Raw genomic sequence first — 56,066 nt, 5'->3', positions numbered from 1 at the left:
CCCCAAACCCCCGCCATCGAACGCGACCGCCCCCGGATGGATGCCACCATGCACCCGACCCGCCGCATGCAGCGACGCCAGGGACGCGGCCAGCCCCGCGACAATGCGCGTGATCTCGTCCTGACGCTTGCGGCCCGGCGGCCAGCGCAGCAAATCAGCCAGGCGCGGGTCGCAAGGCGCGACAGGTATGCCAGCCCCGCCCAGATCCGGCGGCGTGATGGAAGCGGTCGTCATGCGCGGTCCTCCGGGAATGATCAGACTCATGGCCGCCACGTGGGCAGGGACGAGAACAGCCTGGCGAACAAGGTGGCGTTCAGCGCGCCGCCATGTACATAGGTTTGCAACGCAGCGCCGTCCGCCTGGTTGGTCCACCAATAGCTGGTGTGCGAGCTGGGGTTGAAGCAAAACGGCAGATCGGGCCACGCGTTCAAGGCGCGGCGAGCCAAGGGCGCGGATTCCGCGTCCAGCCCAGACCGCAAGATGTCCATGATGTCGTTGCCCGCCCGCGGCGTGGCGACGCTGGGCGCGACCGAGGGCATGCGCACTTGCTGAAGGCTGCGGTCAAACTGTTCCGGCGCGCAGCCATGGCGCACGGCGGCCAACATGCTGGTGCCCACTTGACGGTAGTAGTCGCCGGCGCCATCCAGCATGCTGCTGTGATACTGCGCGGGCGGCAGCGCCGCGACCACACACAGGGGATAGCCACGCCCCACGCGGTCGCGGCTTGGCGTGATGCATCCCAGCTGCGCCACGCCGGCGCCGGGCCCGGCTGGAATCGCAAAATTCCAGATAGGCGCAGAAGCAAAGCTGCGCGCCGCCGCTGCATCCGGCGCCTGCTTTAACGCCACCAGCCCGAACTGCAACCAGTGGTCCCACCACGCAATCAGTTCACGCGGCAGCCGCCGATGCACGAAGTCGCCTGCGGCGGGGATCTTTCCGTACCAGCCAACTTGCCCGTTCTCCACGCCAAGCTCCATGTCGATGTCCCGGTCACGACGCGCCGGGGCAGGCGAAACCCTGCATCTCGGCTAGATGAAAAGGGCTTTTGACGCTGCTGGCCGTGATCTCCAGCACCACCTTGCGCCCGCCCAGGTCGAACGTGGCCAACGTGATCTCCGGCGACGGGCCGCGTTGCAACTGCGCACGGTCCAGCATGCGATTCAGCGCCCACGGGCCTGACGTTGTCAGGCCCGCCGCGCCAACTTGCGGCGTCAATTCGATACGCACCTGGTTGCTGCCACGCGGCCCGGGCCACTGCACCGTGGTCGCCACCTGCGGACCATGCGCGTAGCGCACCGATTGGCCATCCACGTCCATCACGAACTGCGTGATGCCCGCGTCCATCTCCACCGGCCGGATCGCCACGCGATACGACGGCATGGGGTTGCCCGCCATGAAGTACACATCGCGGATGACGCCCGCGCGTTGAAACGCGTCCAGCGTGGCCGAGCTGCCCCCCGAGCGGCCATCGACACCGGGCTTGAAGCGCCAGCGCGGCCCGGACACGTCGATCTGCGTTGCCAGGTTCTTCTGAAAAAAGTCGTCCATCATGCCGTTCGGCCCGAACAGCCGCGCCATGTCGTTGGGGGCAACGTCACGCGTGGATCGGCTGGAAAACGGGTAGCGTCCCGCCACCGATTGCCCGCAGAACACGCCGATGGTGGCCGACACCGTCTCGCCCATGCGCGCGCGGGCCACGTCCGACACCTCGCCCGATGCGTTCACCGACAAGGCGTTGAGCACGTCCCGCAACGGGCCGGGCAGGCGTCCGGCTTCGGCGCGCAGCTTGGTCACCGAATCCGAACTCGGAGTCGGGCTGCCGCTGCGCAGCGCCGCGTCGGCCGCCGTCAGATAGGTATAAAGCTCATTGATCAGCCCCGTGGTCGCGGCAATGGGCGGCGCGGCGCCGGCCGCCCCACCATCGTTCTGCGCCAGCCGGCGCCAGGGCTCGAAGTACTGGTCAACGATACGTTCCAGCTTTTCATCCGACGCATCCGCGCGCGCGGCCGCGCCCGGCCCCGTCGGGCCGAACATCTGCTCCAGCGCCTCGCGCGTGCTGCCGACACGATCGCGCGCCTGGTCCACCAGCGATCGCTCGTCCTTGGCGGAATCGCGCAGCAAAGAGGTCTCGCGCGCGACCCCGCGCACCAGTTGCACCAGCGGCGATTCCGGCGCTGACAAGGTGCGAGCCATCTGGATGTTTTGCAGCAACGACTTGCTGGGCGCCAGCTGCAAGTCATTCAGATAGCCATCCCACTGCGCCACATAATCATTCATGTACAAGCGCTTGATACCCGCCACCAATTGGCGCTGCGCCGCCTGGTCCAACACGCCGGGGGCCGGAATGTTCAAGATCCACGCATCGTCTGACCGCAGCACCTCGGCCACGCTGGACACCCGTTTGTTGAACACGTCCCAATAACCGCGATAGCTGTACAGCGACGGGATGCCCTGGCTTAACGGCTTGCCGCTCTTGCGCACGAAAACGGCGCTGGCCTGCGCGCCGCCCAGGGTCACCGCGGTGTTCTCGGGCGCGATGTCGGTGTTGGCAAGCGTGCGGCGCAAGCGGCTGTAGGCGCGCTGCGCCAGCGTGTAGCGCGCCAGCTTCTCGCGCGCCTGCGCCACCAGTGCCTCGTCCTTCGGAAACGGCGAGGCCAGCACGTGGCCCTGCGTCAGGTGGCGCAAGTGCAGCGACAGCTGTTCGTACTGGCGGCGCGTGTACCCGTCAGGCAACGTCGATTGCATGTCCGACAACAGCCACGCATGCATGAATTCGGCGTCATAGCGGTCCGCCTCGTACAACATCAGATAAGCGCGCAACGCCTCGTAGGAATACTCCAGGTCGCTTGCCGAGGCATCCCGCAACGCCGCTTCCACACGCCGCGCCACTTGCGGCAACAGCACCTGATCCAGCGTGTTGTCGTACACGCCCTGCGCGGCGGCTTGCAGCTTGAAGCCCTGATAGAGCCCGAAGCGGTACGCCAGCGGCGGCGAGTCGATCTCAAAGCGCTCGTGTCGGGGCAGATACCAGAGGCTGTCCAGAAAGGGCATCAAGCCCAGCAGATCGCCCGTGCGCGTGATCTTGATGTCGCGCGTCAGCTTTTCCACGGCCGGCACGCGCCGCGCCACTTCATCCACATACGCCGAGTTGTTGCGATAGCTGAAGGCCCAGCCGGCAATCAGCGCCACGAACATCGCCGTGACCAGTCCGTAACCCGCCCAGTGCAATTGCCGATAGCGGCGTTCCCAGCGCAGGTTACGGCCCGCCAGGCCCGCTTCACGGAAGATGACATCGCGCAGCAGGTTCTTCAGGAAGTAGCTGCGGCCCTCGCCTTCGCCCGGCACGCTGGGCGCGGGCGTGGCCGCACCATCGATGCGCAGGTAGCGCTTCAGATGCCCGGTTACCTGGTCGAAGGTTTCTCCACCCTGCGTGCCGCTGGTGAAGTACACGCCACGCGGGATGACGCGCGCTTCAAACTTCGACGTAGCGAACACGTCGCTAAGGAAATGGCCCAGGATGTTTTGCAGCCCGGCAAACTGCTGCGGCAGCATGTAGGCCAGTGCGCGTCGCGCAGGGTCTTCCTCGGCGGCCACCACTTCCGGCAAGGCGTCATCCAGCCGCCGTTGCAGCAGCCCGTATTCGGCATGGAAGGCGTCGTACAAATCGAAGTCAGGCTCCTGCGTGCGCGCGTAGGGCAAGGTAAAGCCCCACACCTGCGCCAGCTCATCGCGGCTGAACGACGCAAAGTACTCTTCGAAGCCGGACAACAGATCCGTCTTTGTCACCAGCACGTAGACCGGAAACGCGATGCCCAGCTGCTCGCGTAGTTCCTGCAAGCGGCGCCGCAGCACCGCCGCGTGCTGCGCACGCTGCGCATCGGATGCCGACAACAGGTCTTCGACACTGACCGTCAACATGGCGCCGTTGATCGGCTGCCGGCCACGGTACTTGGTCAGCAGGCGAAGAAAGCCGCGCCACTCTTCCTCGTCACCCGTGGGGTCGCTTTCGTGGGTGGTGTAGCGCCCCGCCGTATCCAGCAGCACCGCGTCGTCGGTAAACCACCAATCGCAATTGCGCGTGCCGCCCACCCCGCGCAAGGCGACCTTGCCGTAGCGCTCGGCCAACGGGAAGTTCAAGCCCGAGTTCACCAGCGCCGTCGTCTTGCCCGCCCCCGGCGCGCCGATGATGACGTACCAGGGCAGCTGATACAGATATTGTTTCGAGAACCGATCCAGCGGACGGCGCTTGCCGCGATTCTCGAAGCGCGTCTTGCGCAGCAGCTCGACGGCTTCGTCAAACCGCGCTTCCAGCTGGCGGATCTCGTCGTTCTCGGCAACGTCTTGCACGGCCTTTTCGGCGCGCGGCCGGGGACGCAGTTGGCCAAGCAGTTGCGCGTTCAAGCGCCCTTCCCGCCACTTGCGCCACACCCAGCGCAGCAGCCATATGGCGAACATGACCGCGATGACGATGATGCGCACCGTCTGGCTTTCCAGCGGCCGTACGGCCCCCACCGCAATCAGCGGCCCTGCAATCCAGATCAGCAGCGCCAGCGCCACCAGGCCCAGGAAATTCCACACGCGCCGGCTGAAGAACCATCCGAACAATCGGTAGATCATTCCTTGCCTCCTTGTGCGTCGCTTTCATGCGGCGTGGGCGGCACCAGCACCGTGATCTCCACACGGCGGTTCAGCGCGCGACCCGCCGCCGTATCGTTGGGCGCGACCGGGTCCGCGTCCCCACGCCCTTCCGCCCGTACGCGCGCCGAAGCCGATTGGCCCAGGCGTTGTTCCAGCATGTCCTTGACGGCGTCGGCGCGGGCTTGCGACAGATGCCAGTTGGACGGAAAGCGCGCGCTGCGCATCGGGATGTTGTCGGAATACCCGCGTACCAGAATGCTGCCCTGCGTCTCGCGCAGCGCGTCCGCCACGCGCGACAGCACGGGCAGGTACTGATCGCGAACGGAACTGGCACCGGACTCGAACACGCCGTCCCCGCGCAGCACCACCACGCTGCGGTCCACTTCGTCGCGCACGCTGACCAGCTGGTCGCGTATTTCGGGCGCCAGAAACACCGCCAGGCGCGGCGCGGGCGCGGGCCGCTTCACCACCGCCGGCGCGATTTGCACGACAGGCGGCTTGAGCTGGCTGATGGACGCGAACACGCCGTCCGACTGGCTGCCTAGCCGCCATCCCAGCCCCCAATACAAGGCCAGCGCCAGCACGGCGGCCAACGCGCCGAAGACCCACAGCGGCACGGGCAAACGCCGCAGCGGCGTTTGCGCGGGCTCGTCGCGCCAATGTGGCGACAAGGCAAGCGCGTACTCGCCGCGCGCGCCACGCAGGATGCGCAGCAAGCGCTGGCGCAGCGTTTCCAGTTGCGAACGGCCGTTGTCCATCACGCGGTAGCGGCCTTCAAAACCCAGCAGCAGGCAGTAATACAGCAGTTCAAGCAGGTCCAGGTGTTGCGCCGGGTTTTGCGATAGCTTGGCCAGCAGCTGGAAGAATTTCTCGCCGCCCCAAGTCTCGTTGTGAAAGGTCACCAGCAGGCTGTGGGCGGACCACACCCCGCCCCCGCCCCACGGGGTCAAGGCGGCGGCTTCGTCCAACGCCGTGCACAGGCAGTAGCGCGCGCCCAGGATCGTTTCGTTGGAAATGCCCGCCTGCTGTGCGCGCAACTCAAACTGACGGATCTCGTCCAGCAAGTGCTCCCGCAGCATCGCGGGCGACGGGTGCGACGCGGTGGCACGGAGTTGCGGAATCAAGTCCAGCAAGGGGTTGGCCGCCGCCACCAGCGGGTTGGCGCCGCTGATGACATAGTCATGAGGCCGCAACCGGCTGGAGGCCTGGCCGGGCGTGTCGCCCAGGCTTCCCGGCGGGGCGGACAGGGTGTGGTCCGATGCATGCATAGCTGTCTCCGCGTTCAGTCCCGCAACGCCCAGAACTCCATCGTCAGGCCGGGGAAATCGCCCGCCAGATGCAAGGCCAGCGCGCCGGTGCGCTCCAGCTGCTTCCAGAACTCGCCGCTTTTATCCAATTCGAAATACACATGCCCGGCGCTGTAGGGAATCTGGCGCGGCGCCACCGGCAATGCGCGCACCGCGACGCCCGGCAGTTGCAAGTGCACCAGATCGCGGATGCGTTCGACCGGGCCGATCTTGACCTGCGCGGGAAAGCGCGCGCGTACGGTGTCCGTGCCCATGTCCGCGTGCACCGCCAGCACGAAGCCGGCCGTTTTCAGCAGCTCGGCGTCGGCAATCTGCGCCACGCGTACGCCCTGGCCCCGGTCTTGCAGCGGGATCTGCAACGCGCGCTGCTCAAGCACCGCGGACAGCGACCGGCGCAACTCGTGCATCAGTGGCGCGAATGTGTTTTGCAGATCGTCATGCACGTACTCGGGCAACACCTCCGGGCGCCGTGTTGCCGACGTGAAGGTGGACAGGTCGCAAGCCAGCATCAGCCAATCGTGGAACAGGCGCTCGGGATGCTGGCCCGCGCTCTGGCGTGCATGCCAAAGCGCCCCCACATAACGGTTGACGGTTTCCAGCAACATGAAGTCGGACACCTCGGACACGCCGCCACGACCGGGCTGCGACAGCCGCGCGGCCAAGGCTTCGCTACGCGCACCCAGCAGGCCATACAGTTCGTTGACCCACCCGCGCAGCACGGGATGTTCACCCGCCGCCAGCCACGGCGCCACGTAGCCGTCGTCAAGCACGATGCGGTTGTCGGGCCGCCGCTCCACCACGCGCGCAACGCCCAGGCCCAGCCAATCGTCGGTAAGCTCGTCTTCCAGCATCAGCCGCAACCGCAGGCGGCCCAATTGCAGCAGGGCGGGTTCCAGCGCTACCGAGCCGGTGTCTTCCACATCGGCCTCGTGCACGAGATAGCGCGCCAGGGTGTCTTCTTCGCCTTCGTAGACGACATCGGTGGCGCCGGGGCGCGTACGCGGAATCGCCAACATGACGCGCGCGTCACGCGCTCGCGCAGGCACCTCCAGCGCGGCGGGCGCGGCGGCCGGCACGGAAAAGTCGAACGGCGTGCCGTCGGGCATAACGCCCGAGGCGTCGCTCAGCACCAGCTTGCCGATCGCCAGTGCTTCGCGGTCCAACGACAGATGCGAAAAGCCCCAGAAGAACCCCTGCGCCGCCACCGCACGCTGCGTTGCCGCATGCAGTACATGACGCTCCAACTGCTGGAAATGCTGCGGCCGCAGGAACATGCCCTCCGACCAGATCACTTTGTCTCTGCTCACCATGCTCAGGTTCTCTTGTTCTGATTTGAATTCTGTTGCTAGAAGGGCCACCACGAACGGCTGCGGTCCACTTCTTCCAGGCCGGCGCGCGTCACGGCCACTTTCACCGTCTCCTCGTTCGGTGAAAACTGCCAGACCTTGTAGATATTCGTGTTCTGCGGCTCGGGCAGCGACACCAGCAGACGCCATTTGCTTTGTTCAAGATCCCGGTATGCGGCCACCACGCCCACCACGCGCGCGTCCGGATTGCCGGGGTAATGCAGCACCTTCGTGTCCCCCGGGCGCAAAATCACCTGTTCGGTGTTGAGCAGCTCTGTGCCCAACGCCGCGCGCGCATCGGCCTGCAAGGTGAAAAAGTCGCTGGCCTGGAAAGTGCTGGCGGACTTCAGTTCATAAATGGTCACTTGCACCGGCGACGGCCTGCCGCTGGCACTGGCGTTTACCTTCGGGTCGGCGCGCAGTTCGATGGCGTAAGGCGCGGGCACGCGCTTGGCGGTCGACGAGCACCCGACGATCAGCGCCCCGGCCGCCAAACATGCCGCCATGCGCAGCCAGCGCCCTGGCGCGCGCCCCCTGGGCAAGCTTGTCCCGTAAGAAAGACCGTTCATAAGCCCTCGGAAATAAAACACACACGTCTGTTACGCCACGACGCAACCCCTACGCGCCGGGCCGCTATCATCGGCGGAATAACCGAGCCACTTTCCTCGTGTATCGACACGCCCGCGCCATGAAACAGCCCGTTCGTCTTAGCCTGATCGCCATTCTTGCGGTGCTCGCGGCCTGTAGTTCCTCGCCGTCCCCGCAAGCCGCCGAAGCGCTGCAGGAAGTGCGCAACGAGTACGCCGCCAGCCGCTTCGGCGACGTTGCGCGCACCGTGGCCACGTCCGATGCCCTGGCCACCGCGCCGACGCCCGTGCGCATCGAGGCCTTGAAGCTGCAAGCCTTCAGCTACTGCGTCATTGGCTACCACCAGCTTTGCGAAGAGAGCTTCACCCGCATCCTGCAATTGCAACCCTCGTTCGAACTTGCGCCCAACGAAGCGGGGCATCCCCAATGGGGCCCGGTCTTCAAGGCGGCCAAGGCAGCCCAGGCCCGCTGACGCGCCGCCCACGCCAAGGAGAAAGGCATGAAGCTCACGGTGTTCCAACGTGCCGGCGACCCGGCTTTCGAACCCATCCACGCCGAATTCACGGCGCCCGGTGGCACGGTGGGCCGCGGCCCCGAGAATCAGCTGAGCCTGCCCGACGCCGCGGGCGAGATCTGCCGGGTGCAAGCGGTACTGCGCGTCCACGACGCGGGCGACACTGGCTTTCTGTTGAACCTGAGCAGCATGAGCACCGTGCGCGTCAACGGGCAACGGGTTGAACGCGATCAGGAACTGCCCTTGATGCCGGGCGACGAGCTGGAAATCGGCGCCTACCGCCTGCGGGCGGACCCCGTCACGTTCGCCGCAACCGAGCCCGACGCCGCGCCCGCCGCCGCCCCCGACATCGAAGACATCTTCAGCGACCTGATCGGCCCCGGCACCTTGCCCGTGGGCAGCGCGCCCGACGTATCCACCCACCCCTTCGACCTGGATTCCGCCGCCGTGCGCAACCCCGACGACCCGCTGCGTCACCTGCCCCGCGGCGACGCGTCCGTATCGCGCCCGGTCACTGATCCGCTGGCGCTGTTCGACGCGCCCAATGATGGCTCGCCCAGCGTCTTTGCCGAAGGCACACCGTCCACGCTGCCCGCCCACGACCCGCTGGCCGACCACCGGACCCACCCCGTGGACGACGCCTTGCGCGGCCCGCGCGATGCCACGGATGGCCGCGCCGCCGCTGACCACCTGCGTGAAATCGGCGGCTTCATGCGGCCCGCCCCCGTGAAGAAAGCGCCGGACGACACCGACCGCTAGCGCCTCACGCGTAGTCATAGTCATAGTGAAATTCCCCGCCATTGGCCGATAGGCGTACGCCTTGAAGCTTGCGGCCCAGCATGGACGCGCCCAGCAGTTCGCGGCTGATCTGCGGCAGGACCGTGTTGGTAAGAATGGCGTCCACCATGCGCGCGCCCGACTCGACTTCCGTGCAGCGCGCCACGGCCAGCGCCGTCGCCTCTTGCGCGACGTCCAGCGCAACGTCGTGGTGTTCGTGCAAACGGCGGCGTACCCGGTCGAATTGCAACGCCACGATGCGCGCCAACATATCGTCCGACAGCGGCAGGTAAGGCACCGCCACCAGCCGCCCCAGCAACGCCGCCGGAAACGCCTGCAACAAGGGTTCGCGCAGCGCGGCAGCCAGCCCTTCGGCATCCGGCATCAACGCGGGATCGCGGCATAGCGTGGCGATGCGCTCGGTGCCGACGTTAGACGTCAGGATGATGACCGCATTGCGGAAGTCGATGTAGCGGCCTTCGCCATCCTCCATCCAGCCCTTGTCAAAGACCTGGAAGAAAATCTCGTGCACGTCGGGGTGCGCCTTCTCGACTTCGTCCAGCAGCACCACGCAATACGGCCGCCTGCGCACGGCTTCGGTCAACACGCCGCCTTCGCCATAGCCCACGTAACCCGGCGGCGCGCCCTTGAGCGTGGAGACGGTGTGCGACTCCTGGAATTCGCTCATGTTGATGGTGATCAGGTTCTGTTCGCCGCCATACAGCGCTTCAGCCAGGGCCAGCGCGGTTTCGGTCTTGCCGACGCCGCTGGGCCCGCAAAGCAGGAACACGCCCACCGGCTTGGCCGGGTCGGTCAGGCCGGCGCGTGAGGTCTGGATGCGGCGCGCCACGGCGTCCAGGGCTTCACGCTGGCCGATCACGCGCTTTTCCAGCGTGTCCGCCAGCGCCAATACGGCGTGCGCTTCGTCGCGCACCATGCGGCCCACGGGGATGCCGGTCCAGTCGGCCACCACGGCCGCCACCGCCGTGGCGTCTACGGCGGTGTGAATCATCGGCGCGTCGCCCTGGCCGCCGGCCAGTGCCTCTGCGGCGCCCGCCAAAGCCAGCCGCGTCGATGCGTGGTCAAAGCCCGCCGTCGTCGGCGCGTTCAACGTCTCGCGCAGCGAGAACACTTTTGCGGCCAGCTCGCGTTCAGTCTCCCAGCTGGACGCCAGCTTCGCTTCGGCCTGCGCGGCTTGCAGCCGTTCTGCCTCCAGGCGTTCCACGCGCTGCGCGTCGCCCGCCCCAAGATGGGCTTCATGCCGGGCGATGCGCAGCGCGGTTTCCAGCGCCTGGATGCGTCGGCGTGCATCCTCCAGCGCGGGCGGCACCGCGTGCTGGCTGATCGCCACGCGCGCACACGCGGTGTCCAGCAACGCCACCGCCTTGTCGGGCAACTGGCGCGCGGGAATGTAGCGATGCGACAAACTGACCGCCGCCGTAATCGCTTCGTCCAGCAGCAGTACGCCATGATGCGCCTGCAAGGTTTCGGCCAGCCCGCGCAACATGTTGAACGCGCGCGCCTCGTCCGGCTCGTGCACTTGCACTACCTGAAAGCGGCGGCTCAGCGCGGGGTCTTTTTCGATGTGCTTTTTGTATTCCGACCAGGTGGTGGCACCGATGGTGCGCAGCTGGCCGCGCGCCAACGCGGGCTTGAGCAGGTTGGCCGCGTCCCCCGTGCCCGCCGCGCCGCCCGCGCCCACCAGCGTGTGGATCTCATCGACAAACAGCACGATCGGCCGGGCGCTTGCCTGGACTTCATCGATCACACTGCGCAAGCGTTGTTCAAATTCGCCCTTCACGCCCGCTCCGGCTTGCAACAGCCCGATGTCCAGCAGATACAGCGACACGTCTCGCAAAGGCGGGGGCACATCGCCCGTGGCCAGTCGTAATGCCAAGCCTTCCACGACGGCGGTCTTGCCCACGCCGGCCTCGCCCGTCAGCAAGGGATTGTTCTGGCGACGACGCATCAGCACATCGACGATCTGGCGGATCTCTTCATCGCGTCCCGACACCGGGTCGATCTCGCCGGCGCGCGCCTTGGCGGTCAGGTCAACGGCAAACCGCTCCAATGCGGCCAGGTCCTTGCCCCGGGCCTGCGCGTCGTCGCTGACAGCTGCCGTGGTGACGGTGGCTTCCGGCGACCCCAGCACCATCTCGTCCATCTGCTCAAGCAGCTTGTCGGGCACGATGCGCGAAAACTGCGGCGACATGCCCAGCAGCACATGACGCAGCGCGTACGTCCGGACCAGGCCCGCCAATAGATGGCCGCTGCGAATGCGCGCGGCGCCATAACGCAGCGAACCGAGCACCCACGCGCGTTCCACGGCGTGATCAATGTGTTCGGACAGATCGGATACCGATCCGGCGCCGGCCGGCAGCCGATCCAGCTCTGCCGTCAGATCGGCCTGCAACTGCCCCAGGTCCAGTTCGAAAGCGCGCGCAATGCGATGCACATCGCTCTCCTGCGCGTGCAGAATCTGATGCACCCAATGCACCAGTTCCACGTAGGGATTGCCGCGCAGCTTGCAGAACGCCGTTGCGCCTTCCAGCGCCTGGTAGAGCAGCGGATTGAGCTTTCCAAACAGTTCGATGCGACCGATATCCGACATGGCGTGATGGCGCGGTCAAGCGCGCGGTGTCCTGGGAGGTTGGGCCTGCAAGCGGCCACGTGCCGGCGTCTGTTCGCGGCGTTCATAGTCCAGCAGCAAATCGTCGGCATCGCCCTGCGCGGGCCGGCGCCTTCCCAGCCACGCGGACAAGCCCAGCGGCCGTTGCGCACCTAACCGCACGCCGCCGGCCTCATCGGCGCGCAGCACCGGGCGCACGTCCCACGCCAGTTCCACGCCGATGTAATGCCTGACCCAATGCGTCAGCTGCCTTGCGCGCAAGCCGCCCGGCAGGAAGCTCTTGTAATCGTCCAACGCCAGCGGACCGATCTCGACGCGGAATTTGTGCTGGGCATCGCGCACCGCCACACCAAGCACCGAGTCATGTCCCAGACCCATCGCGCTGCCCAGCCCAAGCCGCTGCTCGGGCTCCAGGCGTATCCATTGCGGCACGAATTCGCGGATGCGCACCGGCAGGCCGAAGAACGCTTGCAGGATGTGCTTGAGCCCTTCGGGGTTGCGCGTCTGGCGCACCAGATGCCCCGCCATGAAGTACTTGGCATGGTCCAGCACGGCATCGCGCCGCTGCATCGACGGCTCGCCCATATGCAGCAGGCTGGCCACATAGCGCGTAAAGCGCGCGTCCTTGCGGTCCAGGCTGACGGTGCTTTGCGCGTCGGCCCAGGCTCGATAGAACAACAGGATCAAGCGGTGATGGAACACATCGGCAAAGGCGGCCAGCGTGCGGTCGCCGTAGTGCGCCATGCGTTCGTGTGCATGTTCGGTCAGGTGCAGTGGCAAGGGGCCATTGGGGCCGAACAGGCCGAAGCCATAGATGGAAACCTCTGCCGGCCGGCCTTTCCGCGCCGGCTGCACGCGCGCCACCGTTGACGGCGCGAACGCCATCGACGGCTCTTGCCGCAAGCGCACAGGCTCGTAGCGCGCCACGGTATCGCGCCCCAGCGGCTTGCGCGCGCCGCAATGCGCGTCGATCCAGCGCAGGGCATGGAATAGATCATGCGCGTAGGGCTCGCGCTCCAGGGCACGCCACCACTGCGCGTCGGCGTCGCCCGAGGCAGCGGCGCCAGCAAAAGCCGGATCGGCAACGGGATGCGTGACGTCCATCGCGTCACCCCATGTGAATCTGCTTGGCGTCCACCTTGACCAGGTCGGCGCCCGTCACCAGCGTGTATGACGCATGTAGTCGGGCGCTTTGCTCGGCCTGGTAATCGATGGAGCCCGCACGCACCTGGTCCACGTCGCTGACGCTGCGCAGGGACACGCGAGCCATGAGCGTCATGCGGTCCAGCACCGCTTCGTAGTTGCGGCCCACCAGCCGCGTCTCGCCGATGGTGGCGTGCAGGTGTTCGGCCACCATGCGGATGCGCTTGGCGGCATGACGTTCTTCGTCGGCGTCCACGGAATACTCGGGCGTGCGGATGCGCACGGCGTCCCGCCCCTGCAATGTCACGTCGCCCGCGCTTTGCACGCGCACGTTGCCGCCCCGCGACCGCAGCACCAGGTCACCCTGGGTCTCCAGCACCGTGCTGACGGATACCGCTTGCACGGTGACCGCGATGAGATACACGCGCGAGGGATCGGGGCCGCTGAGCAGCACCTCGTCACCCGGCTGGGGCGCCAACAGGCAGCTGGCGGCGCGACGCGCCAGCCAGGTGCGGCCATCACACGCGACGGCGTAGCGGCCATCGGGCTCAACATGCAGCACCTCGCCCAGCAGATGCACCGGGTCATAGGCAATTCGGTTCAAGCTTGCGGCGGATTTCATCATGCGCTCCGGTTCGTGGGGGTGCCTGCCTAGACTGCGGGCCGGCGCCCCATGCGGGGCTTGAAGCGGGCGACTTCGCCTCGCTGCAGGGTCGACAGGACCAGCTCCGACATCATGTTGATCGACACATGGCGCGCGAAAAACTGTTCAAGCACGGCGCCAAACAAATACGGGCTGATACCGGAAAAGGCCGCCTCGTCCACTTGCAGCGCGATGCGCACGCCACGCCCATGAACGATGGGACCCGGCACCGGCAGGCGGTGATACACGGGCTTGGCGCTGACGTGCCGCAGCCCGGAGATGTGCTTGCGCACCACCGGGTCGGCCAGATTGCCGTACACGTGCAGCATCTCGCGCAGCGTTTGCGCCCCTTGCTCCGTGTCCAGGTCCGTCAGGCTCAGGTAGTTCAGCCCCAGGTGGCTGATCAGGTGCCAGGTGGCGGCGTTCTCGGCCAGCGCCGCGCAGGGGCGCGTGGGGCCGTGCAGCACCTTCACCGCGCGCACGGGCGCCGACACGCGCAGCGTCATGTCCGTGTCGGTGCCCAGGGGCAACAGCATGGCCAGGTCCCGATTAGTGCATAGCGTTTCCAGCGACACGTGGCGCAACTGGCCGGAGAACGGCGCTTCGTGGCGGTCCACCAGCGACAGGAACACCTCGCTGCCTGTGTAGCCGGTGCGCGTGCCGTTGCGCTGGGCGGTGTCCGAGATCAGCCGGGGCTCGCGGCGCACGGAGTAGTACGCGCCGTAGTCATCCGGATCGCTGCCCAAGGACCCGTAGAACGGACGGAACTCCTGCTCTTGTTGCTGCGCCGACGCATGCCCGGTGACCCGCGTCACGCCGAACACTTCATAGTCCAGCGGGCGACTGCGATCGACCACCACGTGATATTCCGACGTGCGCGGCGTGATCGCGACCCGGTCCGCGCGCTTCGGAAAAAGATTGATGACGGGCGCGCAATGCAGCGCAAGATTGGCGGCGGAGATCGCGCCTTCCAGTTCTGGCGCGGCCACCGAAAACAAGAAGGTCAGATCGAATGCGCGGGTTTCGCGTGGGGTGGATGACGCCAGCGCCGCGCCGCCTGCGTCCGCACCCGACCCCGTCTTCAATCCCGCCTTCAAGCCATTCACGCTGAAGAACAGGTAGCGCTGCGCAAAGGCAAAGTACTCCTGTAGCAAGCGATAGCCGTGGAACACCCGCGCGTCGCCCGGCAACAGCGCCTGGTCGTCGGCAAACCCTTCGTGACGCAAGGCGCTGGCCGGCAGCTTGTTGATCCACGCCACCGGCCGCGCCGTGTCGTGACCCAGCACCGCGACCGTGTGCCCCATCAACACTTCCAGCAGGCGCTGCATCTGCAAATCCTGCCCGTGCAGATGGAACACCAGTTGATCAAGATCCAGGTCTTCCAGCCGCTGCCCACCGCCGATTTCGATGCGGATACGCAGCGCGCTCAACACGCGTGCGGCACGGCCGGCAAGGCCCAGGCGCGCCAGCGGCAAGTCCTGGGGGGCCGCGGTGAAGTCGGCGTGGGTGACTTGCAGCGGCCACAGGCGCACGGCGTGTCCGGTCGTGAATTCGCAAGGCGTCTGCTCGCCGCGTGGCACGCGGCCGCGCAGCAGCGTGCCACGCGGCAATTCGAAGCCGCCCGCCAAGGTGCCCTCGTTCATGCTGGGTGCAAATTGCACGATCGCCATCGATGGCGTGGGCGCCAGATAGTTCGGGTACACCACTTCAAGCAAGCGCTGCGAGAAGCGCGGAAACTCCGCATCCATCTTCATCTGGATGCGCGCGGTCAGAAAGCTGAAGCCTTCCAGCAGGCGCTCGACGTAAGGGTCCGCGACTTCCGTCGCGTTCATGCCCAGCCGCCCCGCTACCTTGGGATGCGCCTGCGCGAATTCCGCCCCCAGCTCGCGCAGATACACGAGCTCGCGGTTGTAGTAGTCCAGCAGGCGGGCGTCCATCAGAGCCCGCCCAGATCGCGCAGGTCCATGTGGCCGCTTTCCAGATCGATGTCGGTGCGGAACAAGAATTCAAGCGGGTGCGGCACGCACCACAACATGCCTCGTATCTCCAGGCTGAGGACATTGTGATGTTCGAGCGTGCCCGTGTCCGTTACGCAACGCACCTCGACCGAGGAATCCAGGATGCGCGGTTCAAACGCGGATATCGCGTGGCGAATGGATTCTTCGACGTCGATCCAGTCAATCTCCGACATACGCTTGCCGGCCATCGCGCGCACACCGAAATTCACGGTCGATGTGGCAACCTGATGATGCGCCGACAAGTCCTGCGAGGTCTGCAAGTTGACGGTATTGAGCAACCAGCGCAGATCACGCAACACCGCCGCGCGCAGCTGCTCGTGCGTGAGCATGGCGCTGTCGCGAGGCTCTTCACGACGCGTCGGCTCGTTGTCCATCAGCCGGTCCAGCAACGACGGTTGCAGGCGGTCCCGCATGGCGCGCCGCGTACGCTCGGCAGACGCGCGTTGCGCACTTTGCACGGCGGGCCTCCAGCGGGCGGTGTCGTCGGCGTGGCCCATCACGCGAACTCCAGGCTGCGCAGATCAAGCAGCGCGAACTCGCCCGCGTCGGTCAGCCACATCTTCTGGCCCACGCCCGCGTAGGTGTCGGCATACAGCGGCCGCCACTCCGTCACCCGCCCCAGCTTGACGGGATCGGGCTGATCGATCATGCGAGCGCCCGGCGCCGGCGGGTAGCGAGCCGGCACCAGGCCTTGCAGCGTACGGCCGCCCACCAGTTCGATCTCGGCGCGTGACCACACCAGATCGCACAGACCTTCGGGCGCCAGCAGGCGCAGGCGTTTAAGCGCGGTGAAGGGCAGCCACACGTAGCGCCCAGCGCCCAGGAATTCGAAGACGGGTCCCAGGCGGCTGTCGCCGTCGCAAATCCACTGAAACGGCAGCAGCGTATCCGGGACACCGCGCGCCCCCTGCACCACCCCTTGCCCAACCCCCTGCATAACGCCTTGCACGGTGCCCCCGCGCGCATCAGCGTCCTGCAAGGCGCGGGAACGCTGCTCGGCGACCTCGTCCTTCGGACCCGGCCCGTCCCGATGCAGCGCCGACAGCAGGGCCTGCATCCACGCATCAGGCTCGGCCAACATGACGGGCTCGCCGTCGCCCGCCAGCACGGCTTCGCGCTCACGCTCTGCCGCGATGGCGCTGGCGTACAGCGCAACCATGGGCCGCGCCTGCGCACTCAGCGCGCCGCACACGCTCAGTTGTTCAGCGGCGCGCGCCCAGTCGCCCTGCACCGCCAACAATTGGAACAGTTGCGCGCGCAGGTCCGCGTCGGCCGGTCGGCGGCGAATCTGCGCCTGCACTTCGTCCAGCTGGCCAGACAGGCTGATCGCGCCGAATGGAACGGCAACCATAGACATCGTGGCCCCGCCCTAGCCGACTTCCTTGTTCTGCTTGATGTCCCAAGCCACCAGGCTTTCGGCCCCCTTGCCGCCCTTTTCCGTCTGCTCCCAATACTGCTGCTTGACCTTGGCGGCCTGGAACGCATAGTTCACCACCACGCCCTCGGCGCTACGGTCGCCGGAAATCTGCACCGAGGACACAAGCACGTCTTCCAGCGTGATCTTGGAATATTCGATCTGCTCGCCGCCCGCCTTGCAAAGCGACAGCTCGATCTTGCCCAGGTGCTTGCCGCTGGCGCAGTGCTTCATCACGGCAGGCGACGCCTTGTCGATGCGCGCCACCACGTGCAGGTCGTTGAAGCTTGCCTTGCCGGCGCCCAGTCCGCCGCCGCTGGCCAGGTTGCCCGGCTGCGTCGCGCCCCACGAGAAGGACACGATATCCGTCCAGTCCTTATGGTTGGCATCTTTGGATTCACCGTTGGCGCCATCGATTTTCATGAACATATCCACAGCCACATCTGTCTCCTGAAGTTATCGGGCGCGGCTGCGCCCATCCTGTCTGACGCTCAGCCTTCGTTCTGCTTGAGCGAAGGCAGCTTGGACACCAACCGCAGCGACACCGTCAGCCCTTCAAGCTGATAGTGCGGCCGCAGGAAAAACTTGGCGGAGTAATAGCCCGGGATGTCTTCGATTTCCTGCACCTGCACCTCGGCCGCCGCCAAGGGCTTGCGCGCCTTGGTTTCCTGCGACGAGTTCACCGGGTCGCCATCCACGTAATTCATGATCCAGTCGTTCAGCCAACGCTCCATGTCGTCGCGTTCGCGGAACGAGCCGATCTTGTCGCGCACGATGCACTTCAGGTAATGCGCAAAGCGGCAGCACGCAAACAGGTACGGCAGGCGCGCGGCCAGCTTGGCATTGGCCGATGCGTCGGCCTCGTAGTACTCGTGTGGCTTTTGCAGCGACTGCGCGCCGATAAAGGCAGCGAAGTCGGAATTCTTGCGATGCACCAGCGGCATGAAGCCGTTCTTGGCCAGCTCGGCTTCGCGCCGATCGCTGATTGCGATTTCGGTCGGGCACTTCATGTCCACGCCACCGTCATCGCTGGGAAAGCTGTGGCACGGCAGGTTTTCCACCGCGCCGCCAGACTCCACGCCCCGGATCGACGTGCACCAGCCGTACAACTTGAACGAGCGATTCACGTTCGCCGCCATCGCATAGGCCGAGTTGGCCCAGGTGTAGCGGTCGTGGTTGGCGCCGTCGGTGTCTTCTTCAAAGTCGAATTCGTCCACCGGATTCGTGCGCGCGCCGTAAGGCAGGCGTGCCAGAAAGCGCGGCATCGCCAGCCCGATATAGCGCGAATCCTCGGACTCGCGCAGACTGCGCCACGCGGCGTATTCGGTGTTGGTGAAGATCTTGGTCAGGTCGCGCGGGTTTGCCAATTCCTGCCACGAATCCATCTGCATCACATTGGGCGATGCACCCGCTATGAACGGGCAGTGCGCGGCGGAAGAAATCTTGGCGATCTCGCCCAGCAGCTCCACATCCGGCGGGCTATGGTCGAAGTGATAATCGCCCACCAGGCAGCCGATCGGCTCGCCGCCAAACTGGCCATACTCTTCTTCGTACACGCGTTTGAAGATGGGGCTTTGGTCCCAGCCCACGCCCTTGTGGCGCTTCAGCGTGCGCCCCAGCTCCGCCTTGGAAATGCTCATCACGCGGATCTTCAACAGCTCGTCGGTTTCGGTGTTGGTGACCAGGTAATGCAGGCCCCGCCACGCGCCTTCCAGCTGTTGGAATTCGGGATGGTGCATGACGCGGTTTATCTGCTCGGACAGCTTGCGGTCGATCTCGGCGATGATCGCCTGGATGGTGCGGTAGGCGTCCGACGACAGGCCGACGCCGCTGTTCTCAAGCGCCTGATGCGCCAGGGTGCGCACGGCGTGTTCCACCGCCTCGCGCGCCTGCTCGGTCTTGGGTTTGAATTCTTTCTTCAGGAGCGCGGACAGGTCGTCGGCTTCCAGGGTATCGACAGCGCGCGCGTCGGCGCGTTTGGCCACTGCGGTCATGGCATTCTCCGAATAGCGATTCCAGCGGAAACTAGGCGGCCGGGTCCGTGCCGGCGGGGTCGGATGCGGGCGGCGTGTCAGGCTTGGGCGCCGCCGCCAGCGCGTTCATCAGCGCGGGGTTCTTGAGTACGTTGCCGATCAGTTCCTCGGCGCCTGTCTTGCCGTCCATGTAGGTCAGCAGGTTGGCCAGCTGGGTCCGCGCGCTTAACAGCTCGTTCAACGCGCCGACCTTCCTGGCGACGGTGGCCGGCGAGAAGTCATCGATGCTCTCGAACGTGATGTCCACGTTCAGGTTGCCTTCGCCGGTCAGCGTGTTCTCGACCTGGAATGCCGCGCGCGGCTGGATCGAGCGCATGCGTTCATCGAAGTTGTCGATATCAATGTCCAGGAACTTGCGCTCGCCCACGTCGGGCTGGGGCGTTTCCGACTTGCCCGCCAGGTCGGCCAGCACGCCCATCACGAAGGGCAGCTGGATCTTGCGCTCGGCGCCGTAGATTTCCACGTCGTACTCGATCTGAACACGCGGCGCGCGGTTTCTGGCGATGAACTTCTGGCCGCTTCCTTTCAGGCTGGTCGCCATGGTGTTGTCTCCTCTTGTTGGTCTCTGGGGGCTGGCCCGCGCTACGATTCCGGCCGGCTGTCGGTGTCACGCGGCAGCCAGGCCTCGAATTGCTCAAGGCCCTGGGGCGCCAGGTTTTTGATGATGTCGTGAAAGCTCATCGGGATAAGTTGCTGGGTGCGACGAATGAGGTACGGCGCCGGATGCCCCGGCTCGTTGGCTTCGAAGTACGCGCACACCTTGCTCAACATGGCCATGGCGTCTTCGCGCGACTGGATGCGAGCGTCTTGCCAGCGCATGCCGGCCTGCGCAGCGGAAGTGCTCGGCGCCGGGTCCGCCGACCGCACGGCTTCGTCTTGGTGATTGCTGTGCTGGGCGCCTGGCTCATTGCCGATGCCCGCGCTGGCCGTCTGCGCGGCGGCGGCCATTCCAGGCCCGTCCGAAGAGGTCTGCTGCCCCTCGCGCGCGGCGTCCAGCACAACGTTCAACGTGCGCAGGACCGCGCTGTAATCCGGCGTCCACGTGGCGCCCAATTTGTCCGTCACCAATTTCTGGATCCGGCGCAACGCATCGCCCGCGGCGGCCAGCGCCAACACATCGGCGTCGCGTTGCGCCCAGGCTTCGCGCAAGCGCGCCACAACCCGGGGACGGCCGCCCGGATAACAGTCGGCGTCCTGGCGGCTGCCATCCAGCAGCGCTTCGGTATCGCGCAAAGACAGCTGCCCGTGCACACCGTTGACCAGGCTGGCCGAGCGCACGCTGCGCGCGCAGCCCTGCATATCGCCGAACGCCGCCAGCGCATTCATGCGCGGCATGGGGTCGTCCTCACCCACGCTGTCCAGGCGCGGATGCACGGGTTCCCAATAACGCTCAAGGGTGTCGACGGCCAGCGCCAGGCCGTCCGCGTAGCCGGGTATCCCGCGGATCTCGGTCCAGGCACAGGTCAACAGGCTGATCACGCGCAGGTCTCGCGTGCGCTCAAGCAAGGCACGGGCCAGGCGTTCGACCTCGCGCCAGTCGGGCGGCTGCGCAGCGATGATGGTCGAGCCGAACTGCTGTTCGTCCCGGCCCGCCGCGGCTTGCTGCAACTGCAGAAAGTCAGCGTCGTATTCGAGGTCTTCCCCGCAGGGCAGACGTGAATCGAGTGTATTGAGGATATCGGCGAAGTCCATAGTCATTGCTTAAATGCCCGGGGATGCTGCCTGGAACCAACCACTACGCTCCGCGCTGCTTCACGGAAGGGAGAATTCTAGGCAGGTCTTTCCGTATGCAACCGACAACTCACAACTTCAGATTTTTCTTACAGAAAGCTAACAAGCCACTAAACAAATGCACACTTCCCGCCCTGCTACGTTGATGTTTTGACATATTCCTTACGTGATACCGCTCTGCCTGCAAGCGTTGTTACGGAAGCGTAAAAAACACAAAAGCATGTGATTGGCCTTCGCAGCCGCTTTGCGTGATGCCTACAATCGGCGCTCACGCTGGCAGCAGACCGGCGCGTAAACAGATTCACGAGACAGACGTCCCCGGCATCGGCGCTTTTTGCTTTTCACTTTTCGCGCGGCAGCGCCCGCCCTTTGCATGCGGCCACGGTGTGTGGCCGGCCATCCCATAGCAGTCATTACGATGCGCGTCGTTTGCGCGTCAGCGGCAACCCCACCTAGCAAGCGCAGCAGCAGTTGAATTCTCATAAGGAGACGATGAGATGGACCGCAACGTGCCAAGCGAACGCGTCGTCAAGGCGCATACGCCCCTGCCGCCCGGGCAATTGAAATTTCGCGGCATGCACGGCGCCGAAAGCCTGTCACAGCTATTCGAGTTCGAGGTTGAGCTGGTCTCGGAGTCGTATTCGCTGGACATGAAGTCGCTGCTTGGAAAACCGCTGACGCTTGAAATCGAAACCACGCCGGGCGCGCCGCGTTATCTCAGCGGACACATCACGCGTTGCGTGCTGGTGGGCCGCGAGAACAACACGTCGCGCTACACCATCTACCGCGCCACGGTACGGCCGTGGCTCTGGTACCTGACCCAAACGTCGGACAACAAGATTTTCCAGAACAAGAACGTGCCCGACGTGATCCGCGAAGTGCTTAAGGATTACAGCTACCCCGTTGAGTTCAAGCTGACGGAGACATATCGCAACTGGGAATACTGCGTGCAGTACCAGGAAACCGATTACGCCTTCATCTGCCGGCTGATGGAACACGAGGGCATCTATTTCTGGTTCCAGCACGACAACGGCAAGCACACGCTGGTGCTGAGCGACGACATCACGCAGCACGAGCCGGTTCCGGACTACGAGCAGATTCCGTATTACGGACCCGACCGCATCACGGTTCCGCGCGAAGACTACATCCACAAATGGGAAGTGGCCGAGCAGATCACGCCGGGTGCGTTCGCCACCACCGACTATCACCCACTGACGCCCGCCGCCAGCCTGGAAGCGCGGCGCAACAACCCCGGCGCCTATGACCACGGCGACCTGGAAATGTACGAATGGCAAGGCGGCTACACCAACCCGGACGACGCCGAACACTACACGCGCGTGCGGCTGCAAGACCTGCAATGCAGACAGGAGCAAAGCACCGGCGCGTCCAATGCGCGCGGGCTGGCAACCGGGCATCTGTTCACGCTGCGCAACCATCCACGGCAAGCGGAAAACCGCGAATATCTGGTCGTTAGCACCTGCTACCGCATTCGCGAAACAGGCTACGCCAGCGGTCAGAGCGACCCTGGTGATTTTGACCTGGAATTCGTGGTGCTGCCTTCCAGCACACAGTTTCGCGCGCCGCGCGTCACGCCGATCCCGCGCACCCACGGCCCGCAGACGGCAACGGTGGTGGGCAAGCAGGGCGAGGAAATCTGGACCGACAAGATGGGCCGCGTCAAAGTGCAGTTTCACTGGGACCGCTACGGCAAGAAGGACGAGAACAGCTCGTGCTGGGTGCGAGTTTCCAGCCCCTGGGCGGGCGGCGGCTTTGGCGGTATCCAGCTGCCGCGCGTGCGCGACGAGGTGATCGTGGATTTTATTGGCGGCCAGCCCGACCGCCCCATCGTGATCGGACGCGTGTTCAACGCGAACAACCTGCCGCCGTGGGACCTGCCCGACAACGCCACGCAAAGCGGCTTTCTCAGCCGTTCGAAAAGCGGCACACCCGCCACCGCGAACGCGCTGATGTTTGAAGACAAAAGCGGCTGCGAGCGCATCTGGCTGCATGCCGAACGCGAGCTGTGCACCGAGGTCGAAGCCAACGAGACGCACTCGACCGACCTGAACCGCAACACTACCATCGGCCAGAACGACACCACCAAGATAGGCGGTTTTCGCGACATCAACATCACCGGCACCGACAACTTGAAGGTGGGCAAGCGCCGAGACGTGTACGTCACGGGGCACGAGGAATACACCGTCAAGGCCTCGCGCACCGTCAATGTGAAAGACGGCCTGATGGACGAGAAGTTCGACAACGGCTTAAAGACCACCGTGGCCGCCAAGGGTGAAGAACGCGAGATCACGGGGCTGTTCAAGGAAACGTTGAAGACGGGCCAGGAGGTCAACGTCACCAGCGGCAATTCGCTGCATCACGTCAAGGACGGCACGCTGACCGAAAAGGCCAAGGGCAAGGTCGAAGTGCTGTCCACCGATGCGAACATGGACGTGAAAGCCAAGACCGCGATGCTGGTGCAATCGGAAACCGCCACGATGGACATCAAGTCCAAGGGCAAGGCGCACATCGAATCGGAAGGTTCCACGGTGCTGGTCAAGGCGCAGGGCAACATCACGCTGCAAACGCCGGCCGACGTCGTGATGGACGCCGCCAACGTGAAGGACCTGTCCAAGGAAAGCTGGTTGCAGGCCACGCCGTTCTCGATCGGGCTGGCGGTGGCCAAGGCGGAATTCGGGTTGCATCGACTGGCGTTGTTTCGCACCACGGTCATGCTGAACCTGTCGTTCACGAACTACGCGGCGGTCAGCAGCATTGGCCAGCTGGTGTCGTACCGCACGACCGGGTCCAGCTACGCGTTCGACCTTCAGAAGGCCGAACAGGTCGGGCTGGGCGCGTCCATGGTCGGCCTGTGGTCGATCATTTGAGACGCCCATGTCGGACTTCGTGACGGCTTGGCCGGACTGGGGGAAATGGGTGGTGCTGGGCTTGCTGTTGTCGGGCGCGCAGGCGGCCTACATGCTTCATCGCGAACGCCGGCGCCGGGCGGCCGGGCGCGCGGAAACCCAACGCCTGGACGCCGTGCGCGCCACGGGCGTGGCCAGCACCGCGCGCGTGATTGCAGCGCGCGACACGCGCACCCGCATTGGCGAGACGCTGTATTTCGTCATCGAGCTGGAGCTGGAGGTTGCCGCCACCGACGCCACGCCGGCATTTACGCGCACGGTACGCGTGCCGCTGTCGCCGCTGCATCTGGCCGAGTTCGGCGCGGGCAAGACCGTGCAGGTGCGCGTGCAGGCACGGGAAGGGTCGCAGGACCATGCCGCCGCCTATGACGTCGCCATTGATCAGCCCACCGGGTAGCCCATGAAGACCATCAAGCCTTTCCGCCTGGGCGTCCTGACGCGGCCCTACCGATGGCAGCGCCGCGATCTGTTGGGCGTGTCGGTCTTTGCGCTGGTCGATATCGCGCAGTCCCCCACGTTGTTGACCGACCAGGACCTTTGGAAGCTGGCCGCCGAAGAAGGCATCGGCGCGCTGGACCTGGCCACGCCCAAGCAGTACCCGGAAGTGCTGGTCTCGGGCCATGCCTACCCGCATGATGCCAGGCAGCCCGGCGCATGCGGTGTGCGCGTGCAGGTGGGCGCCATCGACAAGTCATTGCTGGTCTTCGGCGACCGCTACTGGATCGACGGCAAGGCGACCGCGCCGCAACCGTTCGCGCGCATGCGCCTGGACTGGAGCCGCGCCTATGGCGGCCCGGACGTCGCCGAGAACCCCGTGGGTATCGGCGCGCAGGACGAAGTCATCAACGGCGTGCGCACCCGCCGCCTGCCAAACATTGAACATCCTTTGCAGCGCATCAGCGTCCCCGGGCAACGCGTGGCGCCCGCGGGCTTTGGCGCACTGCCCGTGGAATGGCCGCAGCGCGCCTCCCACATGGGCCGTGACTACGGCCAGGAATGGCTGGAGCACGACTATCCGGGCTTCGCACGCGACATGGACTGGCGCTTCTTCAACGCGGCGCCGCCCGACCAATGGGGGCCGGCCAACGCCGAGCTTGCCGGGGGCACAGACTACGCGCTGTGGAACCTGCATCCGGAACAAGCAGTGTTGCGCGGCCAACTGCCGCGCTGGCGCGCGCGCTGCTTTGTCAGCCGCCAAGCGGATGGCAGCGCGCTTGAAGAGGTTTCGCTGCGCCTGACCACCGCGTGGTTTTTTCCCGATCACACGAAGATGGTGCTGATCTGGCACGGCGCGGTGCACGTGCGCGAGGATGACGCGGCGGATATTCGCCACATCATGCCCGCGCTGGAACACGCTGATCAGCCGCGCGACGTCAGCCATTACCAGGACGTCGTGCGGCAACGCCTGAGCCCGGAGCTGGGCCCGGTGTATGCCTTGCTGGACACGCAGCTTGTCCCTGAAGAGCTTTGTGGCGGCGGGTTGGAAGGCGATGCGCAAGCCTTGACCCTGCGTGCCACCAACAGGAATGTCCACGCCGGCCTGGCGCGCCGCCACGCGCGCGAACGCGAGTCGCTATTGGCGCAGGGCCTGGACCCTGATCTGTACATGGCGCCGTTGGAGCCCCCGCCTACAGCGCCCAGACTTGCCGATTTGCCACAAACGATATTGCGCATGCAGCAAGAGCTTGAAGAGGCCAAGCGCCTGTCCGGGGGGCCGGGCGCGCGAGCGCTGGCCGATCCCAACCTGCCGCGGATGGCCGAGGTGGCCGGCGTGGACATGGACGCGCTGCGCCGGCAAGAGGCAGACGGCACGCTGCCGTCGGGCTTCGATCCGCGCAGGATAAGACGACACATCGCCGAGTTCGATGCCAGCCCGCATGCGCAGGCCAAACGCGCATCGGCGGACAGCCCGGCATCCCTGCCACCGCTGGCCGACACGCTGGGGCCGCAGGTGCATCAGGCGTATCAACAGTCGGCTCACCATTTCGCTCCGCCCCCCCCCATGCCGCCGTTGCGCGCGCAGCGCACGCGCCGCAAGCTGGACGCGCAACTGAAAAACAACCGCGACTGTCGCGACATGAATCTGACCGGTGCGGATCTATCGGGTATGGACCTGTCGGGCGTCAATTTTCAGCGCGCGATTTTCGCCGGCGCAAAGCTCGCGGATACGCGGCTGGACGGCTGCGACCTGACTGATGCCGTGCTGACCGGCGCGGACTTGAGCCGCACAAACCTGTCCGGTGCGAACCTGACGCGCGCCAACCTGGGCCGCACGCAATGCGTGGGCACCCGCTTCGCCCAAAGCCAGTTCAAGGAATGCACGTGGGACCACGCGCAATGCGAAGACTGCAATTTTGCCGACAGCGCATGGCAGCTGGGGCGCTTGCATCAGGCGCGTTTGATACGTTGCGACTTCAGCCGCGCCAGCTTCAGCCAGTGGGCGGCGATGAGCGGCACGTTCGAAGACTGCGGCTTTCGCGACACGCGGCTTGAGCAGTGCGTGTTCATGCAGGGCGCGCTTGCCAATGCGGACTTTTCCGGGGCGTCGTTGGTGCGGCTGAGCTTCATGGACGTGGCGTTTTCAGGCTGTTTCAGCATGGAAAACGCCACGCTGGACGGCTGCGCCTTCGCGGGCCGTGTCGAGCTGGCGGGCGCCCGGCTGCGCGGCATGCAGTTCAAGCACGGCAGCGCGCGCGGCGCGACGCTGACGGGCGCCGATCTTTGCGGCGTCACCCTGAACGCCTGTGACTTTTCCGAGTGCCAGCTGCAAGACGCCGACCTGAGCGGCTTGACCGCCCCCGACACACACTTCGTGCGCGCGGATTTCACCGGCGCCCGGCTACGCAATGCCAACCTGATCAACAGCTTGCTGGGCAAGGCCATCTTCTTGCGTGCCGACCTGACGGGCGCGAACTTTTTCCGCGCCGATGTCGCGCAAACGCAAATGGACGACAGCACCGGGCTGGACCACACCTACACGCAAGGTGCCAAGCGCTGGCCCGCCCGGCAACCGGAGCAGCCCGCATGAACATCGACAAGTTGCTGGACAGCGTGCGCCATGGCGAGCCGATACAACACATCAGCCTGGCAGGCGCCGATCTGGCCGAGCTGGATCTGGCGGGGGGTTTTTTCGATCACGTTGATTTCACGGGTGCGCGGATGGCGGGCAGCCAGTTGCAGGACAGCCAGTTCATCAGCTGCGACATGGGCCACGTGGATGCCGTCGGCGCCAACCTGGACACCGCGCGCTTGCTACGCTGCCACGCACGGGATGCAAAGTTCAGCGGCGGCCGCTTTCATGGCGCGAGCTTCACGGAATGCGATCTGACGGGCGCCCGGCTAGACCAGGCCGCCCTGTACGAATCGTCTTTCACCGCCACGTCGCTGGAGCGCGCATCGTTGCAGGCCGCTTGCGTGGAACGCTCGGTGTTTTCACGCGGCACCTTCGCCAACGCCGATCTGACGCAAGCGCAGCTTGGCTACACCCTGTTCCATCAGCTGGACCTGCGCAGCGCCACGCTGACGGGCACCAATGCCGCCAGCACGATGTTCACGGAATGCAATCTGACGGAGCAGCGCTTTGCCGGGCAGTCGTTTGCGTTGTGCCATTTCACCGATTGCCAGCTGGACGCCGCGGACTTTCGTCAGTGCGATTTGCGCCAGTCGGGCTTCAAGGGTTCATCGTTGCGCGGCGCGCGCTTTACCGGCGCATGCGCACCGCAGGCCCTGTTCCCCCAGGCCGATCTGGCCGGGGCCGACTTGCAAGGCGGTCGCTTTGACGGCGCCATCTGGGCCGAGGCCACGCTGGACGGCGCGAACTTTCGCGACGCCAGCCTTTGCCTGTGCATATTTCAGCGCGCGCGCTGCGCCGGTACGGACTTTCACGGCGCCCAACTGACGGACGCGGATTTTTCGCTGGCTGACCTGGAAAGCGCCGATCTGCGCGACGCCACTTTCCTGCGCACGCGGATGCATCGTGCGCTGACGCGCGGTGTGCGCTGGTCGCAGCGCCACGGCATCATCGAAAACGACGCGCCCCTGCTTGAAGCCGAACTGTGGTCGGCGGCACGCGCAAACCTTTGATCCCTATCGCAACAGGAGTGCAAACCATGCAAGTGCTCTGTCAGCTACCCAGCGTCGGCTTGGGATTTCCCGACGTCTGCAAGACGCCCGTGCCGCCGGTGCCGCACATTGACGTGTCGACGTCATCCATGGGAATTCCGGTGGTGTGGAACGTGTGGTTGAGCTGCATGCCGATGCACAACATGGTCACGACAATACCCGTAACGCTGGGCGACACCGCCGGCGTGGGCGGTGGCGTGATATCCCAGACATTCATGGGGCAGGCGCGCTACATCACCGGGGCGTTCACCGTGCTGGTGCGCGCCGCGCCGCTGGTGCGGGTGACCAGCCTGACGTTGCAGAACACGATCAACACGCCGGGCTTCAAGGCGGCCACGCCGCAAAAATCGATGTTTGCGTTGGCGGCGTGACGCGCTTGGGGCGAATTACAGCTGGCCGTAGGAATGCAGGCCGGACAGGAACATGTTCACGCCCAGGAACGCGAAACCGGTGATGAGCAGGCCCATCAGCGACCAGTAGGCCGCCATGGTGCCGCGCAAGCCCTTGATCAGGCGCATGTGCAACCAGGCTGCGTAGTTCAGCCAGACGATGAGCGCCCAGGTTTCCTTGGGGTCCCACTGCCAGTAGGCGCCCCAGGCGTCCGCCGCCCACAGCGCGCCAAGAATCGTCGCCACGGTGAAGAAGGCGAAGCCGATGGCGATGGCGCGGTACATGATGTCGTCCAGCACCTCCAGCGAGGGCAGCGCGGCGGCAATACGGCGGCGGCCCAGCAGGATGGCGCCCACGATCACCGCGCCCACGCCGAAGTACAGCATCCACGTGGCCGACAAGCCGTCGGTGCGGAACACCATCGGCTCGGCGCACAGCAACACACCCAGGATGAACAGCGGCGCCAGCTTGGCCCACGACGTGGTCTGGCCATGCTGCTTGATCAGGTAGGCAAAGCCCACCATCGCGGCCAGCGAAAACGTGCCATAGCCGATGAAGTTGGCCGGCACATGCAGCTTCATCCACCAGCTTTTCAGCGCCGGCACCAACGGTTGGATCTGGCCGGCATCGCGCGTGAAGGAATACCACAGCAGGAACACGACGGCCGAAGTCACCACCAGCAGCACGAATCCGCCTAGCGCGCGCGTGGCGTACTTGCGTTCGTAATACAGATAGAACAGCGCGGTGATCAGCGAGAACAGCACGAAGACTTCGTACAGGTTGCTGACGGGAATATGGCCCAGGTCGGGGCCCATCAGATGGCCTTCGCGCCAGCGCACCAGCAGGCCGGTGACCCCGGCGAATACCGCGCCCCACGTCAGCGCCGTGCCCAGCCACGCGGCGGTGGGGCTGAATACGCCGATCCAGTAGCAGACCATGGCCAGCGCAAACAGCGCGCACATCCACAAGATGGCCGACTGCGAGGAAAACAGGTATTTCAGGAAGAACACCTGCTCGGCGCGGGCCAGGTCGTTGCCGTACAGCATCAGGGCCAGCCCCGCCGCGATGGCACAGGCGACCATCAGGCGGCGCAGCGGACGCCACAGCCAGCCCATCCAGGCCAGCGCGGGCACGGTGCCGCACAGGATGATCTTCTCGTAGTAGTCCATCGCGTTGCCGTGGCGGGTCAGCGCGAAGCCGGCGCCCACTGCCAACAGCAGGAAGAAAACAACGTCGGTCCAGTCCGGCTTGCCGCGACGGGCGCGGTTATCGCCCGTTTCAGACAGGCTGTCTTGCCACAGGGTATCGGGCGACGCGTTCAACGTGTCCGGCGAGGAGGGGTGCGGGGTGGTCGTAGTCGACATAAATAACCTTAAGGCCTCTTCTGGCGCAGCAGCGCCTGCTTGAAGCGTTCAAACTCCTGATTGAAGTCGAGTGTACGCTTCTGGGACGTCATGGCCGCCAGAACGCTGCTGCCGCTGCCTTGCGGCTTGACCCAGATCCAGACGCGGCGGTCGCGGATGTAGAACATCGAAAACACGCCCAGGACCAGCAACAGGCTGCCCAGGTAAACCGTGTTCTTGCCCGGCGTGCGACTGACCTGGAACACGCTTGCCTGCACATGGTTGAAGTCCGCCAGCGACAGGAACACCGGCGCGGGATAGACCGTCAGGTCGGACAGCGCGGCCACGGCCAGGCGCGACCAGACGGCCGCGCGTTCGCCATCCGGGCCTTCCACGGCCACGGCCGGCAAGCCGGCGCGCTCGCGCTCGATGGCGCGCAATTCGTTCATGCTGGCCCCGATCAGCCGGATCACCACATCCGCGGCGCGTTCCAGGTCGGCGGCGGGCGTGTTGGCTTGCAAAAACGCCGCCACGGCTTGCAGGCCGCCCGAGGCAAAGGTTTCCAGCGCGCGCTCCGCGGCGGTTTGCAAGGGCTGGCGGTCGGCGCCGGACGGACTGTTGCGTTCCGCGAAACGACGAGCCGCTTCGCGGCGCGCGGCCGGGTCGGCCAAGGTGGCGCGCAAGCGCATGAATTCACCGATGGAACTGTCGTCGTCGGCAGGAATGCGCAGGTAACGGAAGGGCTCGGATGCATTGTTGCGTACCCCGGCCAGGAAGACGGTGGCGCCGTCCAGTTCCATGGGCAGCATGTAGTTCTGGAATTCATGCGCCTGCCCGGCATCGTCGATCAACTTGTATTCGACGCTGGGCCCCACGTTGCGCAGGTTTTCGTTTTTCTTGCCCGCGGCGCTGCCGGACACCGAGGCCACGTGCTCGGCAAAGCTCTGGTTGGCGCCCTTGGGGTCGCCGCGCGTCAGGTCCTCGACGTTGATCGGGCGCATGGCCGTGATTTCCACGCCCATGCCGCGCGGACCACCCGACGTTTGCGCCGTCACTTCGCTGGTCTTGCCGACCGTGCCGTTCACCGAGAAGGTCGCGGCATTGGCGCCGACCAGCGGGTAGCCCTTCAAGACCACCGTGCTGCCGCCATCGTCAAAACTGGACTGGTACACGGTCATGCCCTTGAAGCGCAGCGGCTCGTTGACCTCGATGGTGGAATCGAAAGTCTTGCCCGTATCCGGGTCGGTGACTTCAACTTCGCTGGCAAAGCGGCTGGGCATGCCGGTCGAGTAGTAATCGACCACGAATTTCTTCAGCTTCAACGTGAAAGGCATCGGCTGCACCAGGGCGCCGTCGCCCACCATGACCACGGCCGTGCTGGCCTGCCCGCCTTCGGGCACCAGCACGCTGGCGCGGAAACTGGGGTTGTTGACCGACAAACGGCCGCTTTCGGGCACTTCCGAAATCAGCATGTTGTCCACAATGGGCTGCTTGCCGCCGAACATGACCTGAAGCCGTACCGGCAATTCGCTATCGAGCAGCCCGCCGATGCAGATGATGACCATGGCCGCGTGGGCGAACACATAGCCCAGCCGGTTGGCGCTGCCCTTCTTGGCGGCCAGCAGCACGCCGTCGGCGTCCTGCCGCTGCCGTACGGCATAGCCCAGACGCTCAAGCAACGCTTTCAGGCCGGCCGATGTCTGTGCCACGTCGGTGGGTTCGTCGGTTTCCACACGATGCGGGAAGGCGCGCAGGCTGCTGGCGCGCACGTGCTCGCGGAAGGACCGCGCGTCGCGCAGCATCTTGGGCGCGTTGCGGATCAGGCACACCGAGGTCGACACGACCAAAAAGCCCATGATCAGCAGGAACCACCAGCTGTTGTAGACGTGCCAGATGGAGAACTTGTCGAACACCTCGTACCAGAATGGGCCGAACTGGTCGATGTAGTTGCTGGACGAGCGGTTCTGCTGCAACACCGTGCCCACCAGGCTCGCCACGCAGATGAACATCAGCAGGCTGACGGCGAAACGCATCGAACCAAGCAGTTCGAAGAAGTCGCCAGGCAGGCTGCGCAAAGAGGGGCGGGTGTGGGTTCGTGTTGAATTCATGAAAAAAGGGGGGCCGCGCGATCGGCTACCCCCCTCATAGACAGCGCGCAACGGAATCAGGTTCCGTCACGCTCAGGTTGCATGAACGCGGACCAGCCGCGCGTGTTGCCGGCGTTGGCCTACCGCAAGCCCGCTGCGTAGTCGGACACGGCCTTGATATCGGCGTCCGACATGCGGTCTGCGATCGCGAACATGATTTCATTCTTGCGGTCGCCGCTGCGGAACAGCTTGAGCTGCTCTTCGATGTACATGGGGAACTGCCCCGACAAGCGGGGGTACTGGCTGGGCATGCCCGCGCCGTTTGCAGAGTGGCACGCCGCGCACGCCGGCACATTGCGTTCCGGCAAGCCGCCGCGCCAGATCTTCTGGCCCAGGTCCACCAACTTTTCCTGGCCCGCCGTGGCGGGTTCTTTCAGGGGTTGTTGCGCCAGGTACAGCGCAATGTTCTGCATGTCGGCCGGCGTCAGGTTCTGCGCCATGGCCGTCATCGGGGTCGGATTGCCCCCCGCGCCATTGCGCACGGGCAGCTTGGCGCCCTGCTTGATCTGGAAGTCGGCCAGTTGCTTGGCCAGGTATTCGTGGGGTTGCGCGGCCAGGTTGGGGTTCACCGGGATGGTGCTATTGCCTGCCGCGCCATGACAGGACGCACAGGCAATGATGCCCCGCGAGGCGTCGCCCTGGTCAAACAGCTGACCGCCCTTGGCGGCATCTGGCTTGGCCGGGCCCGCTGCGCCGTCGGCGGCGAAACTGGGTGTAGAGAAGGCGGAGGCGCCGAGCAACAGCCCGCTCGCAACCAACATCCGGGACAGCACACGCTTCATGAAGACCTCGACGATCACATCGATCAAGGCGCAAAAAGGCGCCCACGCCTACCCCGCACACCCTGGAAAACCGTATCGAACCTCTCTGCCCGTTCTGCCTGCCAAGTTGCCGCAGGCACCTAAACAGTAAGCAAAAAAGACGGCTCCGCGCACGGGGACCACTGTTGCAAACGCCGGATTATACAATAGGGCTCGAAACCAACCGTATCCAAAGCCCATCCGTGTCCCTCCTACATCGCGCCTCCTTCCTTACCTCCGCAGCTCGCCTCGACCAGTTGCCGGCCGCCGGCGCTCCCGAGGTCTGCTTTGTCGGCCGCTCGAACGCCGGCAAATCCACGGCCATCAACGTGCTGTGCAACCAGCGCCGTCTTGCGTTTTCCAGCAAGACGCCGGGCCGCACGCGCTTGATCAACATGTTCGGCTTGCCCGACCCGCTGGATCCGGAAGGCCACATCGGTTTTCTCGTTGACTTGCCCGGCTACGGCTATGCGTCTGTCGCGCGCAATGAAAAAGAAAAATGGGCGGACATCCTCGGCGGCTACCTGCGCGACCGCGAGTCGCTTGCGGGCATCGTGCTGCTGATCGACATTCGCCGCGGCGTCACCGAGCTTGACCGCCGCCTGGCCAACTTCATCGCCCCCACCGGCCGCCCCGTGCTGGCGCTGCTGACCAAGGCCGACAAGCTGCCCTATGGCCAGCGCATGCGCACCGTGTTCTCGGTCCGCAAGGACCTGGCCGACATCGGCGCCCTGCACACCATCCCGTTTTCGGCGCCCGAGCGCATCGGGCTGGAAGAGGCCGGCGCCCACATCGAAAATTGGATTTCCCCCAAGGTCGAATCATGAACCCGCAGATCATTACCCCTGAATTTCCGGTTTCCCGCCCCCGCCGCCTGCGCCGCGACGACTTCACCCGCCGCCTGGTGCGCGAGAACGCACTGACGGTCAATGACCTGATCTACCCGGTGTTCGTGGCCGACGGCACGGGCATCGAGCAAGCCGTGCCGTCCCTGCCCGGCGTGGTCCGCTATTCGCTGGATACGCTGCTGCCCGTGGCCGAGAAATGCGTTGAACTGGGCATCCCCGTGATGGCGCTGTTCCCGGTCATCGACCCGTCGCTGAAGACGCCCGACGGCATCGAAGCGACCAACCCGCGCGGCCTGATTCCGCGCGTGGTGGGCGAGCTGAAAAAACGTTTCCCCGAGCTGGGCATCCTGTGTGATGTGGCGCTGGACCCGTACACCAGCCATGGCCAGGACGGCGTCATCGACGAAAACGGCTACGTCATCAACGAAATCACGGTCGAGATCCTGGTCAAGCAGGCGCTCACGCAGGCCGCGGCCGGCGTGGACATGGTGGCCCCCAGCGACATGATGGATGGGCGCATCGGCGCGGTCCGCAAGGCGCTGGAAGCCAATGGCCACATCCACACGCAGATCATGGCCTATTCGGCCAAGTACGCCAGCGCGTTCTACGGCCCGTTCCGCGACGCCGTGGGCTCGGCCACCAACCTGGGCAAGTCCAACAAAATGGCTTACCAGATGGACCCGGGCAACCTGGACGAAGCACTGCGCGAAGTGGCCGCCGACCTGCAAGAAGGCGCGGACATGGTCATGGTCAAGCCGGGCATGCCGTACCTGGACGTGCTGCGCCGCGTGAAGGACACCTTCCGCGTTCCCACGTTCGCCTACCAGGTCAGCGGTGAATACGCGATGATCAAGGCCGCCGCCGCCAATGGCTGGCTGGACCACGACAAGGTCATGATGGAAGCGCTGCTGGCGTTCAAGCGCGCCGGCGCCGACGGCATCCTGACGTACTTCGCCATCGAAGCCGCGACGCTGCTCAAGGCCCAGCGCTAAGCACTTTTGGGGTCAGGCGCCGGCGTGGTCCGGCGCAGTCCCAGCCACGTTCCTCCGAGCACGCAGGCCAGCCCCAACACATGGGTCAAGGTGACGTGTTCGTCCAGGAACAGCGAGGCGAACAACAACCCGAATATCGGCAACCAGTTTACGAACAAGGCGGCGCGGCTGATGCCCAGCCGGGCAATGCCGGCGTTCCAGATGATGTTGCTGACGCCCGAGGCGATCACCGCTGAAAACAGCAGGACCAGCCACGGCCACCACGTCATCTGCCAGGTGTCGGTCTGGTACGAAGACGGCGTTACCAACGCGTGCGCGACCAGCATCAGCCCGCCTGCCAGGTACATGTACCAAAGCATGCCCAGCGGGTCCATCGTGCGCGACATGCGCTGGATCACCAGTCCGCCGAACACGAACACCAGCACGGCCACGAACACCACCGCGTCGCCCCAGCCGTTAAGCCCGAATTGCGCGCCGCTGGCGGCCACCACCATGCCCACACCCAGCAGCCCGAGCAGAGCGCCGCAGATGCGTACCAGGGTCAGTTTTTCACGATAGAACAGTGCGGCCAGCAGTGCCGACAACAAGGGGCTGGTGGCCATGATCAGCGTGCCGTTGGCGGCCGAGGAAAACCGCAGCCCGGAGACCAGCGCCACCTGGTGCGCGTACACCACCAGAAAGCCCGCCAGCGCCACCCAGCCCAGTTCCACGCGGCCCAGCTTGGGCACGCGGCCACGGCGGGCCTTGATGATGAGGGTGACGGTGATGAACGCAACCACGATCCGCACGGCGGCAAGCGCCTGGATGTCCATGTGTTGCGTGAGGTACTTGATGGAGACGATGTTCAGGCCCCATGTGGCCATGACGAACATCAATTGAACATAGATCAGACCGTTACGGTCGTGGCTTGCATCAACTGTCGGGGACGTCACGGGCGCCGGCCTGGAGGGAGTGGGATGCGCCGCCCACGCAGCGCAGCCGCCATGGTATATCGCCCGCCGTCAGCGCACCAGCACCTTGTCCAGCGATTCCGTGAAGCGCTTGGCGTCCTGGAAACCCACTACGCGCGCATCCGGAAGTTCCTTGCCGCCCGGCTCGAAAAACATGATTCCCGGCGGGCCGAACAACCGGAAACGCTTGAGCAGCGCGCGGTCGTCGGCGTTGTTTGCCGTGACGTCGGCCTGCACCAGCAACATGCCCGACATGCGCTGCGCGACACCGGGATCGCTGAACGTGAAGCGCTCCATTTCGCGGCACGACACGCACCAGTCCGCATAGAAGTCCAGCATGACAGGTTGGCGGCTTTGCGCCAGCAGCGCGTCCAGCTCTGCGTTGTTGCGCACGCGCGTGAATTGCATTTCGCCCTTGGCGACGGCCGTGGCCGCCGGCGCGTCGCCACGTGCGGCCAGATGCGACAGCGGCTGCAAGACATCGCGGCCGCCGCTGGCCGCGCCCACCAGCCAGGCGGCAGCGGCTAGCGCCAACAGCAGCCCCAGCCCCTTGGCGAACATGCGACCCGCACCGGCGCCCGCGGGCAAGGCGTCAAACGCGCGCAGCATCACGGCGGACACGGCGGCCAGGAAGGCCCAGCCCGTCATCTGCACCCAGGTCGGCACCACCGGGATCAGCATCCACCACGCGGTCGCCAGCAGCAGCATGCCGAACAGGCGCTTGACGCCATCCATCCAGGGGCCGGCCTTGGGCAGCAAGGCGCCCGAGGACGCGCCCACGATCAGCAAGGGCACGCCCATGCCCCAGGCCATGGCAAACAAGGCCGAGCCGCCCAGGACGACGTCGCCCGTCTGCGAGATATACAGCAGCGCGCCCGCCAGCGGCGCGGCCACGCACGGCCCGACGATCAAGGCGGACAAGGCGCCCATCAGCAGCGCCCCGGTGTAGCGGCCGCCCGGCACGCGTGACGAGCGCTCGGACAGCTTGGCCTGGACGCCGGACGGCATCTGGAACGTAAACACATCGAACATGGCCAGCGCCAGCACGGTCAGCAGGATGGCGAAGAGCGTCAGGATCCAGGGGGTTTGCAACCAGGCGGCCAGGCCGGCGCCGCTCAGGCCGGCGGCCACGCCCAGGGCGGTGTAGACCACCGACATGCCCAGCACATAGGTCGCCGCCAGCGCCAGGCCCCGGCCGCGCGTGGGCCTAGGTTGCGCCACGCCACCCAGCACGATGGACGACAGGATGGGAATCATCGGCAACACGCAGGGCGTGAAGGCCAGCAACAAACCCAGTATCAGAAACACGCCTGCCGTCTTGGCCCAACCCAAGCCGCCCAGCGCATCGGCCAGGCCGGTATCGCCCGCATTGACCAGGGCGCCAAGGCCGGTAGCGGTGGACGTTGAAGTGGACTGCCCGGCTTGCGACGATTGCCCGGCTGTGCCGAGCAGGCCACCCGCCAAGGCGTAGCCGCCCGCCACCGGCGTCAGCTTGACGCTGCTGTCCATCGGCGGATAGCACAGCCCGGCGTCGGCGCACCCTTGTCCGGTCAACGTCAGGGTGAAAGGATCAGTGCCCGAGCCCACCGGCACGCGAATCAGGACGTCCTTGTGGAAGACTTCCATGTCCTTTTCGAAAGTCGGATCGTACTTGACCTCGCCCTTCGGATAGACGGCCTCGCCCAGCGTCGTGGCACCGGCCGGGCTGATCGTGATGCCGAAACGCTCGCGGTACATGTAGTAGCCGGGCGCAACCTTGTAGTGCAGTTCCAGCGTGTCCGGTGCCGCCATCCGCGCGCTGAACACAAACGCTTTTTCGGGTTCAAGAAAGTCGGCTTCGGCGTGCGCCGCTTGCCAACCCAGCAGCAACAGCATCATTGCCAGCAATGCCAGACAGCGTCCGATCAGGGTGCGCGCCGCGCGAGGGGCGTGAATCGGGCGCCCGGGCGCGTCGACGATACCGGCAGGTTGAAACATCAGTCTCTCTTGTTTTTGGTGACGGCCGTTTGTTCTCGCACCCAATCGAGATAGGGCGCTGCGCCGCCAATGACCGGCAGCACGATAATTTCGGGCACATCATAGGGATGCATCTGCGCCAGGGCCTGAACAACGGCTTGATGACGGGCGTACGTGGTTTTGATATGGATGGGGACTTCTTCCGTCCCCTCGACCTCTCCGTTCCACAGATAGATGGACAGGCCCGGCGCGCCAAGGTTCACGCAGGCGGCCAATCCGTCTTCCACCAGCACGTGCGCGATGCGCTTGGCCAGCAAGAGGTCGGGCGCATTGCTGATGACCAGCACGACGTCGTCATCGCGCAACATGGAGGCTCCTTGAGATAACCGTGTGGGATGTAACTCGGGGTATTTTATCGATATTGCGGCGAAGGTCGGACCTCAACGCCCGGACCCGTTCGGACCCGTTCGAACCCGCCCACCCAGCCCGAACCTGCCTGCCCACGTCCACATAGCCGTATCGATGGCCGCCACCATGCCACCCGCTTTTACGAGGCCCGCATGCCAGACAATTGCCTGTTCTGCCGGATCGCCCGGCACGAGATCCCCGCACACATCATCCATGAAGACGACCGCTTGATGGCCTTCCTGGATATTCAGCCGGTACGTCCGGGGCACACGCTGATCATTCCGAAGCAGCATTACCCGTACTTCGAGGACATGCCGGCCGATCTGGCGGGGCACATCGTGAACCTGGGACAGAAACTGGGACGCCACATGAAGCGCCTGTACGGCGTGCAGCGTGTGGGTTTCGCGTTCACGGGCATACACGTGGCGCATTCGCACGCGCACGTAATTCCCATGCATCACACGCAGGACGTCACATCCACCGCGTATATCGAACAGCAGGACCTGACCTTCAAGATGCCGCCGCAACCGCCTCAAGAGGCGCTGGCAGCGACGGCCGAACAGCTGCGAGGGGAACTGCACGCGTCGTAACGCCAATCGCGTGGTGGGCGCGCAAATAAAACAAGGGCGGGTCCGAAGACCCGCCCTTGTCGCTTATCTAGCAACCGAATTTATTCGGCGCTGTCCGCAGCGGCTTCATCAACTTCCGGACGGTCAACCAGTTCCATGAAAGCCATGGGAGCGTTGTCGCCTTGACGGAAGCCCATCTTCAGCACGCGGGTGTAGCCACCGTTACGGGCCGCGTAGCGCGGGCCGATTTCGGCAAACAGCTTCACCACCGCATCGCGATCGCGCAGACGGGCAAATGCCAGACGCTTGTTCGCCAGCGTGGGCTCTTTGCCCAGCGTGATCAGGGGTTCGATGACGCGGCGCAATTCTTTCGCCTTCGGCAGCGTGGTCTTGATGGCTTCGTGAGTGATCAACGAAACGGCCATGTTGCGGAACATGGCAAGACGGTGACTGCTGGTGCGGTTGAGCTTACGCAAGCCATTACCGTGACGCATGATAAGTTTCCTTTGAATCTAAAGATGGCGTTCGCCATCGGGTTGCCGGCTCTTCTATCGACCTGCAATCAGGCCGCGGTCCGGTAGAAAACGGTGCATTTTACGACGAATTCGCAAACCGCCCGACGGGGTTGCCGGGCGTTGCAGGTGGCGCCCTGTTGCCAGGGCGCCACCCGTTAAAACTTAGGGACGCTCCAGACCCAGGGGCGGCCAGTTCTCGAGCTTCATGCCCAAGGTCAAGCCACGTGCAGCCAGAACTTCCTTGATTTCGTTGAGCGACTTGCGACCCAGGTTCGGGGTCTTGAGCAGCTCGTTTTCGGTACGCTGGATCAGGTCGCCGATGTAGTAGATGTTTTCGGCCTTCAGGCAGTTGGCCGAACGCACGGTCAGTTCCAGGTCGTCGACCGGACGCAACAGGACCGGGTCGATCTGCGGCGTGCCGCGAACCGGAGCTTCGTACGAATCACCAGCGCCTTCCAGCGCGGCGAAGACCGAGATCTGATCCATCAGGATGCGAGCCGACTGGCGCACCGCTTCCTCGGGCGAAATCACGCCGTTGGTTTCGATGTCCAGAACCAGCTTGTCCAGGTCGGTGCGCTGTTCCACACGGGCGCTTTCCACCGCGTAGCTGACGCGGCGAACCGGGCTGAACGAAGCGTCCAGAACGATACGGCCGATGGTGTGGGTGCGGTCTTCCGACAGCGCGCGCACGTTGCCCGGCACGTAGCCGCGGCCCTTTTCAACCTTGATCTGCATTTCCAGCTTGCCGGCGTCCGTCAGGTTGCAGATGGCATGGCCGGGGTTGATGATCTCGACGTCGTGCGGCAGTTCAATGTCGCTGGCCAGCACGGTGCCCGCGCCGGTCTTGCGCAGAACCAGGGTCACTTCGTCGCGATTGTGCAGCTTGAAAACCACGCCCTTCAGGTTCAGCAGGATGTCGACGACATCTTCGCGAACGCCCGGGATGGTCGAATATTCGTGTACCACGCCCGTCATTTGCACTTCGGTCGGCGCGTAGCCGGTCATCGAAGACAGCAGGATGCGACGCAGGGCGTTGCCCAGAGTATGACCGTAGCCACGCTCGAACGGCTCCATCACGATCTTGGCATGGTGCGTGCCGACCGGTTCGACTTCAATGGAGCGCGGCTTCAGAAAACCTTGAGTGGACATTTACTGTGTTCCTTTTCAATACCCTCGGCTCGTTACACCGATAAGGCTGATGGACAGGTGAAACATGAAACTCGATCAGCGCGAAAGCGCTGGCCGATACTTACCGCAAAGCCCGCCCCACCAGAAGGCGGAAGGCGGGCTGCTGCGAGACGTGCAAACGGGTCGCGAGACCAGTAGCCGACACACCTGCGAAGGAGGCGTCGGCTGACCTGATTAACGCGAGTACAGTTCGACGACCATCGATTCGTTGATGTCGCGAGCGACGTCAGCGCGATCGGGGACCGACTTGAACGTACCGGTCAGCTTGGTCGCGTCGACTTCCACCCATTGGGGGATGCCGATGCTGGTGGCCAGGTCGAGCGATTCCTTGATACGGCCTTGCTTCTTGGCCTTTTCACGGATCGAGACGACGTCACCAGCCTTGACCAGCATCGAAGCGATGTCAGCCGTATGGCCGTTCAGTTCGATGGCGCGGTGGCTGACCAGCTGGCGAGCTTCGGCGCGCGTCGAGCCGAAGCCCATGCGGTAGACGACGTTGTCCAGGCGCGATTCCAGCAACTGGATCAGGGTTTCGCCGGTGTTGCCACGGCGACGCTCTGCTTCAGCGAAGTACTTGCGGAATTGCTTTTCCAGCACGCCGTACATGCGCTTCAGCTTTTGCTTTTCGCGCAGCTGCAGGCCGTAGTCGGAAGTGCGGGCACCCGAAGTGCGGCCGTGTTGGCCAGGCTTGGAATCCAGCTTGCACTTGGAATCCAGCGAGCGACGGGCGCTCTTCAGGAACAGGTCAGTACCCTCGCGGCGCGAGAGCTTGCATTTGGGTCCAATATAACGTGCCATGTGGATTCCCTTTAGATACGACGACGCTTCGGCGGACGGCAGCCGTTGTGCGGAACGGGCGTGATGTCGGCGATGGACGAGATCTTGATGCCCAGCGCGTTCAACGCGCGGACCGACGATTCGCGGCCAGGACCGGGGCCCTTGATGCGCACTTCCAGCGTCTTGATGCCGTATTCCAGCGCGACGCGGCCAGCCGTTTCAGCGGCGACTTGCGCGGCAAACGGGGTCGACTTACGCGAACCCTTGAAACCAGCACCACCCGAAGTGGCCCACGACAAAGCGTTGCCCTGACGGTCGGTGATGGTGATGATGGTGTTGTTGAACGAAGCGTGAACGTGCGCGATGCCGTCCGAGACGTTCTTCTTAACCTTTTTGCGCACGCGCGAAGCGCCGCTGGTGGAAGCTTTCGCCATAATCCAGTTCCTCGATTATTTCTTCAGGGACGCAGCAGCACGACGCGGGCCCTTACGGGTCCGGGCGTTGGTGCGAGTGCGCTGGCCGCGCACGGGCAAACCGCGCTTGTGACGCATACCGCGGTAGGTTCCCAGGTCGATCAAACGCTTGATCGAGAGCTGTACTTCACGACGCAGGTCGCCTTCAACCGTGAACAAACCAACATGTTCGCGGACGCGTTCCAATTCAGCGTCGTTCAGATCCTTGACCTTTTTGTCAAAGGGTACGTTTGCCGCTTCGCAGATTTTGCGAGCGCGCGTACGACCAATGCCAAAAATGGCGGTCAGTCCGATCTCGGCGTGCTGTTGCGGCGGGATGTTAATGCCAGCAATACGGGCCATGACTATTCCTTGAATAAATCTGTTGCGTAGTCGCTAACCCGAGTTAGCCTTGACGCTGCTTGTGACGCGGGTCGGTGCAGATAACACGCACCACGCCGTGACGTTTGATAACTTTGCAGTTGCGGCAGATCCGCTTAACCGATGCCATTACTTTCATGGTTGACTCCTAATTTTCCGTAATCCGGTTCCGCTCATTTGGAGCGGAAAACTATCCTGGCTCGCGTCAGATCATAGGGCGTGAGCTCCACTGTGACCTTGTCACCCGGCAGGATCCGGATGTAATGCATACGCATCTTGCCGGAAATATGGCCCAACACCACGTGGCCGTTTTCGAGCTTGACGCGAAATGTCGCGTTCGGGAGGTTCTCAAGAACCTCGCCTTGCATCTGAATGACGTCGTCCTTGGACATTCTTTTGCTTACCGCATCGGCAAACCCGCGCCCTTGAAGTTGGCCTTCTTGAGCAACGAGTCGTACTGGTGAGACATCATGTAGGCCTGAACCTGTGCCATGAAATCCATCGTCACCACCACAATAATCAACAGAGACGTACCACCGAAGTAGAAGGGAACGTTCCAGCGCATCACCAAGAATTCCGGCAACAGGCACACCAACGTAATGTAGATGGCACCTGCGAGCGTCAAACGCATCAGGATCTTGTCGATGTAGCGCGCTGTTTGTTCACCCGGACGAATGCCCGGAACAAACGCACCACTCTTCTTCAGGTTGTCCGCCGTTTCGCGGCTGTTGAACACCAGAGCCGTGTAGAAAAAGCAGAAGAAAATAATCGCGACGGAGTACAGCGTGATGTAGAGCGGTTGACGAGGCGACAGGGCCGCAGCCAGGTCACTAAGCCAGCGCATGTTCTCACTGCTGGAGAACCAGCTCGTGATCGTGGCCGGGAACAGAATGATCGACGATGCGAAAATCGGCGGAATCACCCCTGCCATGTTCAGCTTCAGCGGCAAATGCGAGCTTTGACCACCGTAGACCTTGTTGCCGACCTGACGCTTGGCGTAGTTCACCGTGATCTTGCGCTGTCCGCGTTCCACGAACACCACAAAAGCGGTAACCAGCACCACCAGAGCCACAATGAACAGTGCCGAAAGCACGGACATCGCGTTGGTGCGGACCAGGTCCAACAGTGCAGCCAGCGCCGCGGGCAAACCCGCAACGATACCTGCGAAGATCAGGATGGAAATCCCGTTGCCCAGACCGCGTTCCGTGATCTGTTCACCCAGCCACATGACGAACATGGTGCCAGTGACCAAAGTCACAACGGTCGTGAAGCGAAACAGCATACCCGGATCGATCACCAGTCCCTGTTGGGACTCCAACGCCACCGAAATGCCCACTGCTTGCACCAGCGCCAGCACGACTGTGCCGTAGCGGGTGTATTGGGTAATCTTCCGACGACCGGATTCGCCCTCTTTCTTGAGCGCTTCCAGCGACGGCACCACCACCGACATCAACTGCATGATGATGGATGCCGAAATGTACGGCATGATCCCCAGGGCAAAAATCGAGAAACGCGAGAGCGCCCCACCCGAGAACATGTTGAACAGGCCCAGGATCCCGCCCTGGTTCTGGCGGAACAAGTCCGCCAGCGCATCCGGATTAATACCCGGTACGGGGATGTGTGTACCCAAACGGTAAACCACCAGGGCGAGCACCAGGAACACCAAACGGCGCTTCAAATCACCGTACCGTGCTCCGGTTTTGCCCAATGCCTGCGCGTTAGCCACTCGTCACCTCGTGATCAAGCAAGCGAGCCGCCCGCGCCTTCGATGGCGGCGCGAGCGCCGGCCGTCGCGGTAATGCCCTTGAGCACTACCTTGCGCGAGAGTTCACCCGACTTGATGACCTTGGCGTAACGAACCGCCTGACCAATCACGCCAGCCGCCTTGAGCACTTGCACGTCGACTTCGTCGATGGGCAAGGCTTGCAGGTCCGACAGACGGACTTCGGCGTACAGGTGCTGACCGAGCGGGGTGAAACCACGCTTGGGCAGACGACGCTGCAGCGGCATTTGACCGCCTTCGAAGCCAACCTTATGGAAACCGCCCGAGCGCGACTTCTGACCTTTGTGGCCACGGCCGGCGGTTTTACCCAGACCCGAACCGATACCACGGCCGACGCGGCGCTTGGCGTGCTTGCTGCCCTCAGCGGGCTTCAGCGAATTAAGTTGCATATCCGACATGGTGATTCCTTAGGCTTCCGAGACGGAAACGAGATAATCCACCTTACGGATCATCCCACGCACCTCGGGCGTATCGACCAACACGCGGCTGCTGTTGATGCGGCCCAAGCCCAAACCGCGAACCGTATCACGGTGCGATTGCTTGGTACCGATCACGGAGCGCACGAGGGTCACTTTGATCTGCTTCTGAGCCATGATTTACCCCAGGATTTCTTCGACCGACTTGCCGCGCTTGGCAGCAACATCGGCCGGGGTCAGGGAAGCGCGCAGACCATTCAACGTGGCGCGAACCATGTTGTAGGGGTTGCTCGAGCCCAGGCTCTTGGCAACCACGTTACGCACACCCATCACTTCAAAAATAGCGCGCATCGGGCCGCCGGCGATAACGCCAGTACCTTCAGCAGCGGGCGAGATCAGCACGGTAGCGGCGCCATGCTTGCCAACCACGGTGTGGTGCAGCGTGCCGTTCTTCAGAGCAACCTTGAACATGCCGCGACGGGCCTGTTCCATTGCCTTCTGGACGGACACCGGCACTTCACGCGCCTTGCCCTTACCCATGCCGACGCGACCATCGCCATCGCCAACCACGGTCAGCGCGGCAAAGCTCATGGTGCGACCACCCTTGACCACTTTGCTCACGCGGTTGACCGCGATCATCTTTTCGCGGAGGCCGTCATCGTTCTCTTTTTCCGCGGCGTTCTTGCCTTGTACTTTAGCCATTTGACAGATCCTCGCTTAGAACTTCAGGCCGGCTTCACGCGCGGCATCGGCCAGCGCTTTCACGCGGCCATGGTAACGAAAGCCCGAGCGATCGAAAGCGACCAGTTCGATACCGGCAGCCTTGGCCTTTTCGGCCACGCGCTTGCCAACCAGGGTCGCAGCGGCAGTGTTGCCGCCTTGACCGGTTTGGCCGGCCAGTTGCGCACGCACTTCGGCTTCCACCGTCGAGGCGCTGACCAGAACGCGATCGCCTTCCGGCGAAATGATGTTGGCGTAGATGTGCTGGTTCGAGCGGAAGACCGAGAGGCGGTGAACGCGCAGCTCGTTGATCTTCCGGCGGGTCGGAACCGCACGACGCAAACGGGAAACTTTTTTGTCCATGATTCGTCCTTGCGTGCGCCGTTATTTCTTCTTGGTTTCTTTGATGACGACGCGTTCGTCCGAGTAACGCACACCCTTGCCCTTGTAGGGTTCGGGTTCGCGGTACGAGCGGATTTCAGCGGCCATCTGACCGACGACTTGCTTGTTGGCGCCCTTGATGACGATTTCCGTCTGGGTGGGGCATTCGGCCTTGATACCGGCCGGCAACTGATGCAAAACGTCGTGCGAGAAACCGAGCTGCAGCTTAACGGCATCGCCTTGGATCGAGGCGCGGTAACCCACGCCAACCAGGGTCAGCTTGCGCTCGAAGCCCTTGCTCACGCCGGTAACCATATTGGCCACCAGAGCGCGCACGGTACCCGACATGGCATTGGCGTGACGAGTTTCGTTGGCGGCGGCAAACGTGAGCTTGCCTTCGTCCATCGCAACCGTGACGTCGCCAGTCAGGGCTTGAGTCAGGGTGCCCAGCGGGCCCTTGACGATGATCTGATCCTGCTTGATGTCAGCTTCGACACCCTTCGGCAGTTCGACCGGATACTTAGCGATACGTGACATTCGAATTTCTCCTTAGGCCACGTAGCACAGCACTTCGCCGCCGACGCCGTTGGCGCGAGCCTTACGGTCGGTCATGACGCCGCGCGAGGTCGAAACGATAGCCACGCCCAGGCCGTTCATGACCTGAGGAATGCTGGTACGGCCCTTGTAGATACGCAGACCGGGGCGCGAAACGCGTTCGATGCGTTCGATAACCGGGCGACCAGCGTAGTACTTCAGGGTGATCTCGAGCTCAGGCTTGGCCTGGGTGCCCTTGATTTCAAAGCTGTCGATGTAGCCTTCGTCTTTCAGCACAGCGGCAATTGCCGCCTTCAGCTTCGAGGAGGGCATGCTCACCGTAACTTTGTCCACTTGCTGCGCATTGCGAATGCGGGTCAGCATATCGGCGATGGGATCGCTCATGCTCATAATGTATCTCCTACCAGCTGGCCTTGGTGATGCCGGGGATTTCGCCCTTCATCGCCATTTCACGCAGTTTGTGACGCGTCAGGCCGAACTTGCGGAACACGCCGCGCGGACGACCGGTGACCACGCAACGGTTACGTTGGCGCGTCGGATTGGCATTGCGCGGCAGCTGTTGCAGCTTGAGCCGAGCTTGGTAACGTTCTTCGTCGGTCTTCGACTGGTCGTCGATGATCGCCTTCAACTCAGCGCGCTTGGCAGCGAACTTGTCAGCCAGCTTGGCGCGCTTGATGTCGCGATTGATGAGGGAAAGTTTAGCCACGTCATCAGCCCCTTAGTTACGGAACGGGAAGCTGAAGGCCGTCAACAGCGCCTTGGCTTCTTCGTCGGTCTTCGCGGAGGTGGTGATGCTGATGTTCAGCCCACGCAGCGCGTCGATCTTGTCGTACTCGATTTCGGGGAAAATGATTTGCTCTTTCACCCCGATGTTGTAGTTGCCACGGCCGTCGAACGCACGACCCGAGATACCACGGAAGTCGCGCACGCGAGGCAGCGCGACCGCAACGAGGCGATCCAGGAATTCGTACATGCGTTGACCACGCAACGTGACCATGCAACCAATCGGGTAGTTTTCGCGGATCTTGAAACCGGCGATAGCCTTCTTGGTCTTCGTCACGACAGGCTTTTGGCCAGCGATCTTGGTCAGGTCCGACACCGCGTGTTCGATAACCTTCTTATCGGACACGGCTTCCGAGACACCCATGTTCAGGGTGATCTTGGTGATGCGCGGCACTTCCATGACGCTCTTGTAGCCAAACTTGGCCTGCAGGTCGCCAGCGACCTTGCTCTTGTAGAAATCTTGCAAACGAGACATGTCTATCGCCCCTTACGCCTTGGCGCCGACAACGGCACCATTGGAACGGAACACGCGGACCTTGCGACCTTCGACTTCTTGAACGCCCACGCGGTCGCCACGACCGGTTGCGGGGTTGAAGAGCGCCACATTCGAGATGTGGATCGGCATGGTCTTTTCGACAATCCCGCCCGGGTTGTTAGCCATCGGGTTGGCTTTCACGTGCTTCTTGACGATGTTGACGCCTTCGACCAGAACGTGGTCGGCATCAACACGAGCCAGCACGGTACCGCGACGCTTCTTGTCGCGGCCGGTCAGGACGATGACTTCGTCGCCTTTACGAATGTTATTCATCGTAGGGCTCCTTACAGCACTTCCGGGGCCAACGACACGATCTTCATGAACTTCTCGGTACGCAGTTCACGCGTAACGGGTCCGAAGATGCGGGTGCCGATGGGCTCCAGCTTGGCGTTGAGCAATACGGCGGCATTGCCACCGAACTTAATCAGCGAACCGTCTTTACGGCGCACGCCCTTGGCGGTACGAACCACCACGGCATTGTAAATTTCGCCTTTCTTGACGCGTCCGCGCGGAGCCGCATCTTTGACGCTCACCTTGATGATGTCGCCGATACCGGCATAACGGCGCTTGGAGCCACCGAGCACCTTAATGCACATGACATGACGCGCACCAGTGTTATCGGCCACGTCCAGCGTGGTCTGCATTTGGATCATGATTTTTCCTGTTCCAACTTAACTGGAAATACTGTTTTCCCGGGGTTTTCCCCCCGAGGAACTCTGCAATTCCTGCCAGTTTTGGTCCCGTCAGGTCTGCCGCCCTGCTTTTGTGTTGTAGACCTAGAGCTTTCGCTCTACCTCTGCAACGGGTTGGCAACGCAACGACCCTGGGTTGAAATCCTGCGGGTATTCCCCCAACTCGATGAGCTAAATCTTCCTTAACTCAATCGACAATCTGGGAAAGCTGATCATTCTAGCGTGGTTAAATTTTGAGCGCAAGTACTTTGTTGGTATGACGCACAAAAGACCACGCTCCCCAATAAGGGGAACGGTTTGCGGGCCCTCTGCCCCCTATTTCTGGCGGTAGTAGCCCTTCTCCCAGGCATCGTGATTGGCCTTGCCGCGACGGATTTCGTCCGTGAACGGAGCCGCTCTGAGCACCAGGCGATTCAGCCATTTTACCGGAACGCGGCACGGCCTTTCGAAGTCGACGAACAGCACAGCCCGTAACCCGTCAGTGTCGTTGTGGACTTGATGCGGATACAGGTCATCGAAGACCACGGCGCGGCCTTCCCGCCAGCTATATCGTTCACCCCCGACCTCTATCCAGCAGCGCTCGGCCGGCTTGGGCACGACCAGCCCCAGGTGCAGGCGCAGCACACCGTTGTAGGGGCCGGTATGAAGGGGAATCCGCTTGCCCGGTTCCAGAATCGAGAAGAACGCGCTGCGAATACCCGGAATCCCCGTCAGCGCGCGGGCGGTTTCCGGGCAGCGCGCCAGGTTGCGTTCCGAGCGCAGTCCGTACCCCATGAAGACAAACGTCTTCCATTGATCGTCGGACGTGATCATCCCGACGTCCGGGGATATCTCGTGAAATGCCGGCAGATGCTGGCGTTCGGCCAGCAGTTCGGTGAGCTCGGCGCGAATGGCGGCGGTCCGGGCTTCAAGCGCGGGTATCCACGGGAACTGGTCATTCTGGAAGATCGGCATGTCGCCCACCAGCGACGACCGCGCGATCCGGTGACGCAGCCAATCGATGAAGCGAAAAAGCACGCGCGAGTACAGACTGGGTTTGATGCCGGAAAGCGCGTCAACGGGTTGCACGATGGGTAGGGAATCAGGCTGCTTAGGATGGCCCATTGTGTCCAAGGCCGCCCCGGCTTGCAAGACTTGGCCCCTTCCATTGGCTCCAATCCTGCGCGGCGGATTGGACCTCCCCGCATCGCGCAAGCTGGTTTAGACTGGCGTGGGCGACATGCGATCGCACTCCACTCCTATTTCGCAAGGAAAGACAGGCATGTATGAACAGTTGGCGCTGTATATCGACGGCGAATTCATCTCCGGCGAGGGTAGGCGCACCCAGGACGTCATCAACCCGGCCACGCTTGAAGTGCTGGGCCAGCTGCCTCACGCAACTGAAGCCGATCTGGACCGTGCGCTAGCCGCCGCCCAGCGCGCGTTCGAATCGTGGAAGAAGTCTTCTCCCATGGATCGTTCGGCTATCCTGCGCAAGGTCGCCACGCTGTCGCGCGAGCGCGCCAAGGAAATCGGCCGCAACATGACGCTGGACCAAGGCAAGCCGCTGGCCGAAGCCGTGGGCGAAGTCACCTCTTGCGCTGAACACGCCGACTGGCACGCCGAAGAATGCCGCCGTATCTACGGCCGCGTGGTCCCGCCCCGCAACCCCGACGTGCGCCAATTCGTCGTGCGCGAACCCATCGGCGTCTGCGCCGCGTTCACGCCCTGGAACTTCCCGTACAACCAGGCCATCCGCAAGATCGCCGCCGCGCTCGGCGCCGGTTGCACGGTGGTCCTCAAGGGTCCGGAAGATTCACCCAGCGCCGTCATGGCGATTGCGCGCATGTTCCACGATGCCGGCCTGCCCAAGGGCTGCCTGAACATCGTGTGGGGCGAGCCCGCCAAGATCTCCGACTACCTGATCCGTTCGCCGATCGTGCGCAAGGTGTCGTTCACCGGATCCGTGCCGGTGGGCAAGCAGCTGGCCGCACTGGCCGGCGCGCATATGAAGCGCGTCACGATGGAACTGGGCGGCCATTCGCCCGTGTTGGTGTTCGACGACGCCGACATCGACCGCGCCGCTGAAATGCTGGCCAAGTTCAAGGTGCGCAACGCCGGTCAGGTTTGCGTGTCGCCCACCCGCTTCTACGTGCAGGAAGGCGCCTACGAACAGTTCCTGGCCCGCTTCTCGGACGTGCTCAAGAACATCAAGGTCGGCGATGGCCTGGAAGCCGGCACCGACATGGGCCCACTGGCCCACGAACGCCGCGTGCCCGCCATGAGCGCCTTCATCGACGACGCCAAGAAGCACGGCGGCAAAGTCGTGGTGGGCGGTGGCCCGCTGGACCGCAAGGGCTTCTTCTTCGCCCCCACGGTTGTGACCGAACTGCCCGACAACTCGATGCTGATGACCGAAGAGCCCTTCGGCCCCGTGGCGCCGGTGGTCCGCTTCAAGGACACCGACGAAGTCCTGCGCCGCGCCAACAGCCTGCCGTTCGGCCTGTCGTCCTACGTGTTCACCAATTCGTTGAAGACGGCCACCAAGGTCTCCAACGGACTGGAAGCCGGCATGGTCAACATCAACCACTTCGGCAGCGCGCTGGCCGAGACGCCGTTTGGCGGCATCAAGGACAGCGGCATCGGCAGCGAAGGCGGGCTGGAAACGTTTGACGGCTACCTCGTCACGAAATTCATCACGCACATCTGATCGGTTTCGACCCTTCAACTCAAAAAGCCCCGCAAGGGGCTTTTTTTCGTCCCGCGGCCGGCGGTCTTCGCGCGGCGTCGTTTCATGATGCTGTCATGCACGTCCGGGAACATTGCGCCTCGCTGACAGGCAGCTGACCGCCCCAAGGGGACTGCCTGCCCCACTCTTCAGGATCAGATCGCGCAATGAACGCCCTTTCCCGTTTCGCCCGCACGGCCGGCGCCGCCACCCTTGTGGCCCTGCTTGCCGCTTGTGGCGGCGACGATGACGACAACAACAATCCCCCGGTCGCGGAGGCGCCCCCGCCCGTCACGGAAACGCCGGCCGCGCCGCCCGCCCCCGTGCAAGTGGCGTTCATGCCCGACATCCACTTCCATGATGTGTACGCCGACTTCAAGGACGGATCGTTCCCGGGCATTCCCAACCCCAAGCATGGCGACAACGCAACGATCCGCACGATGTATGCGCAGTTGACGTCGACACGGCTGTTCAACGAAAACTACTTCGCTTTCCTGGCCGCCCTGGACGATGCTGTTGCGCGCGGCGTGAAGTACATCGCGCTGCCGGGCGACTTCTCGGATGACGGCCAGCCCGTGCACATGCGCGGCCTGGTGAAGATCATGGACGACTATTCCAGGAAACATGGCATTCAGTTCTTTGCCGCCCCCGGCAACCACGACCCCAACCGGCCCTTCAACCAGGCGGCCGGCAAGAGCGACTACCTGGGTCTGGACCCCACAACCGGCGCCATCGGCTTCTCGCAACCGATCTACAGCCGCGGCGGCAACGCGGCATGCAGCACGCCGTACAGCGGCGACTGGGCGCGCATCGGCAACACGTACTGCACGGAAGAAGTCCTGCACATGGGCTACGCCGGCATCACGGATGCGCTCAAGCAGCATGGCTTCATGCCGCAGCCGCAAAACGTCTATTACGAAACACCGTACAGCACCTACAAGTACGAAGACTACGACTACACCACGGCGTTGGATCAGGCTAACTGGATCAACCGCCAATACGAGATCTGCGCGGAAGGAACGGGCGGCCCCAACAAGCCGCAGCACTACACGCTATGCAAGATGGTGCCCGACACGTCCTACGTGGTTGAACCGGTCAAGGGCCTGTGGCTGGTCGGCATTGACGCCAACGTCTACGTGCCGACGGGCATCGGCGCCAACGACTTCACCGGCTCGGGTGACCAGGGCTACAACAAGATGCTGACGCACAAGGCCCACGTCATCAAATGGCTGGCCGATGTCGTTACGCGCGGCAAGGCGCAGGGCAAGCAGGTCATCGCGTTCAGCCACTTTCCGATGTCCGAGTTTTTCAACGGCGCCTCCGACGATATCGAGGCGCTGTTGGGCGCCAACAAGATGCAGATGATCCGCCGCCCGGCGGAGAACACGACGCGCGCCCTGGCCGAAACCGGTCTGAAGGTGCACGTGGGCGGCCATATGCACTTCAACGACATGGCGGCACGCAATTACGGCGGCAACTCGGCGCTGTTCAATATCCAGGCGCCGTCCATGGCGGCTTACGTGCCCGCCTACAAGCTGATGACGCTGCAAAGCGCGGACAAGATCGAAGTGCAGACCATCCGCCTGGACAAGGTGCCGCGCTTTGACGAGCTGTTCGACCTGTATCGCGCCGAAAACGCTTACACCACGCCGCCCCGGTGGGACGTGTCGATCCTGGACGCTAAGGACTACGGTGACTTCACGTATCGCTACATGAGCGAGCTGGTGCGCCTGCGCCTGCTTAACGACGACTGGCGTTGCGAGATGCGCGAACTGGTCAAGAGCCCGCTGACCGGCGCCGACCTGCTGACGCTGTCGCAACTGCAAACCAGCGTGACGCTGAAGGAACTGGCGAACACCGGCAATCAGAGCAATCTGACGCCGGCCTTCTTTGCCTGCCTGTCGGACGGCGGCGGTACCGGCGCCAGCAATGCGGCGTATGCCGGCAACCTGGCCGACGCCCAAGCGCGTGCACAGGCCCTGGCGCAAGCCAACGGCATGCAGCTGTCGGACTTCGCGCAGTGGAAGGCGCTGGACATGGCGGGCGACTTCGTGCGCATCGCCAACGCGGGCGACCTGGCCTTTGCGGACATGCCGGCCCAACGCGCCAGCCAGTACAAGCTGCTGGCCCAGGCGCTGGCCAACACGAACGCGTCGGTTCAGATGAGCGGCAACAGTGCCAGCAACGCCAATACGCTTGCCGACCTGTTCAAGGCGCGCTTCAAGCCGCTGATGGCGATCATGCTGAAGCTGGCGGCGGGTGCGCCGTCCGAGCACATTCGGCTGGACCTGACCAGCAACAGCATCGTGGATCTGTCGAATCGGCCGTCACCGTTCTAAGCGCGCGCTGAACGGCTGACTGGTAAGACAAGACGGCTCATTCGTGAGCCGTCTTTTTTGATTCAGCAACGTGCGCGCAGATCGCGCGGGGTGATGCCGAAGCGGCTCTTGAACAGCCGGCTGAAGTGCGACGGGTGTGAAAAGCCAACCTGATAGGCCAGTTCGGCGATGCCGCGGTGCCGATGCCGCGGGTCCAGCAGCAGCTCGCGGCATTTATCCAGGCGCTGATCGAAGATGAATGATTCCACCGACAGGCCGCCCGCGCGCAGGATGCGGTGCAGATACGCCACCGACACGCCGCAGCCTTGCGCCACGTGCTGCGGCGACAAGCCCGGGTCGGCCAGGTGCCGGCGGATGTAGGCCAACACGCGCTGGCGATGCGCCAACGTAACGCTGCTGTCGGTTTCAGACGCATGGCCCTGCCCCGCCTGCACCAGGAACAGCACGATCAGGTCAATCAACCTTTCGCCAAGCTCGGTCACTTCAGTGTCAGACCAGCTGCCCATGCCCTTGAAAAGGTGGTCCATGAAACCGGCCAGCATCGCACCACGCGGCGAGCCGTCATCGATGCGCAGCTTGTGGAAAGCGCCGATGCGTGAATCACGCTGCGTCAGCGCACTGCGAGGAAACGACACGCTCAGGCTGCGGTAGCCGGCCTCCCCCTGCGCCGTGGCCTGATACGGCAGGCTTTGGTTCATCAGGTAAACGCAACCCGGCTCCACCTGAAAATCTCGCCCTTGTTGCCGCACGGCCAGCGGCCCCGCCAGCGGCATGCCAAACGTATAGAACTCCTGGTCCAGCCGCGACACGTTGCCGGCCGTGCGCTCCAGCTTCTGTCCCCGATAGTGCAGGTCATTGAACTGCAGGCTGGCGCGGCGCGCGTAGCGCACATGGCCGGCGAAATGGTCGGGTTTGCCGCGGTGCACCTCAAACGGACCGAACGCGTCGGCCAGCGCCGCCCGCCATTGCTCGCGCCCGTCGGCGCCGGCGGTGGCCGATATGGCGAATTCCGTGTCGGACATGTCGCGGTCTCCTGTACGCGGCCCAGCGCAATTTGATCTTGCGTCTACAAGCTCTTGACTCACCCTGCCCTGGGTGCGCGGCGCATTGTGCATGCGTCTGGCGCAAGTCTATATTCAGCCCGATAAGCACACAACCTGGACAACCCGGGAGGAGACTCATGGCAACCGAGCCCGCAACGGCCGCCCGCCACACGCCGGTATCGCGCTATGCGCGCTGCGAAGGACGCGAGCTGCACTACATGGAATGGGGCGCACCCGATGCGCCGCCCGTCGTGATGTGGCATGGCCTGGCCCGCACGGGCCGGGATTTCGACGACTTGGCTGAGGCGCTGGCGGGCGACTACCGCGTCATCTGCCCCGACACGATCGGCCGCGGGCTGTCGCAATGGAGCCCCGACGCGGCGGCCGAATACTGCCTGGATTTCTATGCACGCCTGGCACGCGCGCTGGCCGATGGTCTGTCGCTTGTGCGCATGCGCTGGGTCGGCACATCGATGGGCGGCGCCACCGGCATGCACGCGGCCGCCACCACCTTGCGCGACCGGATTTCGCATCTGGTCGTCAACGACATCGGACCCGAGCTGCCCAAGCCGGCCATCGAACGCATCCTGGCGTACGCGGGCAACCCGCCCGCCTTTGATACCGTCACCGAACTGGAAGCCTGGCTGCGCGTCGCCTACCAGCCCTATGGGTGGCAAAGCGATGCGCAATGGCGGCGCATGGCAGAAACGTCGGTGCGGCGGCTGCCCGATGGCCGCGTCACGCCGCATTACGACCCCGCCATCGTCGGGCAGTTTCGCCATCACCCCAATGACTATGACCGCTGGAGCGGCTACGACTCTTTGCGCATGCCGGTGCTGTTGCTGCGCGGCGCGCAGTCCGACCTGCTGCTGCCGGAAGTGGCTCACGCCATGACACAGCGCGGTCCGCGCGCAACGCGCATCGACTTCCCTGATTGCGGCCACGCCCCCGCACTGAACGTCGCGCCGCAGATCGATGCCATCCGCCAATTTCTTGCCACGCCGGATCACACGGCTAACGCTTGCGCCCATTGATACCAATACCAGGAGACTTCCCATGAATCGCATACTGCTCGCCGCGCTGGCGGCACTCTGCATGACCTCGGCGGTGGCCGCCAAGGATTTTGTCGTCGCCCACGTGTATGACAAGACCGGCCCGCTGGAGGCCTATGCCAAACAGACGCAGAACGGCTTGATGCTGGGCCTGGAGTACGCCACGCAAGGCACGATGACCGTGGCCGGCCGCAAGATACGCGTCATAGAAAAGGACAACCAGGGCAAGCCGGACGTTGCCCGCGCGCAGCTGGCGTCGGCCTATGCGGACGACAATGCCGACATCGCGGTGGGCCCCACGTCGTCAGGCGTCGCGTTGGCCATGCTGCCCATCGCCGAGGAATACGAAAAGATCCTGCTGGTCGAGCCCGCCGTCGCGGATTCGATCACCGGCGAAAAATGGAACAAGTACATTTTCCGCACCGGCCGCAACTCGTCGCAGGACGCCATTGCCAACGCGGTCGCGTTCGACCAGGCGGGCACATCCATCGCCATGCTGGCGCAAGACTACGCGTTTGGCCGCGACGGCGTGAAGGCCTTCAAGGGTGCGTTGAAAAACGCCAAGATCGTGCACGAGGAATACCTGCCGGCCAACGCCACCGACTTCACCGCCGGCGCGCAACGCCTGTTTGATGCGCTGAAAGATAAACCCGGCCGCAAGATCATTTTCATCCTGTGGGCAGGTGCCGGAAACCCGTTCAAGATCGCCGACCTGGACCCCAAGCGCTTCGGCATTGAAATTGCCACGGGCGGCAATACGCTGGCCGCGATGACGCCGCTGAAGTCCCTGGCCGGCATGGAAGGCGCCACGTATTACTACTACGGCATTCCAAAGAATCCCATCAACGATTGGCTGGTTGCCGAACACCAGAAACGCTTCGGGCAGCCGCCCGACTTCTTCACGGCCGGCGGCATGTCCTCGGGCATCGCGATCGTGGCAGCGCTGAACAAAACCGCGGGCAACGCCGACACCGACACGCTCATCAAGGCGATGGAGGGCATGAGTTTCGACACGCCCAAGGGCAAGATGACGTTCCGCCCCGAAGACCATCAGGCGATGCAGTCGATGTACCACTTCCGCATCAAGAACGATCCTTCCGTGCCGTGGGCCGTGCAGGATCTGGTCAAGGAAATCACGCCCGATCAGATGAATGTGCCCATTCAGAACAAGCGTTGAAGGCCGGTTGCCGCCATGCTGGAAACCCAATCGCTTACGATCCGCTTCGGCGGGCACGTGGCCGTCAACAACGTCAGTTGCCGCTACGAGCCGGGCACGCTGACGGCCATTGTCGGCCCCAACGGCGCGGGCAAGACAACGTACTTCAACCTGATCTCCGGCCAGTTGCGCGCCAGCGCAGGGTCGGTGAGTCTGAACGGGCGCGACCTGACGTCGCTATCGACCCCCGCGCGCATGCACGCGGGGCTGGGCCGCGCATTTCAGCTGACGCAGCTGTTCCCGCGCCTGTCCGTGCACGAGAACGTGCGGTTGGCGCTGCAATCGCGCCAGCAAGGCCTGA

57 protein-coding genes (2 of these 57 cut by a window edge) are annotated in these 56,066 nt (G+C 64.0%); 15 read left to right on the top strand and 42 right to left on the bottom strand.

The features are described 5' to 3' along the window. The 6 genes in view from V6F88_RS10875 to tssJ are tightly spaced (at most 35 nt apart) and all read right to left on the bottom strand, a layout consistent with a single transcriptional unit that may run on beyond the window. Positions 1–234: the beginning of a hypothetical protein gene (locus V6F88_RS10875; RefSeq protein ID WP_332609461.1), read on the bottom strand. Its footprint begins 1,416 nt before the window's first position; 234 of the gene's 1,650 nt are visible here — the first part of the coding sequence; the start codon lies at positions 232–234; the stop codon falls past the left edge of the window. A gap of 26 nt (positions 235–260) precedes the next feature. Beyond that, positions 261–977: a type VI secretion system-associated protein TagF gene (tagF, locus tag V6F88_RS10870; protein ID WP_332609459.1), complete on the bottom strand. Its 717-nt coding sequence runs from the start codon at positions 975–977 to the stop codon at positions 261–263. 13 nt (positions 978–990) lie between these two features. Beyond that, entirely contained in the window at positions 991–4,617 is a 3,627-nt protein-coding gene (gene tssM / locus V6F88_RS10865) for a type VI secretion system membrane subunit TssM (RefSeq protein ID WP_332609457.1), read from the bottom strand. Then, the gene (locus V6F88_RS10860; RefSeq protein ID WP_332609456.1) at positions 4,614–5,906 is read right to left on the bottom strand and encodes a DotU family type VI secretion system protein; all 1,293 of its coding nucleotides are present in this window, start codon (positions 5,904–5,906) and stop codon (positions 4,614–4,616) included. Before V6F88_RS10860 ends, tssM begins: the two co-directional genes overlap by 4 nt. Before the next feature lie 14 nt (positions 5,907–5,920). After that, positions 5,921–7,255, bottom strand: a complete 1,335-nt coding sequence (gene tssK / locus V6F88_RS10855) for a type VI secretion system baseplate subunit TssK (protein WP_332609455.1) — start codon at positions 7,253–7,255, stop codon at positions 5,921–5,923. A 35-nt stretch (positions 7,256–7,290) separates the two neighbouring features. Continuing rightward, positions 7,291–7,797 carry a type VI secretion system lipoprotein TssJ gene (tssJ, locus tag V6F88_RS10850; RefSeq protein ID WP_332609453.1) on the bottom strand — a complete coding sequence of 169 codons (507 nt, stop codon included), beginning with the start codon at positions 7,795–7,797 and terminating at the stop codon, positions 7,291–7,293. A 182-nt stretch (positions 7,798–7,979) separates the two neighbouring features. On the opposite strand from tssJ, the gene V6F88_RS10845 reads away from it, so the two are divergent. Beyond that, a complete protein-coding gene (locus V6F88_RS10845; protein ID WP_332609451.1) occupies positions 7,980–8,351 on the top strand; it encodes a TssQ family T6SS-associated lipoprotein in 372 nt (123 codons plus the stop codon). Positions 8,352–8,378: 27 nt separating this feature from the next. Beyond that, positions 8,379–9,152 carry an FHA domain-containing protein gene (locus tag V6F88_RS10840; protein ID WP_332609449.1) on the top strand — a complete coding sequence of 258 codons (774 nt, stop codon included), beginning with the start codon at positions 8,379–8,381 and terminating at the stop codon, positions 9,150–9,152. 4 nt (positions 9,153–9,156) lie between these two features. On the opposite strand, the gene tssH is transcribed toward V6F88_RS10840, so the two are convergent. The 10 genes from tssH to tssA are packed head-to-tail and all read right to left on the bottom strand — an operon-like array spanning position 9,157 to position 20,742. Continuing rightward, positions 9,157–11,781, bottom strand: coding sequence for a type VI secretion system ATPase TssH (gene tssH, locus V6F88_RS10835; protein WP_332609448.1), 2,625 nt, complete (start codon positions 11,779–11,781; stop codon positions 9,157–9,159). 15 nt (positions 11,782–11,796) lie between these two features. Then, positions 11,797–12,903: a type VI secretion system baseplate subunit TssG gene (gene tssG / locus V6F88_RS10830; protein WP_332609447.1), complete on the bottom strand. Its 1,107-nt coding sequence runs from the start codon at positions 12,901–12,903 to the stop codon at positions 11,797–11,799. A 4-nt stretch (positions 12,904–12,907) separates the two neighbouring features. After that, a complete protein-coding gene (locus V6F88_RS10825; protein ID WP_332609445.1) occupies positions 12,908–13,564 on the bottom strand; it encodes a DUF3540 domain-containing protein in 657 nt (218 codons plus the stop codon). A gap of 29 nt (positions 13,565–13,593) precedes the next feature. Beyond that, on the bottom strand, positions 13,594–15,522 hold the full coding sequence (tssF, locus tag V6F88_RS10820; protein ID WP_332609443.1) for a type VI secretion system baseplate subunit TssF: 1,929 nt from the start codon (positions 15,520–15,522) through the stop codon (positions 13,594–13,596). Then, positions 15,522–16,100, bottom strand: coding sequence for a type VI secretion system baseplate subunit TssE (gene tssE / locus V6F88_RS10815; RefSeq protein WP_442880282.1), 579 nt, complete (start codon positions 16,098–16,100; stop codon positions 15,522–15,524). The genes tssF and tssE overlap by 1 nt, the downstream gene beginning before the upstream one ends. Further along, positions 16,100–16,960, bottom strand: a complete 861-nt coding sequence (locus V6F88_RS10810; RefSeq protein ID WP_442880281.1) for a type VI secretion system accessory protein TagJ — start codon at positions 16,958–16,960, stop codon at positions 16,100–16,102. Before V6F88_RS10810 ends, tssE begins: the two co-directional genes overlap by 1 nt. A 12-nt stretch (positions 16,961–16,972) precedes the next feature. Beyond that, positions 16,973–17,458 (bottom strand): Hcp family type VI secretion system effector, encoded by a 486-nt coding sequence (locus tag V6F88_RS10805; protein ID WP_046807432.1) that lies wholly within the window; start codon positions 17,456–17,458, stop codon positions 16,973–16,975. Positions 17,459–17,508: 50 nt separating this feature from the next. Further along, positions 17,509–19,011: a type VI secretion system contractile sheath large subunit gene (gene tssC / locus V6F88_RS10800; RefSeq protein ID WP_332609438.1), complete on the bottom strand. Its 1,503-nt coding sequence runs from the start codon at positions 19,009–19,011 to the stop codon at positions 17,509–17,511. A gap of 31 nt (positions 19,012–19,042) precedes the next feature. After that, on the bottom strand, positions 19,043–19,591 hold the full coding sequence (tssB, locus tag V6F88_RS10795; RefSeq protein ID WP_332609436.1) for a type VI secretion system contractile sheath small subunit: 549 nt from the start codon (positions 19,589–19,591) through the stop codon (positions 19,043–19,045). 41 nt (positions 19,592–19,632) lie between these two features. After that, positions 19,633–20,742: a type VI secretion system protein TssA gene (gene tssA / locus V6F88_RS10790; protein WP_332609434.1), complete on the bottom strand. Its 1,110-nt coding sequence runs from the start codon at positions 20,740–20,742 to the stop codon at positions 19,633–19,635. Positions 20,743–21,278: 536 nt separating this feature from the next. On the opposite strand from tssA, the gene V6F88_RS10785 reads away from it, so the two are divergent. Genes V6F88_RS10785 through V6F88_RS10765 form a run of 5 tightly spaced genes read left to right on the top strand, consistent with a single transcriptional unit; the run spans position 21,279 to position 28,198 of the window. Then, positions 21,279–23,666: a type VI secretion system Vgr family protein gene (locus V6F88_RS10785; protein WP_332609432.1), complete on the top strand. Its 2,388-nt coding sequence runs from the start codon at positions 21,279–21,281 to the stop codon at positions 23,664–23,666. Positions 23,667–23,673: 7 nt separating this feature from the next. Next, positions 23,674–24,102 (top strand): hypothetical protein, encoded by a 429-nt coding sequence (locus V6F88_RS10780; protein ID WP_332609430.1) that lies wholly within the window; start codon positions 23,674–23,676, stop codon positions 24,100–24,102. A 3-nt stretch (positions 24,103–24,105) separates the two neighbouring features. Further along, the gene (locus tag V6F88_RS10775; protein WP_332609428.1) at positions 24,106–26,733 is read left to right on the top strand and encodes a DUF2169 family type VI secretion system accessory protein; all 2,628 of its coding nucleotides are present in this window, start codon (positions 24,106–24,108) and stop codon (positions 26,731–26,733) included. Then, positions 26,730–27,788 (top strand): pentapeptide repeat-containing protein, encoded by a 1,059-nt coding sequence (locus tag V6F88_RS10770; protein WP_332609426.1) that lies wholly within the window; start codon positions 26,730–26,732, stop codon positions 27,786–27,788. Before V6F88_RS10775 ends, V6F88_RS10770 begins: the two co-directional genes overlap by 4 nt. Before the next feature lie 26 nt (positions 27,789–27,814). Next, positions 27,815–28,198, top strand: a complete 384-nt coding sequence (locus tag V6F88_RS10765; RefSeq protein WP_046807439.1) for a DUF4150 domain-containing protein — start codon at positions 27,815–27,817, stop codon at positions 28,196–28,198. A 15-nt stretch (positions 28,199–28,213) separates the two neighbouring features. On the opposite strand, the gene ccsB is transcribed toward V6F88_RS10765, so the two are convergent. The 3 genes from ccsB to V6F88_RS10750 form a co-directional block, all read right to left on the bottom strand. Beyond that, positions 28,214–29,581, bottom strand: coding sequence for a c-type cytochrome biogenesis protein CcsB (gene ccsB / locus V6F88_RS10760; RefSeq protein WP_332609425.1), 1,368 nt, complete (start codon positions 29,579–29,581; stop codon positions 28,214–28,216). A gap of 8 nt (positions 29,582–29,589) precedes the next feature. Then, positions 29,590–31,668 carry a cytochrome c biogenesis protein ResB gene (locus tag V6F88_RS10755; RefSeq protein ID WP_332609424.1) on the bottom strand — a complete coding sequence of 693 codons (2,079 nt, stop codon included), beginning with the start codon at positions 31,666–31,668 and terminating at the stop codon, positions 29,590–29,592. Between the two features lie 119 nt (positions 31,669–31,787). After that, positions 31,788–32,489 (bottom strand): c-type cytochrome, encoded by a 702-nt coding sequence (locus V6F88_RS10750; RefSeq protein WP_104142798.1) that lies wholly within the window; start codon positions 32,487–32,489, stop codon positions 31,788–31,790. Between the two features lie 221 nt (positions 32,490–32,710). On the opposite strand from V6F88_RS10750, the gene yihA reads away from it, so the two are divergent. Together yihA and hemB are read left to right on the top strand one after the other, a co-directional pair. Next, positions 32,711–33,334, top strand: a complete 624-nt coding sequence (gene yihA / locus V6F88_RS10745) for a ribosome biogenesis GTP-binding protein YihA/YsxC (RefSeq protein ID WP_006216506.1) — start codon at positions 32,711–32,713, stop codon at positions 33,332–33,334. After that, complete coding sequence (gene hemB, locus V6F88_RS10740) at positions 33,331–34,347, top strand: porphobilinogen synthase (protein WP_332609422.1); 1,017 nt, start codon at positions 33,331–33,333, stop codon at positions 34,345–34,347. The genes yihA and hemB overlap by 4 nt, the downstream gene beginning before the upstream one ends. On the opposite strand, the gene V6F88_RS10735 is transcribed toward hemB, so the two are convergent. The 3 genes from V6F88_RS10735 to cutA form a co-directional block, all read right to left on the bottom strand. Further along, the gene (locus tag V6F88_RS10735) at positions 34,344–35,219 is read right to left on the bottom strand and encodes a DMT family transporter (protein WP_332610243.1); all 876 of its coding nucleotides are present in this window, start codon (positions 35,217–35,219) and stop codon (positions 34,344–34,346) included. The two genes, hemB and V6F88_RS10735, sit on opposite strands and share 4 nt — an antisense overlap. Positions 35,220–35,348: 129 nt before the next feature. Beyond that, positions 35,349–37,175 (bottom strand): protein-disulfide reductase DsbD, encoded by a 1,827-nt coding sequence (gene dsbD, locus V6F88_RS10730; RefSeq protein ID WP_332610242.1) that lies wholly within the window; start codon positions 37,173–37,175, stop codon positions 35,349–35,351. Positions 37,176–37,273: 98 nt separating this feature from the next. Further along, positions 37,274–37,621 (bottom strand): divalent-cation tolerance protein CutA, encoded by a 348-nt coding sequence (gene cutA / locus V6F88_RS10725; protein WP_046807443.1) that lies wholly within the window; start codon positions 37,619–37,621, stop codon positions 37,274–37,276. Positions 37,622–37,813: 192 nt separating this feature from the next. On the opposite strand from cutA, the gene V6F88_RS10720 reads away from it, so the two are divergent. After that, entirely contained in the window at positions 37,814–38,251 is a 438-nt protein-coding gene (locus V6F88_RS10720) for an HIT family protein (protein ID WP_332609419.1), read from the top strand. Between the two features lie 80 nt (positions 38,252–38,331). Here V6F88_RS10720 and rplQ read toward each other — a convergent pair whose 3' ends face one another. The 19 genes from rplQ to V6F88_RS10625 all read right to left on the bottom strand — a co-directional run bounded on the left by rplQ (position 38,332) and on the right by V6F88_RS10625 (position 48,512). Next, positions 38,332–38,724, bottom strand: a complete 393-nt coding sequence (gene rplQ, locus V6F88_RS10715; protein ID WP_006216513.1) for a 50S ribosomal protein L17 — start codon at positions 38,722–38,724, stop codon at positions 38,332–38,334. Between the two features lie 183 nt (positions 38,725–38,907). Next, the gene (locus V6F88_RS10710; RefSeq protein WP_006216514.1) at positions 38,908–39,894 is read right to left on the bottom strand and encodes a DNA-directed RNA polymerase subunit alpha; all 987 of its coding nucleotides are present in this window, start codon (positions 39,892–39,894) and stop codon (positions 38,908–38,910) included. 213 nt (positions 39,895–40,107) lie between these two features. Continuing rightward, positions 40,108–40,731, bottom strand: a complete 624-nt coding sequence (gene rpsD / locus V6F88_RS10705; protein ID WP_006216515.1) for a 30S ribosomal protein S4 — start codon at positions 40,729–40,731, stop codon at positions 40,108–40,110. 11 nt (positions 40,732–40,742) lie between these two features. After that, positions 40,743–41,144 (bottom strand): 30S ribosomal protein S11, encoded by a 402-nt coding sequence (gene rpsK, locus V6F88_RS10700; RefSeq protein ID WP_006216516.1) that lies wholly within the window; start codon positions 41,142–41,144, stop codon positions 40,743–40,745. A 15-nt stretch (positions 41,145–41,159) separates the two neighbouring features. Next, positions 41,160–41,525 carry a 30S ribosomal protein S13 gene (gene rpsM, locus V6F88_RS10695; RefSeq protein ID WP_006216517.1) on the bottom strand — a complete coding sequence of 122 codons (366 nt, stop codon included), beginning with the start codon at positions 41,523–41,525 and terminating at the stop codon, positions 41,160–41,162. A 43-nt stretch (positions 41,526–41,568) separates the two neighbouring features. Continuing rightward, positions 41,569–41,682 carry a 50S ribosomal protein L36 gene (gene rpmJ, locus V6F88_RS10690; RefSeq protein WP_003806928.1) on the bottom strand — a complete coding sequence of 38 codons (114 nt, stop codon included), beginning with the start codon at positions 41,680–41,682 and terminating at the stop codon, positions 41,569–41,571. Positions 41,683–41,716: 34 nt separating this feature from the next. Beyond that, complete coding sequence (gene infA, locus V6F88_RS10685) at positions 41,717–41,935, bottom strand: translation initiation factor IF-1 (protein ID WP_003806927.1); 219 nt, start codon at positions 41,933–41,935, stop codon at positions 41,717–41,719. A gap of 8 nt (positions 41,936–41,943) precedes the next feature. Continuing rightward, entirely contained in the window at positions 41,944–43,269 is a 1,326-nt protein-coding gene (gene secY / locus V6F88_RS10680; RefSeq protein ID WP_039882533.1) for a preprotein translocase subunit SecY, read from the bottom strand. A 14-nt stretch (positions 43,270–43,283) separates the two neighbouring features. Further along, on the bottom strand, positions 43,284–43,724 hold the full coding sequence (gene rplO, locus V6F88_RS10675) for a 50S ribosomal protein L15 (protein ID WP_013397002.1): 441 nt from the start codon (positions 43,722–43,724) through the stop codon (positions 43,284–43,286). A 9-nt stretch (positions 43,725–43,733) separates the two neighbouring features. Beyond that, positions 43,734–43,919, bottom strand: coding sequence for a 50S ribosomal protein L30 (rpmD, locus tag V6F88_RS10670; RefSeq protein WP_006216520.1), 186 nt, complete (start codon positions 43,917–43,919; stop codon positions 43,734–43,736). Positions 43,920–43,922: 3 nt separating this feature from the next. Beyond that, positions 43,923–44,444 (bottom strand): 30S ribosomal protein S5, encoded by a 522-nt coding sequence (rpsE, locus tag V6F88_RS10665; RefSeq protein ID WP_006216521.1) that lies wholly within the window; start codon positions 44,442–44,444, stop codon positions 43,923–43,925. A gap of 15 nt (positions 44,445–44,459) precedes the next feature. Further along, positions 44,460–44,825: a 50S ribosomal protein L18 gene (rplR, locus tag V6F88_RS10660; protein WP_006227039.1), complete on the bottom strand. Its 366-nt coding sequence runs from the start codon at positions 44,823–44,825 to the stop codon at positions 44,460–44,462. Positions 44,826–44,846: 21 nt separating this feature from the next. After that, complete coding sequence (rplF, locus tag V6F88_RS10655) at positions 44,847–45,380, bottom strand: 50S ribosomal protein L6 (protein WP_105555708.1); 534 nt, start codon at positions 45,378–45,380, stop codon at positions 44,847–44,849. Between the two features lie 12 nt (positions 45,381–45,392). Continuing rightward, positions 45,393–45,788, bottom strand: a complete 396-nt coding sequence (gene rpsH, locus V6F88_RS10650) for a 30S ribosomal protein S8 (protein WP_006216525.1) — start codon at positions 45,786–45,788, stop codon at positions 45,393–45,395. Between the two features lie 10 nt (positions 45,789–45,798). Beyond that, a complete protein-coding gene (rpsN, locus tag V6F88_RS10645) occupies positions 45,799–46,104 on the bottom strand; it encodes a 30S ribosomal protein S14 (RefSeq protein ID WP_006216527.1) in 306 nt (101 codons plus the stop codon). Positions 46,105–46,116: 12 nt separating this feature from the next. Then, a complete protein-coding gene (gene rplE, locus V6F88_RS10640; RefSeq protein ID WP_006216529.1) occupies positions 46,117–46,656 on the bottom strand; it encodes a 50S ribosomal protein L5 in 540 nt (179 codons plus the stop codon). Between the two features lie 12 nt (positions 46,657–46,668). After that, entirely contained in the window at positions 46,669–46,989 is a 321-nt protein-coding gene (gene rplX / locus V6F88_RS10635) for a 50S ribosomal protein L24 (RefSeq protein ID WP_006227036.1), read from the bottom strand. 11 nt (positions 46,990–47,000) lie between these two features. After that, a complete protein-coding gene (rplN, locus tag V6F88_RS10630; RefSeq protein WP_046807446.1) occupies positions 47,001–47,369 on the bottom strand; it encodes a 50S ribosomal protein L14 in 369 nt (122 codons plus the stop codon). Between the two features lie 354 nt (positions 47,370–47,723). After that, positions 47,724–48,512, bottom strand: a complete 789-nt coding sequence (locus V6F88_RS10625) for an aspartyl/asparaginyl beta-hydroxylase domain-containing protein (protein ID WP_442880306.1) — start codon at positions 48,510–48,512, stop codon at positions 47,724–47,726. A gap of 157 nt (positions 48,513–48,669) precedes the next feature. On the opposite strand from V6F88_RS10625, the gene V6F88_RS10620 reads away from it, so the two are divergent. Both V6F88_RS10620 and V6F88_RS10615 read left to right on the top strand, forming a co-directional pair. Then, the gene (locus tag V6F88_RS10620) at positions 48,670–50,097 is read left to right on the top strand and encodes an NAD-dependent succinate-semialdehyde dehydrogenase (protein WP_332609407.1); all 1,428 of its coding nucleotides are present in this window, start codon (positions 48,670–48,672) and stop codon (positions 50,095–50,097) included. Positions 50,098–50,282: 185 nt separating this feature from the next. Beyond that, complete coding sequence (locus V6F88_RS10615) at positions 50,283–52,454, top strand: metallophosphoesterase (RefSeq protein ID WP_332609406.1); 2,172 nt, start codon at positions 50,283–50,285, stop codon at positions 52,452–52,454. A 62-nt stretch (positions 52,455–52,516) separates the two neighbouring features. Here the strand turns inward: V6F88_RS10615 and V6F88_RS10610 are convergent, their stop codons facing one another. Then, positions 52,517–53,476: a helix-turn-helix domain-containing protein gene (locus V6F88_RS10610; protein ID WP_332609405.1), complete on the bottom strand. Its 960-nt coding sequence runs from the start codon at positions 53,474–53,476 to the stop codon at positions 52,517–52,519. A gap of 158 nt (positions 53,477–53,634) precedes the next feature. On the opposite strand from V6F88_RS10610, the gene V6F88_RS10605 reads away from it, so the two are divergent. The 3 genes in view from V6F88_RS10605 to V6F88_RS10595 are tightly spaced (at most 22 nt apart) and all read left to right on the top strand, a layout consistent with a single transcriptional unit that may run on beyond the window. Beyond that, entirely contained in the window at positions 53,635–54,531 is an 897-nt protein-coding gene (locus tag V6F88_RS10605; protein WP_332609404.1) for an alpha/beta fold hydrolase, read from the top strand. Positions 54,532–54,553: 22 nt separating this feature from the next. After that, the gene (locus V6F88_RS10600) at positions 54,554–55,726 is read left to right on the top strand and encodes a substrate-binding domain-containing protein (protein ID WP_332609403.1); all 1,173 of its coding nucleotides are present in this window, start codon (positions 54,554–54,556) and stop codon (positions 55,724–55,726) included. A 15-nt stretch (positions 55,727–55,741) separates the two neighbouring features. After that, positions 55,742–56,066, top strand: the beginning of a protein-coding gene (locus tag V6F88_RS10595; RefSeq protein ID WP_332609402.1) for an ABC transporter ATP-binding protein. 446 nt of this gene lie beyond the right edge of the window; 325 of the gene's 771 nt are visible here — the first part of the coding sequence; it begins with the start codon at positions 55,742–55,744; its stop codon lies off the right edge, out of view.

This window comes from Achromobacter sp. ESBL13 (assembly GCF_036668755.1).
Taxonomy (GTDB): domain Bacteria; phylum Pseudomonadota; class Gammaproteobacteria; order Burkholderiales; family Burkholderiaceae_B; genus Achromobacter.
This window is presented reverse-complemented; position numbering and strand designations above follow the sequence as displayed.

Excerpts from the sequence above, each read along its gene's own strand:
- tagF (WP_332609459.1), bottom strand. The coding sequence starts at position 977 with ATGGAGCTTGGCGTGGAGAACGGGCAAGTTGGCTGGTACGGAAAGATC.
- tssM (WP_332609457.1), bottom strand. The coding sequence starts at position 4,617 with ATGATCTACCGATTGTTCGGATGGTTCTTCAGCCGGCGCGTGTGGAAT.
- V6F88_RS10860 (WP_332609456.1), bottom strand. The coding sequence starts at position 5,906 with ATGCATGCATCGGACCACACCCTGTCCGCCCCGCCGGGAAGCCTGGGC.
- tssK (WP_332609455.1), bottom strand. The coding sequence starts at position 7,255 with ATGGTGAGCAGAGACAAAGTGATCTGGTCGGAGGGCATGTTCCTGCGG.
- tssJ (WP_332609453.1), bottom strand. The coding sequence starts at position 7,797 with ATGGCGGCATGTTTGGCGGCCGGGGCGCTGATCGTCGGGTGCTCGTCG.
- V6F88_RS10845 (WP_332609451.1), top strand. The coding sequence starts at position 7,980 with ATGAAACAGCCCGTTCGTCTTAGCCTGATCGCCATTCTTGCGGTGCTC.
- V6F88_RS10840 (WP_332609449.1), top strand. The coding sequence starts at position 8,379 with ATGAAGCTCACGGTGTTCCAACGTGCCGGCGACCCGGCTTTCGAACCC.
- tssH (WP_332609448.1), bottom strand. The coding sequence starts at position 11,781 with ATGTCGGATATCGGTCGCATCGAACTGTTTGGAAAGCTCAATCCGCTG.
- tssG (WP_332609447.1), bottom strand. The coding sequence starts at position 12,903 with ATGGACGTCACGCATCCCGTTGCCGATCCGGCTTTTGCTGGCGCCGCT.
- V6F88_RS10825 (WP_332609445.1), bottom strand. The coding sequence starts at position 13,564 with ATGAAATCCGCCGCAAGCTTGAACCGAATTGCCTATGACCCGGTGCAT.
- tssF (WP_332609443.1), bottom strand. The coding sequence starts at position 15,522 with ATGGACGCCCGCCTGCTGGACTACTACAACCGCGAGCTCGTGTATCTG.
- tssE (WP_442880282.1), bottom strand. The coding sequence starts at position 16,100 with ATGGGCCACGCCGACGACACCGCCCGCTGGAGGCCCGCCGTGCAAAGT.
- V6F88_RS10810 (WP_442880281.1), bottom strand. The coding sequence starts at position 16,960 with ATGTCTATGGTTGCCGTTCCATTCGGCGCGATCAGCCTGTCTGGCCAG.
- tssC (WP_332609438.1), bottom strand. The coding sequence starts at position 19,011 with ATGACCGCAGTGGCCAAACGCGCCGACGCGCGCGCTGTCGATACCCTG.
- tssB (WP_332609436.1), bottom strand. The coding sequence starts at position 19,591 with ATGGCGACCAGCCTGAAAGGAAGCGGCCAGAAGTTCATCGCCAGAAAC.
- tssA (WP_332609434.1), bottom strand. The coding sequence starts at position 20,742 with ATGGACTTCGCCGATATCCTCAATACACTCGATTCACGTCTGCCCTGC.
- V6F88_RS10785 (WP_332609432.1), top strand. The coding sequence starts at position 21,279 with ATGGACCGCAACGTGCCAAGCGAACGCGTCGTCAAGGCGCATACGCCC.
- V6F88_RS10780 (WP_332609430.1), top strand. The coding sequence starts at position 23,674 with ATGTCGGACTTCGTGACGGCTTGGCCGGACTGGGGGAAATGGGTGGTG.
- V6F88_RS10775 (WP_332609428.1), top strand. The coding sequence starts at position 24,106 with ATGAAGACCATCAAGCCTTTCCGCCTGGGCGTCCTGACGCGGCCCTAC.
- V6F88_RS10770 (WP_332609426.1), top strand. The coding sequence starts at position 26,730 with ATGAACATCGACAAGTTGCTGGACAGCGTGCGCCATGGCGAGCCGATA.
- V6F88_RS10765 (WP_046807439.1), top strand. The coding sequence starts at position 27,815 with ATGCAAGTGCTCTGTCAGCTACCCAGCGTCGGCTTGGGATTTCCCGAC.
- ccsB (WP_332609425.1), bottom strand. The coding sequence starts at position 29,581 with ATGTCGACTACGACCACCCCGCACCCCTCCTCGCCGGACACGTTGAAC.
- V6F88_RS10755 (WP_332609424.1), bottom strand. The coding sequence starts at position 31,668 with ATGAATTCAACACGAACCCACACCCGCCCCTCTTTGCGCAGCCTGCCT.
- V6F88_RS10750 (WP_104142798.1), bottom strand. The coding sequence starts at position 32,489 with ATGAAGCGTGTGCTGTCCCGGATGTTGGTTGCGAGCGGGCTGTTGCTC.
- hemB (WP_332609422.1), top strand. The coding sequence starts at position 33,331 with ATGAACCCGCAGATCATTACCCCTGAATTTCCGGTTTCCCGCCCCCGC.
- V6F88_RS10735 (WP_332610243.1), bottom strand. The coding sequence starts at position 35,219 with ATGTTCGTCATGGCCACATGGGGCCTGAACATCGTCTCCATCAAGTAC.
- dsbD (WP_332610242.1), bottom strand. The coding sequence starts at position 37,175 with ATGATGCTGTTGCTGCTGGGTTGGCAAGCGGCGCACGCCGAAGCCGAC.
- cutA (WP_046807443.1), bottom strand. The coding sequence starts at position 37,621 with ATGTTGCGCGATGACGACGTCGTGCTGGTCATCAGCAATGCGCCCGAC.
- V6F88_RS10720 (WP_332609419.1), top strand. The coding sequence starts at position 37,814 with ATGCCAGACAATTGCCTGTTCTGCCGGATCGCCCGGCACGAGATCCCC.
- rplQ (WP_006216513.1), bottom strand. The coding sequence starts at position 38,724 with ATGCGTCACGGTAATGGCTTGCGTAAGCTCAACCGCACCAGCAGTCAC.
- V6F88_RS10710 (WP_006216514.1), bottom strand. The coding sequence starts at position 39,894 with ATGTCCACTCAAGGTTTTCTGAAGCCGCGCTCCATTGAAGTCGAACCG.
- rpsD (WP_006216515.1), bottom strand. The coding sequence starts at position 40,731 with ATGGCACGTTATATTGGACCCAAATGCAAGCTCTCGCGCCGCGAGGGT.
- rpsK (WP_006216516.1), bottom strand. The coding sequence starts at position 41,144 with ATGGCGAAAGCTTCCACCAGCGGCGCTTCGCGCGTGCGCAAAAAGGTT.
- rpsM (WP_006216517.1), bottom strand. The coding sequence starts at position 41,525 with ATGGCCCGTATTGCTGGCATTAACATCCCGCCGCAACAGCACGCCGAG.
- rpmJ (WP_003806928.1), bottom strand. The coding sequence starts at position 41,682 with ATGAAAGTAATGGCATCGGTTAAGCGGATCTGCCGCAACTGCAAAGTT.
- infA (WP_003806927.1), bottom strand. The coding sequence starts at position 41,935 with ATGTCCAAGGACGACGTCATTCAGATGCAAGGCGAGGTTCTTGAGAAC.
- rplO (WP_013397002.1), bottom strand. The coding sequence starts at position 43,724 with ATGTCGGATATGCAACTTAATTCGCTGAAGCCCGCTGAGGGCAGCAAG.
- rpmD (WP_006216520.1), bottom strand. The coding sequence starts at position 43,919 with ATGGCTCAGAAGCAGATCAAAGTGACCCTCGTGCGCTCCGTGATCGGT.
- rpsE (WP_006216521.1), bottom strand. The coding sequence starts at position 44,444 with ATGGCTAAAGTACAAGGCAAGAACGCCGCGGAAAAAGAGAACGATGAC.
- rplR (WP_006227039.1), bottom strand. The coding sequence starts at position 44,825 with ATGGACAAAAAAGTTTCCCGTTTGCGTCGTGCGGTTCCGACCCGCCGG.
- rplF (WP_105555708.1), bottom strand. The coding sequence starts at position 45,380 with ATGTCACGTATCGCTAAGTATCCGGTCGAACTGCCGAAGGGTGTCGAA.
- rpsH (WP_006216525.1), bottom strand. The coding sequence starts at position 45,788 with ATGAGCATGAGCGATCCCATCGCCGATATGCTGACCCGCATTCGCAAT.
- rplE (WP_006216529.1), bottom strand. The coding sequence starts at position 46,656 with ATGTCTCGTTTGCAAGATTTCTACAAGAGCAAGGTCGCTGGCGACCTG.
- rplX (WP_006227036.1), bottom strand. The coding sequence starts at position 46,989 with ATGAATAACATTCGTAAAGGCGACGAAGTCATCGTCCTGACCGGCCGC.
- rplN (WP_046807446.1), bottom strand. The coding sequence starts at position 47,369 with ATGATCCAAATGCAGACCACGCTGGACGTGGCCGATAACACTGGTGCG.
- V6F88_RS10625 (WP_442880306.1), bottom strand. The coding sequence starts at position 48,512 with ATGGGCCATCCTAAGCAGCCTGATTCCCTACCCATCGTGCAACCCGTT.
- V6F88_RS10620 (WP_332609407.1), top strand. The coding sequence starts at position 48,670 with ATGTATGAACAGTTGGCGCTGTATATCGACGGCGAATTCATCTCCGGC.
- V6F88_RS10615 (WP_332609406.1), top strand. The coding sequence starts at position 50,283 with ATGAACGCCCTTTCCCGTTTCGCCCGCACGGCCGGCGCCGCCACCCTT.
- V6F88_RS10610 (WP_332609405.1), bottom strand. The coding sequence starts at position 53,476 with ATGTCCGACACGGAATTCGCCATATCGGCCACCGCCGGCGCCGACGGG.
- V6F88_RS10605 (WP_332609404.1), top strand. The coding sequence starts at position 53,635 with ATGGCAACCGAGCCCGCAACGGCCGCCCGCCACACGCCGGTATCGCGC.
- V6F88_RS10600 (WP_332609403.1), top strand. The coding sequence starts at position 54,554 with ATGAATCGCATACTGCTCGCCGCGCTGGCGGCACTCTGCATGACCTCG.